The sequence below is a fragment of the Candidatus Hydrogenedentota bacterium genome, assembly GCA_013359265.1.
Taxonomy (GTDB): Bacteria; Hydrogenedentota; Hydrogenedentia; order Hydrogenedentales; family SLHB01; genus JABWCD01.
In genome coordinates this window covers 1-46,430 of record JABWCD010000037.1, presented here as the reverse complement: position 1 = coordinate 46,430, position 46,430 = coordinate 1, and the positions used below count along the sequence as shown (strand labels likewise).

Sequence of the window (46,430 nt, the reverse complement as noted above, 5' to 3'; positions counted from 1 at the left end):
CCCGTCGCAACGCTCCAAGACGCCTTAACGACATACCTCAAAACCGGTCAGCTGCCGCCATTACCCCCAAACGTCGCGGCAAACGGCTAAAGTGTTACGAAGCAAATACTTTTTTGCAGGCGGATATCGACCAAGCTTTCGACTACGCGGCAGACCTCAAATACTTCCACGAAGGAAGTCACCCACTCCCTGTCGTGCCAATCTTGGTTGCCACGCATGCGCGACCCGTACCGAATTCACTTGTTCGTCATAGTCTCGTACCTGGGCTATTTCGCACGATCTGCACGAATGCCGATTCTCTTCGAGGTGTAGTCAGCCACTTGCTTGATTCTATGCAGAGCACAAGTATAGACACGCGCGCTTGGGAGAGTTCGCGGTATTGCCCTACGCCCACCATCGTGGAGGCTGCTCGTGCGCTATATGCAGGACACGGTGTTGCAGAGATTTCGCGCAACGATGCCGGAGCAAAGAACCTGCACGAGACGTCCGAGATGCTCGCGTCTATCATTGACGAGTCGAGAAAAGCGAAGCGAAAGTCCATCAGCTTCGTCACAGGAGTACCGGGCGCAGGCAAGACTCTCGTTGGCCTTAACATCGCCACTCAATTTCACGATTCTGAGAGCGATCGCCATAGTGTGTTTCTTTCCGGAAATGGGCCATTGGTCGCAATACTTCGTGAGGCTCTTGCGCGAGATTCCATTCGGCGAGAGCGACAGCAAGGGAATAGCCTGAAAAAGTCTGATGCCAAGACAAGGGTTAAGGCATTTATACAGAATGTACATCATTTCCGTGACGAGTGTTTGCGAGACGCTTTGCGCCCGCCTGTTGATCACGTCGCCCTCTTTGATGAAGCACAACGCGCATGGACCCTACAACAAACTGCCTCTTTCATGCGCCGCAAGAAGGGGGTGAATGCGTTTCAGATGTCAGAGCCGGAGTTTCTAATTTCATGTATGGATCGGCATCGTGACTGGGCCGTAATTGTGTGCCTTGTGGGCGGTGGACAGGAAATAAATACTGGTGAAGCCGGAATTGCGGAATGGATCGATGTGTTGCGTACTAAGTTTCATGATTGGCGGGTGTACATTTCTCCCGCACTTACAGACAGTGAATATGGGGCAGGAGCCACATTGGCAAAGTTGGCGCAACGGCCGAACGTGACGTATTGCCGTGAACTGCATTTGAATACATCCATGAGGTCTTTTCGAGCTGAAAACGTATCTACATTCATAAAGCACTTACTCGATTGTGATTCAGATAGCGCAAGACTTCTGCTCAAGGAATTCGATACTCGGTATCCCGTTCGGTTAACGCGAGACTTGTCAGCGGCCAAGCAGTGGCTGCGGGATCACGCTGCGGGTAGTGAAAGATATGGGATCATCGTCTCCTCACAAGCAGAGCGATTGAAGCCACTGGCGTTAGATGTCCGCACTCCCGTGGATCCGGTCAAGTGGTTTCTGGACGGGAAGGAGGATGTTCGCTCTTCCTATTTCTTAGAGGACGTGGCCACGGAGTTTCATGTTCAGGGATTGGAGCTCGATTGGGCGTGCGTGTCCTGGGATGGTGACTTTCGATTCAGCAACGGAGAGTGGGAGCACTTCTCTTTCCGTGGCTCGAAATGGCAGCGCATCAATAAGCGCGATAGAAGACAATATCTTAAGAATGCTTATCGGGTGTTGTTAACTCGCGCCCGCCAAGGCATGGTCATCTGCGTGCCTGAAGGTTCAGAAATCGATCACACGAGACGCCCGCAGTATTACGACTCGACTTACGAGTATCTTCTGTCTATTGGTATCCAACAACTGTAGGCTTCACAGTCCGCCTAACAGCAGCGCCCCACACTAACCATTAGGGAGCGGGCCGTTCCGCGCCGCCTTCCGCGTTGCGTTGCAGGTTCCACAGTTTCGCGTATTTGGTGAAGACGGAGAAGGCGGCGAGGCCGCAGAGGACGGCGCCGTGGTAGCCGTCGAGGAAGCCGCGGCGGAGGACGTACATCTTGAAGAAGCGGGCGGCGGGGCGGAAGGTGAGGTCGAGGAGGGTGGCGCGTTTGCCGCGGTCGTAGAGGTCTTGGGCGGACCAGGTGGTGAAGCGTTGGAAGGTGGCGAAGTATTCGTCGAAGTTGCGTTTGTCGTCGTGGTACATGACCTCGTCGATGCGGCCCATGGCGCCGTCGACGTCGATGGTGGCGTGGACGCGTTGGCCGGTGTAGCGTCCTTTTTTGGTGCGGAACAGGCGGACGTTGTAGTCGCGGTCCCAGCCGCAGTGTTGGATGAGTTTGCCGAAGAACCAGGACATGCGTTTGATTTTGTAGCCGTCGGCGCTCGATGGGTCGGCGACGATCTTCTGGACGCGCGCGGTGAGTTCGGGCGAGAGCCATTCGTCGGCATCGAGGACGAGTGTCCATTCGGTCTCGATCTGAGGGATGGCCCAGTTGCACTGGTCGGCCTTGTTTACGTATTCGTGCACGACGACGTGGTTCGAGAACTGGCGCGCCACGGAGTCGGAGCCGTCCGTCGTCTTTGGGTCCACGACGCAGAAGATGTCGTCCGCCCACTTCACGCTTTCAAGGCAGCGCACGAGGCGGTCGCCGGCGTTGGGAATGAGGATGAGGATGGTGATGCGGCTCATGGTTGGGGAAGTTTACAGGAGGCGGGAGGAAGAATTCAGGAGCCAGGAGCCAGGAGTCAGGAGCCAGAAGTCAGGAGCCAGGAGTCAGGAGCCAGAAGTCAGGAGCCAGAAGGAAGAGGGAAGAAGGAAGAAGGAAGAAGGAAAAGAAGGCGCGCCTGCTTTCTGCTTGCCCGGCGCATAGCACCGGGGTTGTCACGGTACTCGATCCAGGTTGGCAGGGAGTCTTTACATGTTTGCGTCGAACTGACTGCGCTTCCGTATCGGTGTTGGAGTACTGTAATTCGTAGTCTCTGAATTGCCCAAGATATCTGCATTCCCGCAAGTCATCATGCAGGGGGAATTCACGTAGAGTCCCGGCGATGCTCCTTCGTCGCATGGCCCGGGACAGTCCCGATGGCGGGGCGAAGTTCGAGTAGGTCGATTACGAATACGATCCTCCTTCGCCCGATCGGCTTCGGAGGACACCTCACGAAGCACGAAAGGATGGTTGCGCGGGGCGTGGTTGGTGGATACACTCGTGAGAATTTGTGCCGCGCCGCGGGCATTGTGCGGCGCGGCGAGTGTCACATCAGGGGAGATCATGGCCGCGGGCACCGCTCAACCGTCCCGTCTTGCGTCGCTCGACCAGTTTCGCGGCTATACGGTGGCCGGGATGTTTCTGGTCAACTTTCTGGGCGGGTACGACGCGATCAGGCAGCATGCGGCGTTGCTCTGCCATCACAACACGTATTGCAGCTATGCAGACACGATCATGCCGCAATTCTTCTTTGCGGTGGGCGTGTCGTTCCGGCTGACGTTTTTGCGCCGTGTGGAAAAGGACGGGTACGGCGCGGCGATACGGCACGCGATTAAGCGCAATCTCGGATTGATTCTTCTCGGGATAGCGTTCTACGGCATCGCGGACGACGGGATGAGTTGGAATGCGATTGTCACCGCCGGGGTATGGGGGTATATCACGCAGCATTTGAAGTGGTCCGTGATTCAGACCCTAATCCATATCGCGTTTGCGTCGCTTTGGGTGTTGCCGGTGATCGGGGCGAAACCCTCCGTGCGCGTGGTGTATCTCGCGGCGTCGGGCCTGGGGCACCTGCTGCTTTCGCAAGTCTGGTACTACAACTGGAACGAACACGCCGACGGAACGATCGACGGGGGGCCGCTGGGGTTCCTGACGTGGACCGTGCCGCTGCTCGCCGGGTCGCTCGCGCACGACACGCTGCATGCGCGCGGTTCGCGTGGGGCGATGCGGCCGTTCACGGTGTGGGCCATTGTCCTCATGGTGGCGGGGTATGGGTTGTCGTGCATGAACGCCGTGCACAATGCGATGCTCGGCAACGTCTCCGGTGGGTGGCGCGCGTGGCTGGTCGAGCCGCCGTTCGTGGCGCCGGCGTTGCCGACGGACTTGTGGACGATGAACCAGCACGCGGGGTCGCTTTCGTACATGGTGTTCAGCGCGGGCTTCTCGCTGATCGTGTTGGTGTTCTTTATCTGGTTAAGCGATTTGAAGAACGTTCAGGTGGGTATGTTTCGCACATTCGGCGTCAACGCGTTGGCGGGATACATCATTCACGGCATGACGAGCGCCACGATCAGGCCGCTGGTGCCGGATGACGCGCCGCTGTACATGGCGGTGTTGAACTTTTTACTCTTCTACTGGGTGACGTGGCTGTTCCTGCGGCATCTTGAAAAGCACAAGCTGTTTTTGCGGTTGTAACGGAGTGGTTCGATGAAGTACGTAAATCTGTTCGCGGTAATCGTCGCGGTCGTGTTGTCGGCAGTTGGCTGTGGACCGGGCGGCGAATCGGCACCCGGCGCGGCACCCGCGCCGCCGGCAACGACCGAGCCCGCGCAGGAGCCTCAAACGAGTCCGCCGTCCGAGGAGCCCGCGACGGGGAACCAGGTCACCATCTACCGCGACACGTGGGGCGTGCCGCACATCTACGCGGCCACGGACGCGGCCGCCGCGTACGGTCTCGGTTACGCGCAGGCGGAGGATCGGCTTGCCGATATCTACGCGAACGCGCGCATTGCTACGGGCCGCGCGGCCGAAGCGTTCGGCGCGGGCGAGGTGCGTACGGATTTCGCGATGCAGCTCGTGCGCAACGAAGAGGTGGCGCGGAAGAGCTACGAAGAGGCGCCGGATTATTTGCGCGAACTCGCGGACAGTTTCGCCGCCGGAGTGGACGCGTATGTGGCGCAACACCCGGAGAAAAAGCCGGAATGGGCGCTCGAGTTCGAGCCGGCGCACTGCTCCGCGATCGGCCGCGCGATGATTCTGCGGTGGCCGCTGGGAGGGGTGTTCGACGATCTGAGCAAGAAGGAAAAGCGCGAGCCGGTGGGCCGGTCGAACGAGTGGGCCGTATCGCCCAAACGGACGGCGACGGGCGGCGCAATTCTGCTGACCGATCCGCACGTGGGCTGGGAAGGGATGCAGGTGTTTTACGAGGCGCGCGTACACGGCGACAAACTGCACATGAACGGGTTTTTCCTTGTGGGGTCTCCGCTGCTGGGATTCGGCCACTCGAACCACGTGGGTTGGGCGCCGACTACGGGCGGGCCGGACACGTCGGACGTGTTCGAGGTGAAGATCGACATGTCGAACCTGATGAAACCGAAGTACGAACTCGACGGCCAGTGGCATGAGTTCAAAGCCGGGCAGATGAAGGTGAACGTCAAGGGAGGCGAACCGAAAACGCAGCCCCGGTTCGAGACCGAATTCGGTCCGGTTTTTGACGTCGATCTGGAAAACAAGATCGCGTACGTCGGCGCGTCGCCGTACTTCGAGGATGCGGGGTTGTTCGAGCAGACGTACCGTATGCTGCTGGCGAAGAACACGGACGAGTTCTACGAGGCGCTTGGAATGCTCGGGTTGATGGAACAGAACATCATGTTCGCGGATACGTCCGGCAACATTCGGTACGTGCGCAACGGGCGCACGCCGGTGCGCAAGCCGGGATTTGATTGGAACGCGCCGGTGCCCGCCAGCGCGGAATCGTTGTGGAAGGACATCCATCCGATCGCGGACCTGGTTCAGATTGATAACCCCGAGCAGGGCTACATGCAGAACTGCAATATCAGCCCGATCAACATGATGAAGAATTCGCCCCTGACACAGGACAAATATCCCGCGTATATCTACAACGTGACGTGGGACTTCAACAATCCGCGCAGCAAGCGGATTATCAATTTGCTCGATGCGGACGATTCGGTCACGAAGGAAGAGGCCCTCGCGTATGCGACCGATGTCTACGACATTCTCGCGAAGCCGTGGCAGGAGGCGCTGGCCGGGGCGGTCGAGTCGGTCGGGGCGGAGCGCATGAAGGACGAGACGTTTGCCAAGGTCGTGAAGAACATCCAGGAATGGAACGGCGAGTTCCTGCCGGAGAGCGTCGCGACGCCGGTGTACAAGGTGTGGCGGATGAAGTGCAACGACGGCGTGAACCTGAAGGCGATCGTCGAGCGGCAAACGCTGACGCCCGAGGAGAAGTCGGCGCTGCTCGACAAGCTCGCGGAAGCGATTGACGAGATGACAAAGACGTACGGTTCGGCCGAGACGCCGTGGGGCGAAATCTATCGCGTGGGACGCGGCGGCGTGTATTTCCCCGCGCCCGGCGCGGACTTCGGCGGGTCGACGGACGGAATCAACATGTCCGAGACGTTGTTCGATGTGCGGAGCAGCGTGGACAAGGAGAACCCCGGGAAGTACGTCGCCGACGACGGGTCGCAAACCACGATGCTGATGTTTTTCAGCGCGGACGGCGTGGAGTCGTACACGCTATGCCCGTGGGGCCAAAGCGGCGATCCGGCGTCGAAGCACTATATGGACCAGGGCGAACAGCTCTATGGCAAGCGCATCATGAAACCGACGTGGTGGAAGAAGGAAGATTTGCTCGCCGACCCGCAAAACGTCGAATCGGAACTGACCCTGGAACTTCCGTGACAGCCGCCGTGGATTCGCTCGATATACTCGCACAGGTCATCCGCGACCATTACGATTTGGGCCGCGTCGATAAACCGACGGTCATGCCCGCGGCGCACCAGCGGCGGCACCGGAAACTCATCGTCAATACGGCGATTGGGCAGTTCCTGTGCAAGACGTACAAGCGCGATCCGTTCGTGCTGGACGCGCTGCGGTTTCAGCACCGGTTGAGCGATCACCTCGCGACGAGCGGGATTCCAGTCGCCAAGATTCAGCGGACCAGCAAGGGCACGCGCATCGTCGAGATGAACACGTGGGCGCTCGAGCTGCAGGAATTCGTCGAAGGCGAACCGATGCTCGTGTCGAAGGAAACGCTGGCGATTTCGGCGGAGACGCTGGGGAAGTTTCACCAGGTGTGCCGCGACTTTCCGCGGCCCGAGCGCGACACCACGATGTGGCGGTTCAGCGAGGTGCCGCGCCAGGCGTTCGCGACGTTGTACGGTTTGGCGAAGCAAGAGGGCAACGTCGACGCCGTCAACCAGCACTGCAATCGGATCGCGCTGTTCTTGCGCGATGCGGGCGAGGCCCTGAGCCTGGACAATCGCGGGCGCTTCGAGACGGGGCTCATCCACGGCGATTGGCATAGCGGCAATCTGATTTTCAAAGGCCATCGATTGAGCGCGGTGGTCGATCTCGAGTTTGCCGGCGACGGGTGCTATCTCGAAGACCTGAGCTACGCCATTTCGAATCTGTGCGTGCGCACGACCATGCGGCCGGAACGTCTCGCGAAGCGCGTCGACGAATTGCTCGATCATTATCAGCGGTATCGGACGCTTTCGTATTACGAGGAGGCGGCGCTGTACTACGCCGTTGGCGTCAAGCACATCGCGACGGTCTCCTTCCAGATTCAGCAGCAAGGCTCCGTCGTGGCCGGCCATTCGGCGGCCGAATGGATGGAGCGGCTCGCCACCCAGGTGGGCTGGCTCGCCGAACGCGCGCAGAAGGTGCGATTCGGGAAGTAGCGGCGCACCGGAGCGACGGCGGCTCGCGCGGACCACACGGATCGCGTGTGGACGATGTGGGGTGCGGCGGCAACGACGCCGCTTTGGCTGTTCGTGAAATCGAGCGCGTTCCCAAATCGAAATTTGTGAACGAGGCCAAACTTCACACAGATCGCCGATGACTCCAGCGGCTGAATTTTCAGGAGGGGTTTCATCTCTCGCGCCCGGCGCCAGTCTTCCCACAGTTCCTCGCTATGCTGCGCTGCCCATTCGACGACAAGCCCCGCAGCACGAGGTGGCAGTGAACCGGCAAAAATCGACAAGGTTTCAATTGCTATCGAAGCCGTGTGTCCGCCGTACTCCGCGTGAAAATGGGGCGGATTGTCGTCATCGTAGTACATCTTCACGACGATACCGAAGAAGCGGCTGATCTCAGGCACCCGCGTGGTCGTGATCCAGCAATGGGAACACCTCTGCTGGCTGCTTCCCGGTGACCTTCAAATACAGTGAGTCGGGGCACAGGTCAACGTCTTTGCCCCAGACCAACTCGCCTGAAGTCCCAATACCAACTTGCTCGAAATTCTCCCGGTCCCGCCAAGCGGAAAAGACACCCTTACCGGCGAGGTCCGCCAAGTCCACAACCCCGCGCGTGCCATCGTCAAACGTCAGATCTATCCTGTACCCGTCAAGCACTTCGACTTTCGAGACTCTTGGCATCGCCGGCCTCCTTGCGACGCGAAGCTAACGCGCGGCACCACGCCAAATGCAAAACCAACAGTATAACTCTGCAACATGCGTGGGCATTGATCAAGTCAAAATGCCTGCGCACGGCTGTCCGCACCCGGTTTCTATACCGGGTGGAACTCAAAGCAATGGAATCCTGCCGAGAATACGCCCGCTGTGGAACGCGGGACCGCTACGGGCACACAGGGAGTTCTTGCGCTATCGCGCTGCTATCCCTGTGCGCCATTCGCCCAGTCCACGGATTGCCCCAAACGGTAAAACCGTAAGGCAATCAATCTGCTACTACCGGCCAGGCGGACTGGTCTGACATTACGAGGATTGAATGCGGCAGCCCGGCACGAGTAAACCTTTGAGCGCGTGGCGGGAGGATTTTTCACGCGAACACCCTGTATAGACCGGAAACTATGGAACTTGATGTGGCGCAACGAATACCACACGTCGTTGCTGTTCGCGTGAAAAATCCGCGATAGGATGCCTTCGTGAGCAAGCACGGGCAGACTCCGGACAAGGTCAAGGCTGCCGCGAAATTGAAATGCATTCGCTGTCGGGGAGAAATGAAGTTGGGCGCAACACCCTTCCATATCGACCGCAGGGCCTGTCACATCACGCTGGATGCCGTCCCCGCCCGGGTGTGTGAACAATGCGGCGAAGCCTACTTCGAAGAAAAGGAAGTGGACGCCATCCAGGAACTTGTCAAGACCGTCGAAGAAAAGGCCGGCGCTCTGGCCGCCGCCCCGTGAGTCGTCTACCCTCGACCCTCGTACCCGACTGAATGGAACGCCTCGCACTCCGAGTCGGCTGACTCGCCGAAAAGCCCCGCCGAAGTGATGTAACTGTTCCATTTTCGCGAGGCATGGCTCTTGCCGAGTTGGCGTGTTTTCGTGCGCTGAATTCAGATCGCTCGGCAATCGGCTCGGCAGGAGCCTCGCCCCGCCCAAGCTGATCGGTATCTTGTCTCCATGCGCAACGTGCGGCCTTGACAAGAACCCACCCTTGTGCTATATTTGCATTATGACGCAAGTATGCAATATTGGAATGACGAGTTGCTGCGGACTGTCGGAAGTGCTTAACCCATTGCTGTTTAAGGCGCTTTGCGAGCCGATGCGGGTGGGGTTGTTGGCGCGGTTGACGCAGATGCCGCAACCGGCGACGGTGTCGCAGATTGCCGCGTGCTGCCCCATCGATCTGTCGGTGGTGTCGCGGCACCTGGCGGTTCTGCGGGACTGCGGGATATTGAAAGCAGAGAAGCGGGGGAAGGAAGTTTTCTATTCGGTGCGGTACAACGAACTGGCGGCGACGCTGCGCGCGATGGCGGAGGCCATCGAGCAATGCTGCCCACAGGAGGATTCCCATGAGCGATGCTGCAACGCTTGATACGCAGGACAAGGTGCGCGCGGAAGTATCGAAATCGTACGCGCGGGCAATCGAGAAGACGAAAGCGAGCGAGGGCTGCTGCGGCCAGACGGCGTGCTGCGGTTCGTCAAGCGCGGCGACCACGAATGTCGAGGCGATAGGCTATCGCATTGACGAGGTCGCGGAATTGCCCACGGACGCCGTGGTGAGTTCGTTCGGGTGCGGGAACCCGCTGGCATTCAGCGGGGTGAAAGAGGGCGACACGGTGCTCGACCTGGGCTCTGGCGCGGGCCTCGATCTGTTGATCGCGCGGAAGAAGGTCGGCGAGACGGGGCGCGTGATCGGCGTGGACATGACGGACGCGATGATCGAGCGGGCGCGGGGCAACATCGCCAAACTGGGTTACACAAACGTCGAGGTGCGCAAGGGGATTATCGAAAAGATGCCGGTGGAATCGGGCACGGTGGATTGGGTGATCTCGAACTGCGTAATCAACCTGTCGCCGGACAAACCGCGCGTGTTCGCGGAGATCGCTCGCGTGTTGAAGCCGGGCGGGCAGATGAGCGTATCGGACATCGTCGCGAACGATCTGCCGTGGTGGGCGCGCAAGAGCATGTCGTTGTATGCGTCGTGCATCGGCGGCGCAATCAGCGAGGAGGCGTACATCGCGGGATTGCGGCAAGCGGGCCTCACGAACGTTGAGGTGAAGGAGCGGCTGGTCTACGACCGCGATCAAATCGATATGTTTATCGCGGACATGCTGCCCAAATTCCTGGGCCCGACGGCGTGCGTACTGCAGGGACTCGTGCAACCGATCCTGTCGCGCATTGGCGCGCGTATCGCCGGGAACATATGGAGCGCGAAGTTCGCTGCGGCCAAGCCCGCGTAACTTCGGCGTTTCGGCGAATGTTGCAGCGGGACCTGTGCGGCGCGGCGGGAGAGGAATCCCGTCGCCACGGCGACGTGAATTACGGCGCCACCGCGAACGATGCTAGAAACCGGCCTGCCGGCTTACGTCGCCGCTTGTAATTTCCGATAGCTTGTTCGGGTCCCAGATTGTCGCGCCGATGTAACGTTCGGGACCGGTTTCCTCGTCGCTGATGTAGTAGGTCGTCACGAGTTTGCCGTCGGGGCGCACGACGCTGCGCACGTAGCCGATATCGCGGTCCGTGCCGTCTTCGCGCAAGACGATTTGCGGGCCCCAAGTCTTTCCATTGTCGCTGCTCAACCGCGCGCGGATGCTGTAGGGATACGCGCGGAATCCGTACGTGAGGCATAGGCGCCCGTCCGATAGCTTGTTCAGCATCGGCGGATTGCCCTCGCCCAGGTATTCGACGGGGTCCTTCTCCTGCGTCCACGTCCTGCCGTTGTCCGCACTGCGCCACTGCGTCATCCAGCGGAACGTGCCGTTGCGCCGGCGCAGCGTTGTCAGTAATTCGTTATCCGAAATGCGCAGCGTTGACGGCATGATCGCAAACCCGTCCGGTTCCGGCCCGATGTCCCCTACTTTTTCCCATGTCACGCCGCCGTCCGTCGTGCGCGCGCAGATGACGCGGCCTTCGCGTTTGTTCTCCTTTGAAACGGTCAGGAAGATGTGCGCGTCGCGCTTGCCGTTCACGATATAGTCCGTGCGCGCGGCGGTGCCGGGCGCTCCGAAGTTTGGCAGCTTGTACGGCCCGCTCCATGTCTTGCCGCGATCGTAGGAGTACTCGAACCGCGAGTTGCCCGAGTTGATGCTTTCCATTCGCAGCGTCATCGCGAAATCGGGATGCGTGAAGTCGATCGGGTCCTTCAATTCCATCAGCGCCGGAATTTTCAGACCCGGCGTTTCCGTGCCGTGCAAGGCGTTGCCGCGCGGGATGAGAAACCCCTTCTCGGCGGGGTGCTCATGCGTCCACGTCACGCCGCCATCGACGCTGCGCGCGAGCCAATGTTCCTCGGGCTTCTCGCGATCGATATGGTGCCGCGTCGCGCCGAGGTCTTTGTAGTACCCGCGCCCGTACCCGACGAGAATCTCGTCGCCCCAAATCCACATCCCGTGGTTCGCCGGCCACCCGCCAAACCGCCCCTTCTCGTAATACACCTTCACGTGCTGCGCGTCATCCGCGCGCAACATCGGCTCGCCGGGGAGTTCGGCAAAAAACGTCATTGCGACAACTATCGAGATCATAGCGTCCAATCCTTTTCAAGTTTTTCCACAGGGTGGACCGTCATTCTGTAAACTTCCGATTGGCGAGTCAACGGCGTAAATCGACCGCGTCACGGCAGTCTCGAATTGGCAATGTAGCAGACGCGCTCCAGTGCACCACAAAGACTAACTCGCCCATTGCGTCGCTTGGGTTTGAACGGATTGAATTCGACGGCTATAACACGCGGCGGCGCTTACCGCGTCGCGAGGAGCCACCCAATGTCAAAGCCACCCAGTTGGCGCGCGTCCACGGTGCTCGTGGTGGCGCTGAGCCTGTCGATCGGCTGGAGCGTGCGCGGGAATTTCGGGCACGAATACGGGGCGATGCTGATGGGCGTGATGGCGGCGCTGGCCGAAAGCACTTTGTCCTGGTTACTGCGTTGAGTCCGCCCTCCCAAAGGTAAATGCCATCAACAATGCGCAATGGGTTCAAGTTACAGGTTTACTTCGCGGCATCACAGGCACCTCACGTATGGTGGCAAGCGGTCCTCATCGCCATACCGGTTGACTTTGCGGGCTTTGCAAGCTCGCACAAGACAACGTCGTTCCTGCACAGAATTCGAACGGGGAGACCGCATTCCAGTATGTTTGAGTCCGCACTCACAATGTATGGCGTCGCATTACGCATCGTGCGAGGTAAATGACGTTACCCATGGAACTATGGTCGCGGATATTCGGCGCTCGTCCCAAGACGGGGAAATCTGCTGCCGACGATGCGGATTCCCTCTATGCCGAATTTTCCCGCGGCTTTTGTCACAGACCCGACGTGAACTTCGTCTCCGCCATGCAAGCTGAAAGTCAATTTGCGCTGCTGTCGTGGCTGCATCCGTCCACGCCCTGCGCTCTCTCGAAAGCCTTCGTGAAACTTGGAGTCGACGTTACGCGCGGCGGGCTCAACATCTGGGAACAGCCCTATATCGAGATGATGCATGTCGGCGGTTGGGACAATGGAGGACTCCCGCCGCAGTCAAGCCTCGACGCCCTGGCGACCCTCGCACACGTGTTGGGGATACGAATTAAGTTGTTCTACCGTCCCGCGCCGGAAGCGGAGGTCATGGTCATGGAGTGGGACCCGATTGCACCAACAGATTGATCGCTCGCCCAGTTGGCGTGCGTCCACGCTGATTGCCGTCGCGCTGAGCCTGTCGATCGGCTGGGGCGTGCGCGGCAACTTCGGGCACGAATACGGCGCGATGCTGCCGGGCGTAATGGCGGCGATGGCGGCGTGCATCTTGTCCGGGCGCGAGGACTGGCTCGCGCGCGCGCCCTACTTTGCGTTCTTCGGCGCGCTCGGTTGGGCGTTCGGCGGATCGATGTCGTACATGAAGGTCGTCAGCTACACGGAGAGCGGACACTGGCCTTCGCAGATGTACGGGTTCTTCGGCCTGTTCGCGGGCGGGTTCCTGTGGGCGGCGATGGGCGGCGCGGGCACGTCGTACGCGGCCGTCGAGGACCGCGATCGCATTACGCAACTGTTCAAACCGTTGTGCTGGGTGCTTGCGGCGTGGGCGCTGTTCATCTACTTCGGTTGGGTCGCGATCATGGGTTCGTTCGGGCTCGAGGTCCAGGAACTCGTCGAGCGCGGCATCGAACGCGAGTTGCGCCAGAACGATCCCTTCTACTGGCTCGACACGGATTGGGTTCAGGCCTTCGTCGCGCTCGTGGCGCTTTGCGCGTTCGATCTGTGGGACCGGCGCTTCGCGAAGGCGTGGCTGCTCGCGACGCTCGCGGGTGCGGGGGCAATAGCCGGGTGGTTAGTGCAACTCGCATTGGCAAAAACCGCAATTCTCGCGATGGTCCTTCCGAGCATCGTTCGTTTCCAGGGCGACCTGTCGATCACGAACCCGGAAACCAACCAGCCCTTCGATCCCGCGAACATGGTCACCAACTGGCCCACGGTGTTCGGAGAGGGCGCATACGCGGGCGTGGTCATCGGCCTGCTCATCGGCGCGGGCATCTACTTCGCGAAGTCCGGCCAATGGCGATCCGGTGCGTCGCTGCTCGTGCACATGGCCGTTGGCTGGCTCGTCGTGTTCCTCGTGTTTCCCGTACTGCTCGGCGTCCGTATGACGCCGCCGCGCAACGACAACTGGGCCGGCGTCGCCGGCGTGTGGCTCGGCATGGCAGTGTACATGTACCGCAATGGCCGCACGCCCGTCATCGTCGGCTCGCTCGTCACCGGCATCATTGGCGGGTTCGGCATCGCATTCACGCAACTCATCAAACTCATGCTCATGGCGCCGGGCAATGCGAACCGCCTATCCGATTTGCCGCCGGAGGCCGCCGCGCCAATCGTCAAATCGTGGGAACACTGGCAACAGGCCAACTGGCACAGCATTGCCATCGAACAGGGCGCGGGCATTATTTACGGGATCGGCGTCGCCGTCGCCGTCGCCATGCTCGCGACGCGCGTCGCGCCGGTGCAAAACGAACCGCGCACGCGCCGGTGGACGGAAGTCTTCTCCGTCGCGTTTGTGCTGTGCGGCATCACGTACCTCAGCATGATCAAGCTCGTCGCCGAATACACGAAGGAGCGCGCCGGCGGATTCGTCGAAGTGCCGATGCGGATGAAGGCGCCGCTGTTCGAGGGCCTCGAATTCTCCAGCCGGACCTGGTTCAATTTCTTCTTCGCGCTCTACGCGCTCTGCGTGATCGCGCTGCTTGTCGTTCACCTGCGGCGGCGCATCCCGCTCGTACCCGAAAGCTGGCTCGGCAAAGCCCAACTGCTCTATATCGTCTTCGTGTGGATCGTCGTGGCCTTCAACCAGACCAAGGCGCAGGCCGCATTCCACGAACAACGCCTCGGCACCGAAGGGGTCATCTTCCTCAACGCCGTCATCGTTACATTCCTCATCGCTGTCCTTCCACGCACAAAACTTACCGGGTGGGGCGAGGCTCCGTCCGAGCCGCGCGGGTGGGACGATTCGCCCCAGCAAACGTCCGAGCCGCACGCTACCCAAACCTTCCCACGCCTCCTCCGCCGCACACTCCTCGCCGGCCTTGCCACGGCCACAGTCTGCACCTTTGGTTTCGCCGGCGTCACCCGCGCGGTCTACGGCGACAAGTCCCTCCATGCCGGCCACAAAGGATTTCGCTTCGGCCCGCAAACCGAATGGCGCCTCTACCCCGTCCTTCGCGACAAGGACCATAGGTAGCGAAGTAGTCAGGAAGCGAGGAAGTTAGGGAGCAAGACGAGGTCTTCTCGTTTTGACTACCTGCAATGGTGTCGCACCTCCTCACGGTCAGATTCCACACTGACGGATAAACGAAAGTGGCATTTTTGGCGAATAATCCGCGAATGCTCATTGCGCGCAGCGTGTTGACGGCGGCTCGACTCCTTCGCTACGGTAGTGGCGGTGCATCCGTGATCGAACCGAATGAAAGGGCTGAATATGCGTACGCTTCGGCTTTTGGCCTGTTTCGCGCTCATAACCACCAGTGCGCTCTCCCAGGAAGACCGGACCCAGATTACGACCGGGTCCCAACGCGACGTCGACCCCATGATCTCGCCGGACGGCAACTCGCTTGCGTTCGCGAGCAATCGCACCGGGCACTTCAACATCTTCGTGTTCAGTTACAAAACCGCCGGCACCCTGCAGCTTACCCAGAGCGATAAGGACGACCGGTACCCAAATTGGTCGGCGGACGGCAAGAAGGTCGTCTTCGGATCGGACCGGACGGGTAAGAGCGATATCTATGAAACCAGCCACGACGGGTCGTCGGGTTTCCTGCAACTCACCGACTCGCCGTTGCTCGAGGAGTACCCCAGCTACCCGAGCGACCGCCGCGGGCTGCTCTACGCGCGCGCCGCCACGAAAAGCGTCATTAATCGCAAGATGCAGGTGGTGCTCTCGGATTCCCTCCCGGCGTCGACGAACGCGGTGGTCCTTGCCGAAGGCGACCAGCCCCGGTTTTCGCCGAACGGTTCGCGCATTGCCTTCGTGTCGCACCGGACGAAAAACGACGACATCTGGACGATGACGAGGGAAGGCTCTTCGCAGACCCAGCTCACAACGGACGACAAGGACGACACCGATCCGTTCTACTCCCCTGACGGCCGGCGCATCGTGTTCGCGTCCAAACGCACCGGGAACTACGACATTTGGGTGATGGACTCCGACGGCGGCAACCAGCGGCAGCTCACCTTTGATAGCGCCGACGAGACCCAACCGTGCTGGAGTATCGGGGGCTACATCTACTACACCCACAAGGTGAGTGAAACCGTATCCAACATCTATCGTATTAAGGCGCCGAGATAGCCGGGACGGGGTTCGGCGGCTGACGGATTCGGGCATCGGTTCTAACCCCAGATATAGTACTGCCTTTCGCTTGACACGCTAGACGTAGATACATACACTACGCTGGGAACGGGGTGACCTCTCCCCAGTCTTTGGAGCAATCGACAACGACAGGAGACCGCTGCCCAGTGTCTTTCTACACGCGCAGGATTTCCTGCGGGGGCCTTCTTGTAGCGCTCGCCCTCGCATCGGGGTGTTCCACCACCCAAAACAAAGTCCACCAATTCAGCCCGGTGCCGACCGCGAAGGTTGGCTCCCAGGAACTCGGCCCCGCCACCGCGAAAAACGCATCCGACCTGTTGCGCGCGGCAAACGAGGAATGGGCCAAGGGCAACGAGGCCCAGCGCCTCGGGGACCAAAAAGCCGCTTTGCTCCATTACAGCCGCATGTTGCAGTACATGAGCGACGCGGACCTGAATCCGGCGGTATTCAGCGGGCTTCGGGACGAGTTCGAGCGCATTCTCAGTTCGAACCCTGAATCGGCCGACCTGTTTGAGCGCGATCACCCGGAGTTCAACAAGGAACTCGCCAACCGCACCGGGCGCGGCGAGCTTTTCATCGGCAACGTCATTGCGCAACAGCGCGTCATTGCGGAGATCGAGGACATCAAACGCCGGTACCCGAAAAACTTCCAGGCCGGCCTTGATCGCAGTTGGCAATACCGGCCCTTTATCGAACAGCAATTGGCGGCCGCCGGGCTTCCGAAAGATCTGGTCTGGCTTGCGATGGTCGAGAGTCTGTTTCAGCCCACGGTCGTTTCGCGCGTGGGCGCGACGGGCATGTGGCAGTTCATGCCGAGCACGGGCCGCCGGTACGGCCTGCGGATAGACCAGTACGTCGACGAGCGTAGGGATTGGGAGAAGGCCACGCGCGCCGCGGTCGCCTATCTGGGCGACTTGTACGACTTTCACAACGGCGCGTGGCCGCTCGCGGTCGCGTCGTACAACATGGGCGAAGGCGGCATCTCGCGCATGGTCGCCATGAACGGCGGCGAACGCGATATCTGGCGTCTCATGGAAACGCCGCCGGCGTCTGATCACATGCCTGAGGAGACCAAGAAGTTCTTCCCCAAGCTGGTCGCCTACACGGTGGTTGCGTCCAGCCCTGCGATGTATGGGTTCAAGAGCAATCCCGTGCAGCGTGAAGCCACGACGCGCGTCACCGTGAATGGCTCGTACAGCCTCGCCTCGCTCGAGCGCGCGGCCGGACTGCACGCGGGCACACTGAAGCAATTGAACCCCGCTCTCGTCCGTGGCGTCACGCCGCCGGGCGAGTACACGATCGTCGTTCCGGCCGTGCACAACGAAACGGTCACCGTGGCCCTCGCGACGCTTGTGAAACAACCCAAACAGAGCGTAGCTGCCGTCGAGGGCCGCACGTTCCATGTCGTGAAGAAGGGCGAGACAATCGCGCAGATTGCCCGGAAATACGGCGTCGAGCAGAAGGACATCGTGGCGGCGAACAAGATTCGCATTGCGAGCCGCATTCCCGCGGGCAAGAAACTGTTGATTCCCACCGACGGCCACTCGGACGACGCTGCCGATTCCGCTCCGCCGCCGGCCGCTCCGGACGCGGCGCCCGCGCCGAAGCCCGACGAGCCCGCGCCGAAGCAGGCGCCGCCGCGGACGTATCGCGTGAAGAAGGGCGACACGCTCTACAAGATCGCGATGGACAACGGCGTTTCGCTCGATGCGCTGCAAGCGGCAAACAAACTCGACAAGCACGCGCGCATCCACGTGAATCAGGAACTGTCGATTCCGGGGACCGGCGCCGCCACCACCGAAAGCGAACCGCCGGCGCCGCGTACGGAGCCGGCCACGCACGTGGTCGCCAAGGGCGAGACGCTGGGGGTCATCGCGCGGAAGTACGACGTTCGTGTCAGCGATATCAAGGACTCCAATAATCTCACGTCGTCGACGATACAGATCGGTGACAAATTGATCATAGCGCGCGCCAGCTCGGGCGCGGCGCCGGTCCCGGAAAAGTCCGCGACGGGAACGACGATGGCCGATCCGCCATCGGAGGAACCCAAGCCCGCGGCGAAGACAGTCGAGCTCGATGGCGTTTACACCGTCGTTTCGGGTGACACGCTCTCCGGAATTGCCGCGAAGCACAAGATGAAACTGAGCGAACTTCGCAACGCAAACGGACTCGAGGCCGACGCGCCCATCAAGGTCGGCCAAAAGCTCAAAGTCCGCGGCAGCACAGCGGCGCCGGATACGAAAACCGAGGTCGCGGTTGCGCAACCAACGCCAAAGGCTGACACGGAAAAGGCGGTTGGCGTCAAGATGCACACGGTCGAGAAAGGCCAGACGCTTTCGTCGATTGCGGGGCGCTACGGCGTGAAGGTGTCCGAACTCGTGGCGTGGAACGACCTCGGCGACAAGGCCCTCATCCATATTGGCCAGAAGCTGATCGTGTCAACGCCGAAGGTCCCCGCGAAGCAGGCATCCGGTCCGCCACCGGCCGCATCGAAACCCGAAGGCAACAAGACGATCCATAAAGTCACCGAGGGGCAAAGCCCGGCCTCGATCGCCAGGCGTTACGGCGTCAAGGTCAGCGACGTGTTCGCGTGGAACGCGTGGGAGAAGGACCACATCCTGCACATCGGGGACGAGGTCGTCATCTATACCAAGTAGCGGTCCTAAACCAATCGGGCGCGCCGAATTGACGGGGGTTGTTCGCGTGCCTATGCTCATGGGGGCGCCGCGCCGGCGGTGCAGGGGAGTCCCAATATGGCCGACTGGATTCTGGGCGTAGGACACCAAAAAAGCATCCGCGACATCGTCGATATTGCCGAGAGAGAAGTTGTCGAAAAGGAAGGTCAGCCGCGCAAGATAACGTTGCGGTCGAACGCCGTCGAGATTGTCGCCGACCGGACCGAATACACCGGTCCCTGGAAGCATTTTGTGCTCCGCGCGCACGCCAAAGGCCATGCGCTTGAGTGCATGGAAAAGATCGCCAAGGACTTCTCGCCGGACTGCGAACTCGTGGTGGACGACGGGTGGCACCTCCTCCGCTTTCCCGGACAACACGCGACGAACCCGAAACGCGGCTACGAAGCCCTCGATACGTACTCCGGCATGTTGCAGTTCCCGGAGGTGTGGCACATTCGCGGCGAGAACTACCGCGTCGACCATATCAGCTCGGAACTGCTGTTCAAGGCGCTCGTCGAGTACAAGGCGAGCGACGTACACCTGAGCCCCGGCGAGCAGGCCATGTTTCGCGTGGACGGCGAAATCGCGCCGTCGGAAATCTTCGGCGTATTGTCCGCGCCGCAGATTCTCGCGCTCATCCACGAGATCGCGGCGGAGAAGGACTGGAAGGAATTCCAGGAGACGAAGCAGGCCAGCTTCAACTTTCACCAGGCGGGCCTTGGCTATTCGCGCGTGTCGTGTTTCGTCACGTCGGGCGCGCCGCACCTCACCTTCCGCTATCTGCCGGAAAAAATCCCGTCGTTCGAGGAACTGCACGTGCCCGTCGAGTTGATGACGCAGCTTGCCGAACTGCACCACGGCCTCGTACTGCTCGTCGGCATGACCGGCTCCGGCAAATCGACCACCGTGGCGGCGCTTGTCGATTACATCAATGCGCACCACACGTCGCACATTCTGACGATCGAAAACCCGGTCGAATACGTCCACCACAACAAGATGGCGCTCATTTCCCAGCGCGGCCTCGGCATCGACGTCGCGACATTCGGCCTTGCGGTCACAGGCGCGCTGCGCCACGATCCGGATGTCATCGTCATCGGCGAAATGCGCGACCCCGACACCATCCGGTCCGCGATCAACGCAGCCGCCACCGGCCACCTCGTGATCAGCACGCTTCACTCGAACACCGCGTACGAGGTCGTGAACCGCATCGTCAGCTTCTTCGATCCCGTCGAACGCGACCTGGTGAAGCTGCAAATCCGCGACTGCCTGCGCTGCGTCATCTGCCAGCGGCTCGTGCCCAAGATCGGGGGCGGGCGCCTGCCCACCATCGAAGTCCTGTTTAACGACATCAAAGCCATCAACGACTCGATCCTCGAAGGGGACAGCGACGGCGTTCGCATCGGCATGCAGCAGACCACGTCCCGTTCGTGGATATTCGAGCGCTACCTTCACGCCATGCACAAGGACGGAAAAATCACGCTCGAAAATGCGCAGAAATTCTGCACCGACCAAAGCATCTTCGACCAAATGATGATGGGGACCTACAGCATCCCGCGCCTCGACTCGATCAAGCACATGGGCGCGCAGAAGTAGTCCCGCTTCCGGTCCTCCAAATACGCCTACTACTTAGCCCACGGCGTTGCACTGCGGGCCGCGGAATGCTCGACCACCAACCACTCGGTGCGGCGTAGCCACCACCAGATTACGGCGGGATTCGGGTACCGGGTTCCGGAGGGAACGGGAGTCGGGTCTATCGGGTCTGCCGGGTCTGTCGGGTCTGTTGGGTCTATCGGGTGCCTGGTTTCGCACGGTTTTCTCGGCGCGGCGGTTCGAGATACGGGCACGGATTCACGCGATCGAATTTGAGTCGTGCAAGTCGCGCGGACAGTTCGGACGGCATGGCGGCATTTTGCAGCTCGACGAAATCCTGCAACGCCTTAACGACCGTCCAAGAAAGAAACACAACTACCGAACTCCCCGAGAAGTCTTCAGGGAAGCATGCCGTGCACTTGATAGTTGAATCCGCATGCGAAACGACCTCTATTTGATTGACATAATTAACTAACAAATGCAAAAACTGTGAAAAAATCAAAGCATCGAACGGGACGTGCAAAGATCACAGAGTCGGCGGCAGTGGCAAAAGGTGGTGGGGCAGGAACTGTTGTTGGGCACCGACTTGATACGGTGAACGGGCGAAACACGGTTGCAACAGATATATGGGCGGTAAGCCAGTGCGCTACTTGTCGAAGGCCAAGAAGGGCCGGCAGGGGGCTTGCGGATGCGATATTGATATGATATCATTCTGATAACGTGGGTTGACGCGAAGGCGCGTATGGACTCGCAGGAGGGTTGTGTCATGACTCAGGAACGGTTGCGTACCGTGCAGAGCGGTTGGGGCATGCTGCCCCTCGCATTGTTGATTTGGATAGTGGTCATTCCGGCGGCGTTCGTTGGGGGGATCATGGCGGGGTCCGCGCCGCTGGTGGTGATCGCGGTGCTGCTGTTCGCTGCGAACCTCGTCGTGTCGCTCGGGTTCTTCGCGCTCCAGCCGAACGAGGCCCGGGTGTTGGTGCTATTTGGCGAATACCGCGGAACGGTCCGCGCGGAAGGGTTTCATTGGACTAACCCCTTCAGCGTGAAGCGCGGCGGCGTCACGACCGTGCCCAGCGAGAAGCACTCCGGCCAGGCGCAGGTAGTCTCGAAGCCGAACCGTTATGTCGTTTCGCTGCGCGCGCGGAACTTCGAGACGCAACGGCTCAAGGTGAACGATCAGCGCGGCAACCCCATCGAAATCGCGGCGGTCATCGTATGGCGCGTGCGCGACACCGCGCAGGCGATCTTCGACGTGGACGACTACGAGAACTACGTGAAGGTGCAGAGCGAGACGGGGCTGCGGCACCTTGCGAACTGCTATCCCTACGATCATTCGGGCGACAGCCCCGCCGAGGAGACGACGTTGCGCGACAGCAAGGACGTCGTGAGCGCGGCGCTGCAGCGCGAGCTTCAGGAGCGGTTGAACAAGGCCGGCGTGGAGGTCGACGAAGCGCGCCTCACGCACCTCGCGTACGCGCCGGAAATCGCGAATGCGATGCTCCGCCGGCAACAGGCCGAGGCGATCATCGCCGCACGCCAGAAGATCGTGCACGGCGCGGTCAGCATGGTGCAGATGGCCCTCACCGAACTCGACCAGCAAAACATCGTCCAGCTCGACGAAGAACGCAAGGCGGCCATGGTCGGAAATCTTCTCGTCGTCCTCTGCGCGGAACACGACGTCGAACCCATCGTCAACGCCGGGACGTTGTATCACTGACGGCATTGGTGCGTTTGGGACAACAAGTAGATTCGGATACCAGGGAAGTCATGGCGAACGTCAATCCACATCCCCCTAAATCCCCCTTCAAAGGGGGACTTAAGAAGAGGCCCATGGCCCCCTTCAAAGGGGGAGCTAAGGAGAGGCCGATGGCCCCCTTCAAAGGGGGACTGAATTCAGTGCCAACGACGTCCAACTGCAATTCTGTAAGTCCCCCTTTGAAGGGGGATTCAGGGGGATGTAGTCGCGTATTGAGACTGCACTAACGGACTCCAGACCGATGGCGGCGAAAAAAGAATTTCTGTTGCGCATCGATCCGGCCCTGTGGAACGAACTCCAAGCCTGGGCCGCCGACGAACTGCGCAGCGTCAACGGACAGATCGAGTACATCCTCCGCAATGCCATCGCGCGCCGGCGCGGCGGTAAAGACACCGTCGGCGACAGTGCGCAGGAGCCGTCGGCCAGTCCGGAGAATTCCAGATAGACGAGCGTTGACCTTTACCAAGAATCAAAGTAGAGCTTTTCAAGGCTGCGTTGCCACGCAGAGCTTGGTAACGAGAACGAAGGTCGTGTCTGGAATGCGAGTGCTGGGTAACGAGAACGAAGGTCGTGTCTGGAATGCGAGAGCTTGGCAACGAGAACCAAGGTCGTGGCTGGAATGCGCCTATCCATGACCAATTATTCATTCGTCCGATACTTCCTTCAGCTTACCTCTTTGCTTTAGTTCGTTTCTTTCACTTTCGGACAGCGGAATTGCCGCGCTATCGTAAATAAATCGCTCGGGTAAGGGTTCGGCGCCGTTGGCGTCGGAGTTGGAAGTCGGTTCGGGTGGGGTTTCACCGGGCTACGCCCGCGGCCTTGTTGATGGCCGCAGCAATTTCGTCCAAAGAAATGTCGCCGGTAATTATTCCGGATGTGCTGATGCCGTCATTGATGATTGGCGCGCTGAGGACGACGCCCTTGTAGACGATGGCCATTTTCCTGCCTTTGGCGCCGCTGGTGCGTTCGTAGAGTTTTTCCCCGGCCTCCGGTTTGATGCCGAAGGCAATGCAAGGCTCGCCTGTCTGATCGTCGACACGCACTGCGGCGTCGGTCATGTCAGCTTCCGTCAGCCAGATGTCGTCCGCCAGCGCCATTGTCGCATCAGGATCGTTCTTCGTCGGCGCGGGGGTGCGCGGTTTGCCTTCCGCGTCCGCGCCTTCGAGGACGAGGCGGAACTGGAGGAGCGGCGCGGTGGTATTTGTTTCAGCGCCGGGTACTGCTTCGGGTAAGGCTGATTCAGCGGGTGAAGGCGTAGCTGGAGCGTCGGACGCTTGCGCCTCGGATGGTTGTTCCTGTAGTTCGGTCAGCGCGCGCTCGGAATCGATGCGAGTTTCCGGAATTCCCCGAAGTTTATCCAGAAACTCCTTTGCACGTGGATCTTTATTCTCGGCCAGGGTGAGGGCTGCGCGTAACTGCAACTTTGCCATGTATATTTTGTCGTCGCGCAGTAGTCCGTACAACATGTCCAATGCGGCGGGTGAATGGATTTTGCACAGTGCAAGAACGATTCGTGCCCAAGCGGTGTTTTCGCCGATAGCAGATTGTTGGGCCGACTTGACGTATACGCCTCGTAGAGCGTCAAAAGCGTCAGGCGTACCTATTTGGACAATTGACGTGGCGGCTGCAGTTTGGACGCTGCCTTCGTCAAACTGTAATGCATCCGAGAGTGGGCCAATCGCAGCGGGATCGTTGATTTCGCCCAAGGCCTCGGCAACGGCCAAGCGCACTTCCCTTTGGGGATCGGTGCGAAGCGCAGCTACGAGCGCATCACTCGCTTGTGCGCCGCCGATCTTACCGAGCGCTCGTGCCGCTTCCTCACGTGCGGGTGTCTCCGTCGCCTGATTTTTCAGCGTTTCCTCCAACACCGGCACGGCAGCGGGGTCTTTCAGGTCGCCCAGACTATTGACCGCGCTGATTTGCGTGTGTGGATCGATCCCTTTTTCCAATACGCTGACCAGAATAGGGACGGCGCGCGGGTCGCCGATTTCGCCGAGTGCGCCGGCCGCGGCCACGCGCACCTCGTAGCTCGAACTTTGCAGCGAACTGACGAGCACGTTGTAGGCGCGTTTTTCCTTCAGCTTTCCAAGCGCCCTTATGGCACTTGTTTGGCTCCCAGCCTGAATATTGGCGGCAATGCGGATCAACGGCTCGACCGCGCGCGGATCACCGATGTTGCCCAGCGCCTCGCAAATGCTTATGACCGTGTCGGAGCCTACGGTGTCGAGCAGAGTCACAAGTGGTTCGACGACGTCTAAGCCGCCAATCTGCGACAGTGCAGACGCGATGAAATTTAGACTGGCGGGCGATTCCGCCACGTCGGTAAACGGCAACGTCCTGTCAAGGTTCATGGCCGCTACCAGTGCAGGTATTGCTTTAGGTCCTATCGCCTCCCATCCCGAATTGCGGCCTACTGCAATGCGGAGCGCAATCTTTTCCTCGTCGTTGGACGGCTGCCACTTGCGTTTTTCAGAGGCACGGAGCAGTGGGCGTCCGCATATTCTCCGGATGAACATATTCTGGTCACGCATGCCCGCAATCAGCGCGGTTGTTCTCGATACGGTCGCGTCGGAGTTGTCAGGGAGCGAATCGAGTCCGATTGCCAGCCCCGCGGCGGCCCATGCCCGCACGTCTTTTTGCGCATCGCGCATGGCGTTGACCTGTGCTTGAACAACCTCCGTTCGGTTTAACAGCGCCGACATTTCCGCGGTGATTCTTCCAATTGGGTTGTTGCGGAACTGGGGTATGGCCAAGACCTTTGTCAGACCTGCGCGAACTCGCCAGTTGTCGTCGGCCATGGCGCGGGCAATGAGTTGCTGAAACGAATTGGTCTCGAGTGCTACGAATGCCTGCATCAAATCCGCGTTTGAATAGTCCGAAGTCATCACTTCCCATGGAAGTTGGTGGTCCGGAAGTCCGCGTTTTCCAGAGTCGACCAAGGGAATCTTGCCGAGCACGCCGATAATGACGTCTATCACTTCGGGATGCTTTAAGAAGACAAGGGCTTTAATGGCACCTCGCTGAACGCCCCAGTCTTCATCCGCGGCGGCGAGCTGCAAGATCGGCATGACTTGCTCCGGATCGAAGTGGGCCAGCGCTTTCGCCGCAACGTCGGCGGTTTCGCGATCTTCTTTTAACGCGGCGACGAGGTGTTTGATCGATTTGGGTTCTTTGAGATTTCCTAGCACTTCGGCGGCTGCAGATCGGACGCGTTTGTCTTCGTCTTTAAGCAACGGGACGATGAGTTGCCAAGCGCTTGGGGCTTTGGTTTCCGCGAGTTGCTGAATCGCGAGTTTGCGCAGCCACCAGTCCTTGTCCTGCAATTGACGCGCAAGTTCGGCTTGCTCGGGAGACAAGCTCAGCGGAATTCCGAGAAAAGACGTTGCTGGTGGCGGTTCGTCCGCGCGCTGCTCGCCGGATGCGACTTCTTCGTTGACCGACAGATTTTCATTATTCTTAGAATCGACAGGATTTGCCTCCGGTTGGTGTGCCTTGTAGTCTGGGGCATTGTCATGGGAAGCAATGTCAGGACTCGCGCTCGCTGGTGTGTCCTGCTTTCGATCTACTTCCGTATATGGGCTGATAACGAACTGTACAGGGTCGACGATTTCGGAGGTAGCATTTTTCATGGCGTCCGGATAATACTTCTTGAGTAGACCGAACGTATCTTTGTCCAGTTTGATGAGTTGGGCACTGACATCTCCAATCGCTATCCAGGGCTTGAGTCGAAGTGTGAAGACTATAACTCCACCATCTCGCGTATCTCGTGATACGCGAACGTCGCGGACACCTTCAATCTTTTCAGCTCGCCCTCTCACGTCTTGGACTAGCCGCGATCCATAAAGGTCTTCACCTTCAAATAGTAGTGGAGGCGTCTCTACGCCACCGCTGCGAGAGGCAGATTGATCACGACCACCTGCCTGATTGTCGAACGTATTTGAAATTTCGTTTAGTTCCCAAGGATTCATTTCGACAACTTCGGCGGGTCTTCCCTCCGCATTGATCACACGCGCTTTGATCGTGCCAATCGCTCCCTCCGCGCTATGCTTCTCTTCCTGACCGGTAGCCACTGGCGTGATCACTGGTATTTCTTGAGTCTCTTTTGGTTTAGGTGCGCTCTCAGGGATGGTAGTCTCATCCTTGGCGGCAAATAGTTGCGCACCGCCGATAAGCAGACTGGTCGAAAGTAGTCCCAGTAGCCAGCCCATGTGCCGCAGCCGCACCGCGGGCGCCGGTTCGCCGAGGATGCGCGCGATGCGGTGACGGAGGTGGGAGGCTTTGCCGGTGGCGCTGAGGGTGGGGACGGCGTTGCGTGTCGCGAGGCCTCGCGCGAGGGTTGCGGCGGCGAGGAGGGATTCGGCGTAGTGGTGCGCGTCGCCGCCGAGGCGGACGACGAGGTCGTCGCAGCAGTGTTCGCGTTCGATGCGGATTTGGCGCGAGAGCAGCCAGACAACGGGGTGGTAAAACAGAAGCGCTTCGATGACGCGTTGGACGAGGTTCACGATATGGTCGTAGCGTCGGATGTGGGCGAGTTCGTGTAGCACGAGGTACTCGACCTGTTCGGGAGTCATGCCGGTGGCGGCGGAGAGCGGCAGGAGAACCATGGGGCGCAGGACGCCGACGACGGTGGGCACGGCGACGCGCGCGCAGTAGGCGATGGCGGGCGCGAATTGAAGGCCCATGGCGCGGGCGTGGCGCGCGACGGCGCTGAGGATAGCGCCGTCGGCGACGGGTTCGGACCTGCGGCGGAGCCAACTGCCTCCGGCAACGCCGAAGGCGAGGCGCAGGAGCAGTGCGCACGCGATGAGGGCATAGAGCAGTACGCAAGTGCGGGCGGCGTGTTCGCGCGTGAATGAGAATGTGGACTGTGATTGTTCCGGCGTAATGGCGACTGCGATGGGTCGATTTTTTTCGTTGGCGGCGTTTGGGGCGGTGTACGAAGTGTCGGCTCGGACGGAGCCTCGCCCCACCCTATCCGGCCCCTCGCCCGTTTGCTCCACGCTGTTTTGATCCAAACCGGCTCGGACAGAGCCTCGCCCCACCCTGTACGGTCCTTCAGGTTCCAGCAAGGAAACGGTTCGTGGGGTGTTCACGAGGTACGCGGCGATTGGCGATGAGGCCACGAGAAGTAGGCCCAGCAGGAGTGTTGCGTATCGGGCATGCGTCCGTTTGCGACCGAGCAGTACGAAGATGAGAAACACCGCGGCACCAATGGACGCGCCGATCCAAAGCGAGTGCACGAACGCCATGGCTAAACGCATCCAGATCGTGGGCGCGGCGGTGACGTCGATCGCGGTGATTGCGATTTCGTTCATGACTTTTTCTCCCCCTTGCGGCGCACGAGCTTTTGCACTTCTTTCAACTCGGCGTCGTTGAGTTCGCCCTGGTCGAGCAGATGCACCACCGCTGCACTAACGGAGCCGTCGAACAGGCGGTTGACGGTGTCGCGCAGCATGCGGCGGGTGGTGGATTCGCGCGAGACTTTTGGTTCGTAGACGTAGCCGGTCCCGGATTTGATGCGTTTTAGATACCCCTTTCCGACCATGATGTTCATGATCGTCATGACGGAGGTGTAGGCAAGGTCGCGTCCGCCGGAGAGGGCTTCCCGCACGCGGCGCACGGGTACACGGGGTTCGCGCCAGAGGATCTTGAGGATCTCGAGTTCGAGTTCGGTGGGATGCTTTGAAGCGGGGCGGGTCATGGGGATGGGCCTCCGGGGGTGCTACTAATTTATTAGTAGTATGCGCCATTGCCGTGGTTCTGTCAAGGGGGTGAGTAGGGATCAGGGTATAGGGTCCAGGGTTCAGCAGAAAGAGGAATAGGGTCTTGGGCTATGAGACAGCCGGACCCTAAGGTTCGGGGATTCAGCCCGATGGTTACCGTTTGTTTGGTTTAGGGTCGAGTACGGCAGTGAAGCGGTGCAGCATCTTTCCGATTTCTTGGGCGAGTTTCCAGATTGGCGCGGCCTCAGTTCTCGTGATGTACTTTAAGCGCGTCGCCAGAATCAGGTGGGTTTCGGTTTCGGCGAGTGAACCCATAGCGATGAACAGGAACTGATTGTATTCGCCACGGTTTCGTCGGGCATAGCCTTCCGCGATGTTGGCGGGTATAGATGCAGCCGAGCGTCGTAATTGGCTCGTACGCGCAAATCGCTCGTCCGCAGGAAAGCGTTTTGTGCACTCGTATATCGCAACTGCCAAGTCCATAGATTTCTGTCACACGACCAAGTCTCGGTATGTCTGCAGATGCTTTGGATCGCTTTGACGAGTCACGCCACGTTCCTCCCAAATAGAGCAATTCTAGTTTGAGCACACCGTCTGTTTCGTGCTTCTGCTCATGATTCGTCATCGTACTCGCACTCGATACTCGAAAAGATCGAGTACGATGACGAGCGGGAGCACGAGCACGCGGTGCAGTCGACCGTGAAACGCTCTAGCTCCCACTCCCAACGTTGTGTTACGTGATTCTGCCGAACCCTGAACCCTATACCCTGAACCCTCAGGCCGTTGCGTCTACCACCTGGAAATCTTCCGCGGAGCAGAAGTCTTTCAATTTCCCGGCGAGTTTGCCGATTTCTGATTGCGCTTCGAGGACGAGTTTTTCGCCGGCGCCGAGGCCGACGTACGTAGCGGCGACGCCGCCGTAGCCGCCGGCAGCGGCATCGAGGATGGTTGGGAAGTAGATGTGGAAGTCGTTGGAGTAGCCGACCAGGAGGGAGCGGGGGTGCGTCGTGGCGGTTGCATCGGATTTGCCGCCCGCGGCACGGAGCTTCGGCCACAGCGGCGCGTATTGCTTAAGGTCTACTTGATGGCGAGTGAAGAGTTCGCCGGGTACGAACGCGAACGCGAATTCGCCGTTTAGCAGAAGGACGGACAAGGGTACGGCTAGATCGGGCTTGAGGTCTTTGAGGTACCGGTCGAAGATGCCGCCGTAGACGCCGCGGAATACTTCGACCTGCTTTGGATCGGTGAAATCCCAGCGCGTGCCGACTTCGATCATCTTCTCCGCGTACGCGAGCGACGGCGCGGCGGGTTCGGACGTCTCGATATTGGGCAGGGCGGCGAGAACGGCGTCGGCGCATTCCTTGCCGACGGAGCGCATGGACTCGACACCGCCTTGATCGCGCGGGGTCTTGTCGAGATAGGGATTGATGTCGCCGCACCCGCCTTGCAGGAACAAACATTCCGCGCCGCTTGTCGCTTTCACGATGCGGCACATCTCGCCGACCCAGTCCGCGGTGTATTCGCGGTTGTCGCCGCCGAGCACGACGGGGTGACACGCGAAATGCACGAGCGCCGCGTATGGCTTTCCTTCCAACGTTTCGAGCCTGATGATGGTTGCTTCGCGGTCCACGGGCGCGGTGGGACGTTTCTTGTCGTTGCGCCAGAGCATCTCGCACTTGCCGTCGGGCGTGATGAGGCGGCGGTTGTGGGAGACGTCGAATATCGTGGAGGCGACGCCGAGCTTGACGGGGGTCAGATTCTTCGCGGCCTCATCGATACTGTCCGCGAGCTTGCCCGCGATGTCGCGCACGTGCGGGTCGTCGTCCATTTCCATGACGGGTCCGCCGTGCGTGTGCGATGCGGTGAAGATAGCGTGCGTAATGCCGGCGCTTCTGACCTGTTGGCGAATCTCGTCGAGCACCGGTTGGCGCGGCACGCGACCGAGGTCCATCGTCACGATGGCGATTGCCGTATCGGCGACTTTCAGCACCAGCGCGCGGGCATGCAAGGGATCGAGCGTCCCGGTCGATGGGCCTTTTCGGTCGCTGTATCCCCACATGGTGACGCCGGGCGGCGGGGTGATGTCGCGTACGGCGACTCCTGCGAGCAAAGCATTGTGGTCCAATTCCGCTCCTCCCGATTGAGTTGTCAGCGCGGCCAGCGCGGATGTTGCGATGAATTCTCTGCGTGTTACCGGTAGCATTCCACTCTCCCTATTGAACCTGGATTGCCGATGACTTCACAACGTAAAACGCACAAGCATATCAACCAAATATGTTCCCCAATCGCGTGGGCTTGTTTGTGTTGTCGATGCACTGTTGCATCAAAACACGTTTCGCTGCGCGCGAGGGGGCCTTCAGCGCCTTCTCGATGAGCGCGACGTGGCCCGCCAAGTCCCGAAGCGGCCTTTCCATTCGGAAGAACCCGATGTCACGGATGCCGAAGAGTTCATTCGTCTCCTCGCCCAATGCGCGGGCCTCGTCGCGAAGGGCATCCAACTCGGCGTTCGTTGCAGGTTCGCGCAAGACGGTGAGCGCAGTTTCCAGAGAATCGTTCAGCTTGCCCGATTTCAAGCCATCTTCTAGCGACGCGCGAACGCGCGCTTCCTGGTCGAGTTGACGCCGCAATCGCAACTGCAGATGTTTATCGAGTGCGGCGTGCTGCATGTGCATGCGCCAACGGTGGTCGACGCGCATCAGGTCCGGCGGAATTCTTGGTCCCGCTTCCTTGACCAATGCGTAATATGTGTCGATATGGCCGTTTTGCGCGACGGGCGTTTCCAATGTGTACTCCATTTGGAGGAGGGCTTCGGCCATCAGAGGCGCGGCGTCTTGGCCAAAGTGATATGAGCAGTAGTCGTCGAGTACTTCATCGAGGGACTGGTTGGGATTCCACAATAAGCGATTCCAGATGTATTGATGGAACTCGTCGTGGTACCCCTCGGAATAGACGATGTCGCCTTCGGAAAACGGCATGATGGCTTTGAAGATGCGGTACATCGCCGCGGGACGGGCGTGGAAGGTCCTGCGGCCGTACGCGCGCACGACGTGCGGATCGGGATTTGCGACGGCGTACTGCGCGCTGATCCAATGCGTGATGTCCGAGTAATGCACGATGCGCTGGTCCGCGGGCAGTTCACGCAGCGTTTCGGAGAGATACCGGTTCACGGGCCCATCGCCGGGATATTCGAACAAGTCGTCGCGGAGATGGTCGCGGAAATAGTTTGACATGGCGTTGCTGCCCGGGCCGTAGCAGAGTCCGTAGAGCCAGGAGCGCGGCCCGGCGTTGAGGTAGTCGAAGATGTAGCGATCGCCGGCGTTGTCGATTCCCTGGTTTGCGATTAGCACGATGCTGTCCGGATGGGTCTTGTGCCAGAGGGCCGCAAGTTCCTCGCTGAGGTGCACAAACGTCTTTCCCCATGGTGTGCAGCGGGCGTCGGTGCAGCCGCCCGGATCGCCTGCGTAGAAACGCATGACGTCGTGGTCCGCGCGTTTGGCAAAATCCGTTGTCCACTGTTCGATCAGGGCCTGGTGCGCTTCCGGCACGTTGGGGCACACCCAGTTTTTCCCCTCCCACGCTTCGCGTCCGCCCGCCTTCCATTCGTTTGGGAACTCGCGATTGAGTTGATTTGGCCGGGCGCCGGTGGTGCTCATGAGTCCCAGCGATTTCACGAAGTCGTAGACGGCGCCGCCTTCATCGCCGGTGTAGAAGCAATTCGCGCCCGCGAACGCGTAATCGAGAATGACGTCGAACAGTTCGTCCTGCGTCCAGCCGCGCGCACCGGTCGCGCGCATCATCGTCCCGCCCTGATTGGCGGACGAGCCGCGAAAGCGATAGGCTGGCGCGCTGCGGATATCTACGTCGCCAATTTCTGCACCATCCGGGACGTTACGAATTCTGCGGAGGACTTCACCCGCGGCGTATAGAACGCCCCTCGAATCCGCGCCAACGGCGAGCAGGCCGGGTCCGCCTTCGAACGTCACGGATTTCACCGCATAGCTCTCCGGTGCGCGGCGTGTTTTGCCCGGCAATTGCACCGCGTGCGCGAGGCACGCCTTGTCCGTCAATGCGCTTTTGCCTGCTTCGCCGAGAAGAATCCAATAGCCGGACTCTCCGTTGAAGTTCGGGGCCACGTTGACGGTGACCGCGCTGCGAGATTCGATGCGCTTTTTTAGAAACGGTGCGATGCGGCTTGCGGCAGCGTCCGCTGCAACGACGGTAATTTGCGCCGCGCGTTGAACATCCGCGCTACAGGCAAGAGTTAGCGCGAATTGGACAATGCCCGTCAGGGCAAGAGCCCGCAGTGACATCGAGCGTTTCATCTGATGCTCCAATCCATTGGGCGCGGGTATTCGCGCGCCGCCGTTCGAGGATACGCCGCTTCAGCGTGCAGCGCGAATGTCGAACGCGCTCAGGGTATCGCCGTGGCGGATGTAGAGTCGCTCGCCGGAGATGACCGGGTGCGCCCAGTGTTGGCCATCGCCCGCGGCAATTTTGAAGCTGCTGACAAGTTGGTACGACTCGGGATTCGCGCGCACCAACCCGAGCGTGCCCTTCTCGCCGTAGCAGTAGAGGTTTCCATCGGCGTAAACGATCGACCCCATTCCCACGCCGGAAGTGCGATACATCGTGTTGCCGTCGCTCGCGCGCAGGCACGCCCAGCGGTGCGAACTGCTCGCCCCGTAGACGTAGCCGTCGATAAAGACGAGGCCACCGTGGTTCGTGTTGAGCGTGGCGTCTTCCCATATCAATTCGACGTTTCGGCCGTCCGTTGACAATGCGTACATGCGCCCACCTTTTCCGTGGCCGCTTGTCGCGTAGAGCAATCCGTCGACATATACCGGGGTAACGGAATGATTCTGCAGCGTTTCGTTTTCGTCGAAAGGTTGCCGCCAAACTACTTTGCCGTTGGATGCTTCGATTCCGACGATACTTTGCACCGGCATCGTCACGATGAGGCGCAGATCGCCGCGTTGAATCAGGATGGGAGAACAATACGCCGCCTGCTCGCTCAATCCCGTCGAGGTCCAGATGGTCTCGCCGGTAAGTTTGTCGAGCGCGGCGACGGACGCGTCTTTTCCGCCAGGCGTACAGATGACATTGCTGCCGTCGATTAATAACGACTCGGCAAACCCGCACATGGGCGGTTCGCCGCCAAAGCGCTTCGCGATATCGACCTCCCACAATTTGTCTCCCGACGTGGCGTCCACGCACAGAAGTAGTCCGTGCCCGCTGAGGACGTAAACGCGGCCGTCGTTTACGGTCGGGCAACAGCGCGTGCCGGGCTGTTGTCCCGCCCATTCCGCGCCATAGTCAATTTGCCAATTGCGGGAGCCGTCGAGTTTGAGTGAGGTCAGGAGTCCGCGGTGGGTTCCGGGCGCTTTGCCAGTCGTGTATATGGCGCCGTTCGCAACGGCAACGGACGAAAACCCTTCGCCAATACCATCAATGGTCCATAGCAGCGGCGGACCTTCCGTGGGCCATTGGGCGAGCAGACCGGATTCAGTGTATTTGCCGTCGCGATTGTGCCCGCGCCATTGGGGGGAGTCGTCGGCCATCGCTGCGGGAAAGCATGCAAGAAGCGACAACACGATACCAGCACGGAAGCGAACGTATCTATAGCAAACGTTTGGATTCATATCAGACCGAGTTGCTGAAGCAGATCCTCGGGTGTAATTGGAGCAATCGGGCTGGCGCCGAAGTCGGCAGTGTTGCGCGTGACAATGAGTTCGCAGTTTGCGGCCTCAGCCATCGCCGCGACTATTGCGTCTTCGAAGTCCTTGATAGGCAATTTACGCGCGCGGGAAAACGTTTCAGCCGTTGCCGGTGCGACTTCAAATCTCTCAAGTACCCAGTCGATTGTCTCAATTGCTTTGACGGGACCACATTCTTTTCGCAAGATGTAGTACGCCGTCGTGACGCCGTGGGCGGGGACATATCCGTGATGCGAGCCATCGATGGCGAGACGCAGCGCGACGCCCGAATCATACGCGAATTCGCCACGGCCCTGAAAAACATCGAGCAAGATGTTCGTGTCGAACATCAAGTTCATTTGAGATGCTTAGCTTTGATGGCGTCGAGACGCTCCGCATCCAAATCCTCAACATCGCGAAGAATACCGAATACCTTTCGAATCTCCGGATGGAGCCCTTCCGGTGCCGTTTCGTTAACGACCTCGATGCGCACACGCGCGCCTTCCGGAAGGTCTACCCGGTCGTCGACGACAATCGCCCCGTTTTCAATATGTCCGCGCACTGTCATGTCCCACCTCCGTGCCAGCCGCATTATACACCGACCATGCGCACCGGCTTGAGTCTCGGCTAGCCCAGTTTCGTGCGGCCTTGCAGCGCGTGGGTTAGGGTGAGACCGTCGGCGAGTTCGAGGCCGCCGCCCATGGGAACGCCGTGCGCGATGCGCGTGACGGAGACGCCGAGCGCGGAGAGTCGTTTCGAGAGATAGAGCGCGGTTGCTTCACCTTCGGACGTGGCGTTGGTGGCGACGATGACTTCGTGCACACCGCCCGCTTCGATACGGCGGACGAGCCTTTCAACGGTCAATTCGCCGGGACCGATGCCCTCGAGCGGGTTGAGTGCGCCGTTCAACACGTGATAGAGGCCGTGGTAGGCGCCGCCGTTTTCGATCGCCATCATTCCGGATGGGCGCTCGACGACACAGATCGTAGCGCGATCGCGCGAGGGGTTCGCGCACACGGCGCAGGGATTGGTTTCCGTAAGCGTACAGCACTCGGAGCAGGTCGTGATGCGCTCGCGCGCGTCGCGTACGGCGTCGCTCAAGATTCGCGCGTCCTCGATGGGCGCGCTCAAAATGTGCAGTGCGTAACGCTCCGCGGTGCGTTTGCCCACGCCCGGCAGGCGCCGGAACGCTTCGACAAGACGCTCGACCGACGGCGACTCGAACAGCACGGCCTAGCCCCGAACGCCGTCCGCGAGCAACCGCCCGCGAATGTCGTCCCACTCCTGCATCTTCGCGTGGCGCGTAAGCACGTCGACGCGGTCGAGCATGATGGTGCCGTTCAAGTGATCGAACTCGTGCTGAATGATGCGCGCGAGAAAACCGGTAGCGACGAAGTCCACCGGCGCGCCGGTTTCATCCAGCGCGCGCACGCGCAGACTGGTCGCGCGGGGCACTTGCACGTATATCTCCGGCAGGCTGAGGCATCCCTCCTGGCCGTCTTCCTGTCCTTCCAGGTCCGAAAGTTCGGGATTGATGAGGCACATTTTCGCGCCTTCGGGTTCGTGCAACACGAAGATGCGCTTCGCGACGCTGACTTGCGGCCCGGCCAGTCCGACGCCCTCGTATTCGTACATTGTTTCGAACATGTCTTCGGCCAGTTGCCGAATCTTCGGGCCGACATGATCGATCGGCGCCGCGACTTTCGTCAGCGGGTCATCGGGATACAAGACTACGTTCAGAACGCTCATTCCATCCTCTCAACTACAGATGCGCATTTCCTGCCGCCATTCGTAATCGCGATCGATCACAGCAATGGCTTCCCTTCGAAGTCCGCGGGAACCGATGCGCCGAGGTACTGCAGGGCGGTCACGCCGAGATCGATGATTCGTGGAGTCTCGGTGTTGGTCTTCTTGTTCGAGAAGAAGATGCCCGGCGTGTTCGCGACATCGGAACTGCCGTGTTCGCCGCTCCACTTGTCGTCATTAACCTCGAACAACGGCTCGGGCGCGGACCCGCTCACTGTGGATTTGCTCGACTGATAGCCGTCTGCGTAACCCAACTGCAGGTCCGGCGCGTCCGCTTTGGATTTGCCGGTGAACACGTCGCTCGTGTAGATGTTGTCGAATACTTTCGCGCCGGTTTCCGGATCGGTCACCGCGAGCAGTTTATCGCGAATCTCGGAGGCCAGCGTCTGCGCGTCCGCGGGGTCGACGATACCTTTTCCTTCGCGGCCTTTTAGATTCAGGAAGATGCTTCCCAATCCGACGCTGTAGACCTTCGAGGCGGTCCAGTCAAATCCTTGCAGGAAGCCCTGCTCTTTTGTTGTGAACGCCGTTGCTGCGTCGGTTTGGCCCTTGACCGTCAAATATCCGTTTCGGACGAGCCACGTATTCACGTTAAATCCGGTACGGAAGCTCTTGAATCCATGATCGGAGAGAATCATCAACAAATCGTCCGGTCCCAGTTTCGCCGCGACCTTGCCAACGATTTCATCCATCTTCTTGTACGTGTCTTCTATGGCGCGTCCGTACTTTTTCGCGCCGGACTCGGTGTAAAGCGGGTGCTTCGGATCGCGGAACCGCCAGAACATGTGTGACACGCGGTCGGGACCCGTCCACGCGGCGATGAGCATGTCCTTGCCACGGTCGAGTTCATCCAGCGTAAGCCGTTCGTGGAACGCCATCGTCTGCGCCACGTCGGCGAGGAATGCGTCGTCCGTCAATGCGTCCTGCCGGAGCGCGTGCGTGTCGTAGGACCATCCGATCGTCTTGTAGAGGCCGTACCGATCTTGGAGTTCGCCGGAATACGACTCCGGCGTCGAGAACCGCACGTACGGCGCCTTCGGATGGTTCTGAAGGCACGCCATATACACGTTGACGTGTTCGCCTGCGTCAATGACGTAGAACCGGCTGATTGCCTTTACGGTAAATTGGGGCGACAACTCGAACGTCCATTCGATCCATTTCGACCACTCGTCCTTCTTTACGGTGAGCTCGTCCATGGGCGTTTTGACGGTCACCGCGTTTGCCGCGCGGTCCACGGTGAATTGAATGTCCGCGTGAACGAATCCCTTCGGCGAATCGTACTTTTCGCGCACGTCGCGCGCGCCGGGCACCGTCGCTTTTGCGATATCGCCTTCAAACGTCAAGGGAATCAGGAAACCGCCCGAGACGGATTCCTGTTTCGTGTAGGTATCGGAGAACGAAAAGAAGGAATTGTCCGTGCCGCGGATGTCCTGTACGCCGAGACCGCAGAGCATGTGACCCTGTGTGAGGTCGTCGGCGGGAAACGCGAACGGCACCATGAGCGACGTACACGTCAGCCCCTGCGCGTCGGCGACTTTCCAGAATGAATCTCCCTTGCGGTTGCCGTTGAATCTCGCGGGCTGAAGGAGTGCGCCGTCCGCGCTCAACTTGGCGTGATCGAGGCGGCCAAACCCGGGTTTCGGCAAGGGCACGGCGGGATCGCGCTGCACGAAATCGTAGATGCCGTGCGCGCCGGTGTTCTTGCAGGTGAGGAACGACGACCACGCACTTGGCGATTGCGGCGGAATCGCCGAAGTTAGTCTCTGGTATGAACCTTCGTCACGGAGCTTGGCGAGGTTAGGCAATTCGTTCGCGGCAAACATCGCGTCCACAATCGTTGGCTCGACACCGTCAAACCCTAGAATTACCACGCGGCCCTTTTTAGGCCCCGCAGGCGACGCAGGTTCCGCCGCGGGCGCCGGCGTGGACTCCGCCTTCGGAGCGACGGCCGGCGCGGTGGTTTGCGGTTCGGCCGAAGGCTCGGGTGCAGCCGGCGCCGGCGTGGGTCCGCTCCCGCATCCTGGGGCTACAATCAGCGCGAGCGCAGACACCAAAACGGCCAGGGCCGCGCCCGCCAAAAAACGTCGACTGCTTTTCGATGACATCGTATGGATTCACCTCGAATTAACGGGACCTCGCAGCACCAAAACGCCAAGTATACCAATGAAAAGCGGCGGTTGCACGCGCGCGCGCCGCGCGTTAGAATTGCCCGGCATGTGTGGGCGTGAGGGCGCCCATCGCTATTCAAGTAACCATACAAGGGGACAGAGCCGTGAAGACGAAAATCCTGGTGCAGGCAGCAGTCGTTCTGTGTTGTGTTGGCATGGCCGCCGGGTGCGCGACGGCCGGCGGCGGTTCGGCGGCGGCGAAAGGTGTCGACGACCAAACCGCGATTACCAAGACGCTTGGCGAGTGGGGCAGCGCGTTGGCGGCGAAGAACGTCGATTCGATACTCGCGTTTTATTCGGATTCGTTCCGCGACGAAGAGGGCCGCGACAAATCGACGCTGAAACAATTTCTTCAGGATGTGATCGCGAACGGCTACCTGGACGGCGCGAAGGTCGATGTTGCGACGGCGCAAATCTCGATAAACGGCAGCGAAGCCGTGGTCGCGCCGGTTGCGCTCTCCGGCGACATGGGCGGCATCTCGCTTTCCATTTCGATGAAGAAAGAAGGCGGCGCCTGGAAGATCACGAGCAGCGGCCAGGCATAACGGAATACGCGTGCATTCTCGCGCCCTTGGCCCGTCCGAGGGCGCGTTTCCTTTGGGGCAGTCACGTTTAACCGGGCGCGAGGGCGTATCGCAATGGCCCGTCCGCGCGGGCGATTCAATTGAAGGAGTACTCGATTCATGCGCCTCCAAGACAAAGTGGCAATCATCACCGGCGCGGGCCTCGGCATGGGCCGCGAAGCATCCGTCCTGTTCGGCAAGGAAGGCGCATCGGTCTGCGTGTTCGATATGAACGCTGACGCGGGCAAGGAGACGGTCAAATTGGTCGAACAAGCGGGCGGCAAGGCAGTGTTCGCGCAAGGCGACGTGAGCAAGGAGGCGGACGTCAAGCGCGCGATCGAGGAGACCGTACGTGCATTTGGCAAACTCAATGTTCTGTACGCGAACGCGGGCGTGTTGTGGAAGGACCGCGACAAATCGGTAATCGAGACGACGGAGGAAAACTGGGACGTCGTGCAGGCGATTAACCTCAAGGGCGCGTTCTTCCTCACCAAGCACGGCATCCCCGCATTACGCAACGCGGGCGGCGGATCGATCATTCTTGTAGGCTCAATCTCGGCGCTGGCGGGCTTCACGCTCGCGCAGGATTCGTACACCTGCGCGAAGGGCGCGCTTATCTCGCTCACGAAGTCGCTCGCGATTCAGTTTGCGCCCGAACAAATCCGATGCAACATCATTCATCCCGGATTTATCGATACGCCGTTGCAGGCGCCGTATCTGAACGATCAGAAACGCGTCGCGATTGCGAATGAAATTCCGATGCGGCGGATTGGGACCGCGCGGGACATCGCGAACGCGGCGCTCTTCCTTGCGTCCGACGAGTCGAGCTGGATGACCGGCGCGGAAATGGTGGTCGACGGCGGGTTCATGGCGATGTAGCGTCGCGCGAGTTCATCGCGCAAGCCACGGCCATTTTACGCATACGAGGGCGCGTTAATCCGTGACCTTGCTTCCGCGTACTTGGGTGTATACTGCCGATGATCGGGGTAGGAGGCAGGGCATGCACTCACTCGTTGGCCTTCGCCACACATGGGAATCGCTGCGCTTGTTTGTGCAGGGGGACTTGACGACGCGTTGGGTCGCGACTCCGGCTGCGCAAGACCTCGTCATCAATCTGGACTCGGCAAGCCTGAACGACGTCCGCCTTTTCGATCCCATCGACCGGCTCTCGTGGCTTGGCCCATGCGACAAGTGCGACCGCACTGTTTATCACCTGCCGGGATCGTGGAAGTACTTGGTGTTTTTTCAGGCGCGACGTGAACTTCAATACTTCGCACGTGGAATCTCCATCGGCGTGCGCGCACGTAATCTCGTCGAACGGTTGTGGCTGCACATTGCAGAGGGTGACGGCTTTTCTCCATTTCGCGGCAAGATCGTTCGCGACGGGAAAGAGATTTCGATTGCGCCGAGTATGCGAAACGCGGACATCCGCGCGATCCTGGGAACGCCCGACCGAATCGACGATCAGGGCGATCCGTGCCCCGTGTGGCCCGGTTACGAGTACTATTTCGACGATGCGACCGTTTCGATCCACTTTTCGGACGAGGGCACGGTGTCGCAAATCGGAATCAGCGAGGACTGCCGCTACAACCCGACGCAGGGTTGGATCCGCGACGAGTCAATCGAACTGGTAGCAGACTTGGACAAAGGTTCGCTCTGCGGCGTGGGCATCGGCGATGCGTTCAACGATTTTCAGTTCTTGGGGCGCGCCAGTGAATATATGAAAATGTCGGTGTCGTCGTGCGATCGATTCGGCGAGTCGTGCGATGACGAATCGGAAGTTGACACGTACAAGTACGCGAGTCTGGGCGTACAGATCGATGCAGAGAAAGGTCGTGTAAGTTCTATTCAAATCCAATTGCGGGAATCATCGCGGCGCACCGGCCGTGCTTTTCCTGGCACAGTCGTGCTAGATGGACAGCGTCACAAGGTGGATGCGTTCCTAACATCCGATCAGATTAGCCAAATATTCGGTCCTCCTGAAGCGACAAATGCGGGAGAGCCCGGCGCACGGCACTCTGTTTTTCAGCATCATGTGTATAAAGGCAGGATGTTCTCCGTTTGGCTGGATTCGAAAGGTAATGCGGAGACGCTGAACTGGTGCGAAGCGGGCCCTACTCCGGAAAACCCAACCAAATTATGGGAGAACGCCGACAAGCCTCCCCTGACTGCGAATTGGGACGACATGACCCTGTGCGGTGTTCGGCTTGGCGAACCGCTCGAGCGGATACGATTTCTCGGTCCAGCAAACCATGCCATGCCCCCAGCAGAAAAGGCTGGCGACGGCGACCCTCGCTACGTGGAGAATCGACGTGGTGCGCGCGTCTTGTATTTCGGTTCGCACAGCATACACTGCACAATCGATTCCGATGAGAGACTGGTACTTTTTGGGTTTCAAGTCACGGCAGGCGACGACGATTGGACGAAGCCGTGGGAAGGCGTTATGTATCGAGGGAACGGTGCGTCCCTTTCGCTGGAAGGTCACACCGAGGAACAAATCGTAAACATCCTGGGTAACCCTGATCGCGTCGTACTCCATCACTCAAAGAACGGAAAGGTCAATGCAAAGTGGCTCATATACGAGGGTGAAGCTGCCGACAGGAGCGTATTGCTGCTGAGTCCCGGCATTGCCCATCGAGTGGAGTTCCGGGCGAAGACCAAGGGGGAATGAACAGACTGCGCATGGGAATTCGTCGGGATGAGTCCGGCATGTCGGACGCGTAAACCGTTGAGTTTTTTTAGCCTGAACTGGCGTCGGGCAATCCGTCATCCGGTCTGTACCCAGCGCACGAATTGACTGGCAAACGCGGATACTTCGCAAATGCCTTGTCCTCATCGTGCTTCCCGCAGCGCCAGTACGCGTCGCCGCCGCGCGGGTGCGGGACGATGCGGCCGTGAACGCACGTGGCGCACAGGCCGACGTTCGAATCTTGGATTTTGAATTCAGGGTTTTGGGTTGGTTCCACGCTGTCGAAACTCCGACCCTGCGCACATGGCTTGTGTCCACCCTACGTGCTAAGATGAACAAACTCAAGCGATTTCTATCTATGGTGCATAACGATGACGAATCGAATCTGCTGTGCCGTACTCATTATGACGGGAGTCTTGTACGCCGAACCGGCGAGGACCGTCGCCGATCGCGCGTTCGAGATGTTGCGGAAGGACCCGCCGGTCTCCCCGGATGTGTTCGACTTCGCCGTCGTCGCGGACACGCGATCGCTCAAAGTTGACCAGCAGTCCGAGACGTTCAAGCAGCTCATTCATGATTTCAACGCGCTGAAGCCGGCGTTCATCGTCGACGTCGGCGACATTATCCTCGGCGGGTCGGCCGATCTCGTTCCCGCACAGTGGGACGAGTTTGATCGCGTTACGGCAGATTTGCAGGTTCCGCTCTTTCCCGCGACGGGCAATCACGACGTTTTCGACGAGGCTACCGAGAAGGTTTGGACGGAGCGCGTCGGCCCGCTGACTTATGCGTTCACGTACGGTAATTCGCGTTTCGTCATTCTCAATGCGGAAGAGAACAACGTCGTCGATCGCATTTCCGAATCGCAATTGGCGTGGCTGAAGGACGAGCTCGAATCGCATTCCGCGCAGCATGTTTTCGTTTTCATTCATCAACCGTATTTTGCGCGCGACTGGGACCGGCAGTGGGCCATGGTGCACGACGTACTCGTGAAACACCCCGTACGCATGGTCTTTGGCGGCGACAACCATATCTATCGCTACGTAGGCGATCGCGACGGTATCCACTACGTAATTAGCGCGGGCGGCGGCGCAGAGGTGCGGGTACCCGAAGACGAAGGCGGTTTTCACCACTTCGTGCTGGTACGCGTGCGCGGCGACCGGTTCGACTGGTCGGTCGTGAAGCCGGGTTCGATTCTGCCGAAGGACGTCGTCACGCAGGCGCGCATCGACGAAATCAAGTTCGCGCGCAATGAATGGATAAGAACGGAAATGGTCGAAGTGCCTGTCGGCGAGCCGTTCGACCGTTCCGTCTCCGTCGCCGTGCAAGCCCCCGGCGATGGAGAGATCGCGTGGACCGTCCCGGCGGGTTGGCACGTGCAGCCCGCGAGCATGAAGTATGCAATTGCGGCGCCGGCGTCGGGCATAACATCGAGCCCGCTCGCGACGTTCGAGTTCGACATCAAGGCCGATGACGCCGCTGCCGTGAAGTATCCCGTGCCCGAGTTCACCACAACGTACAGCAACGCAAAACACGGCGCGGCGATTGAGGTTAAAGGGCGTTTGAATCTCGTGCCGTCGTACACCGTGCGCCGCGCGCCGGGTCCGATTGCCGTAGACGGCGACCTCGCGGAGTGGTCGAACGTCGCATCTATCCCGCTGCCGTATGGATGGGCGTTCGACGTAAACGATACGGCCGACCACCAGACGTCGATTCAGTTGGCATATGACGCCGAAAACCTGTATCTCGCGGCAGTGGTCAAAGACGACGAGTTTCATCAACCCTACGCCGGCGACATCGTATGGTCCGCGGACAACCTGCAACTATTCTTCCGCATGGAAGACCGCGCAAACGCGCCACGCGTCTACAAACATTATTGGGAGTGGGGCTTGACGCTCACGAATGCGGGTCCGGAAGTGTTCATGTATCACGGCGTGAACCGCGAGAGTATTGTCGTTAACGCGGCCGTCAAACTGGCGGTGAAGCGCGCGGGCGAACTCACGCACTACGAAGCAGCATTCCCGAAGTCCGAGGTCGCGCCGCTCGAGTTGTCGCCAGGCGCGACGTTTCTGTTTTCGATTGCGTCCAACGACTTGGATCCGTCGCATGCCGATCGTACGCGACACTGGTCCGAACTGACGCCCGGCGTCGGCGATGCCGTGCCCGGAGCGCCGTTGGCGAAGGTGACGTTGGCCGAATGATCGTTACGGGTCCTATTGCTTGCGTCAATTGAAGTACCGCCATGAACTCGACATTGAAGAACTCGCTCCCCCTTCTGATCGCGGCCGTCGCCGCGATCGGTATTGGCATTGGCATCTATCTGGCCGCGACCCATAAACCACAACCTGTAGCGGCACCGGCCGCCAGGGAAATCGCACCGCCCGAAGCGCCGGCGCAGGAAACCACGGCGGCCCCCGCCGAGACCGATTCGCCCCTCGTTCGCGTGTTTGGAATCGTGACCGATTCCGCGACCGGCGCGACAATTGATAACGCACAGATTCGCGTGCGGCGAGAACGCCGCGACCGAGATCAGGAGGTGCGCGAACCGGCCGAATCGACGACGGACGCGAACGGCACGTACGAAGTGCGCATCGAACCGGACACCTTCGATTCGATTGTCTGCTTCGCGCCCGGCTATACGCGGCAACGCAATGCGCTTAGCATCGGCAGTCGCGGCGAAGTCCGGATGGACTTTCAACTCGTGCTTGGCGGCACCGTAACGGGCCGCGTGACAGACAAGAGCACCGGCGAAGCGGTCGAGGGGATCGGCATCGAACTCGTAGGCGCGCAGGAGAACGTTCTCGAGCGCATGCGCGGGCGGCAGTTCGATCCGGGGCGCGGCGCGCGCACCCAGGCGGACGGCACATACGCGCTGGACGGCGTGCCGGCGGGATCGTATCGCGCGATGCTGAGTATGCGCGGCACCGGCTATCTCTACAAGCCGGAGGACGCCGTTGCCATCGACATTGAAGCGGGCAAGACATACGAGAATGTGAACTTCATGGTCGAGCGCGGCGCAGAGATCACCGGACGCGTACGCAACGCGCAGACCGGCCAGCCCGTCGCGGATGCAACGGTCATGGCAATGCCCACGCAAATGATCCGGCGCACGATGCAGCGCATGAGCACGGGCGCGGTCGGCAACATCGGGCCCACCGAGACGCGCACGGACGAGCAGGGCGAGTTTGTACTGCGCGGCCTGGACTTCGACTCGGAGTATCACGCGGTTGCGCGCGCGGGCGGACTCGCGATGGGCGCGAGCGAACTTGTCACACTCGACCGAATGAAGGCCGCGCCGCGTGTCGAGATTTCGTTGACGCGCGGGAGCACAGTAAGCGGAACGGCGCGCTACGTCGACGGATCGCCGGCATCGGGGTCGTCACTGCTACTGTTTCCCGAAAGCGGCGAAAACTGGGATTTCTTCACGGGACCGCGCGGCACGCGCACAAACGACGACGGTAGCTTTGCGCTCGAAAACGTGAGCGCGGGTTCGTATTGGCTGCGGCCCGAGGGCGAGTTCAGCGGCGGCTTCATTGGCCGCGCCTCAAACTCGCAGAATAAATCGGCGAAGGTCGAAGCGGACGGCGTCACCGACGTTTCGGGCGTGGAAATAATCATCGCAAAAGAGACGCCCAAGAACGCCGACGATCCGGTACAGGGTTCGATCAAGGGCGTCGTGCTCGACGAGAACGGCGCGCCTACAGCAGACGCCCGCGTTGAAGCGCGGCAAGTGGGCAACACGGGCCGCAGCTATGGCGCGACAACGGAAGCGGACGGGACTTTTGAGTTGAAGGAACTGCGTGGGCCGGTGTTCGATCTTTCGGTAAGCGCGGACGAGGGAATCGCGAAGCAAGCCGCGGTGCCCGTTGGCGCGGACGTGACCTTGCGCCTTACGCCGCCGGCGTCTCTCAGCGGGTTCGTCGTGGACGGTGCGGGCGAACCCGTTCCCGGCTGCTCCGTGCGGCTCACCAATCTCGACGAATCGGGTAAGGTCTCCTCGTTCATCTCCGTGATGCAGGGCATACTTGGTGCGCAGCCCGGTGGCGAAAGCACGGATGCAAACGGGCAGTTCGAGTTTACGAAGCTCGCGCCGGGTTCGTACGTCGTGAAGGCGTCGAGCGCGTCGCGCGGGACGGCGGAGACAACGCCGCTCGCAGTAGCCGCGGGCGAGGACGTGACGGGCGTGCAGCTCGTGCTGAGTCCGGGCGTGACGATCAGTGGGACGGTGTTTGGGCCAAACGGCGAACTCGTGCGCGGCGCGACGGTTCAGCTTGGCCCCGTCTCGCAAGACACCGCGGCGAACCTCGTTTCCGCTTTTGTGCCCACCGGCGTGTTGAAGACTGCCGGCACAACGACAACCAACGAATCCGGCGAGTTCACACTGAATCAAGTTGCGCCCGGCACGTATCGGTTGGTCGCGTCGCACACCGAGTATGCGAAAAGCATCGACCCGAACTTTACGGTATCGGCGGGACGCGACATCACGGCGCACCGGATCGTTTTGGGCAAGGGAGGCGAAGCGCGCGGCACTTTTACGATTGACGGCAGGCCGCAGCCCGGTGCGATGATCGTGATGCTGGGCGAGTCCGGCGTCGAGATCGTGCAGACCGACAGCCAGGGCCGGTTCGACGTAAAGGGGCTTACTTCGGGCACGCACATGATCGCCGCGTTCGATCCGTCTCGGATCGCGTCGGGCGGCGCGGGAATTCAGTTCAGCCCGCAGGTCGTGGATATTAACGACGGCGAGGCCGCGGACATCTCGCTCGGCGGTTCGGGCGGCGTGAAAGTCACCGGCACCTTGTCCGGCGGCGACCTTGGCACGCTTACGCTCGTTGCGTTGCGCAGACCCGACGGCACGTCGCTGTCCAATCTCGATCTGACCGATTTTTCAAATCTGCTCGAATCGTTGCGTTCGCTTGGCAGCCAAACTGTCGCGGGGCAGGACGGCGCGTTCTCCATGGAAAACGTCCCGCCGGGCAACTACACGCTCGAGGTCTACACCATGGACTTCGACGAGTCCAACCCCGATATCAACGCGCTGCTGAACCTTCCGCGCACGCCCGCCTACAGCCATCCCATCGAGATTGGCCCGAATCAACAGCCGCTCGAAATCGATTTGTCGGCGCTGTAGCAGAACGTGTGTTACATTTCTGGCCGTGAACGGGACAAGGGTGGGGCGAGGCTCCGTCCGAGCCACCTTCGTCATGGAGATTCACCGCAATGTCGAGCGACACTGACCATCCCGAGCGAGGTAATCCCGCCGACGGCAACTACTTCCTTGACCGCGGGTACATAATTCTTGCGACCGTCTGCACACGTCAACGCAAGCCATGGTTGGCCAATTCTCGCGTTCACGCGTTACTGCGCGAGGCGTGGCAAGAGGCGAACGCATGGCTTGTCGGCCGTTACGTTATATTGCCCGACCATCTTCACTTTTTTGCGTCCCCGGGCGATGGCGTGACCGATATCGATCCGTGGATAAAGTATTGGAAGTCCAGATTTTCGATGAAGTATCTCGACGTAAGATGCAAGTGGCAATCGCGATCATGGAATTCTAGCCCAACTTCCGCAGTTTGGAAAGCGATCATGATGATTTTTTAGGCATGAAGGGTTTGGGAGCGTTGTAAGTTCAGTGGTGTGAGTGCCTGGTTTCTCCT

The 46,430-nt window shown here is 60.1% G+C and carries 36 protein-coding genes; 20 read left to right on the top strand and 16 right to left on the bottom strand.

All coding sequences use genetic code 11. The features are described from left to right. Window positions 1-1,808, top strand: a 1,808-nt coding sequence (locus tag HUU46_23980) for a DUF2075 domain-containing protein (protein ID NUM56699.1), incomplete at its 5' end; no start/stop codon positions are given. Between the two features lie 40 nt (window positions 1,809-1,848). On the opposite strand, the gene HUU46_23975 is transcribed toward HUU46_23980, so the two are convergent. Beyond that, on the bottom strand, window positions 1,849-2,628 hold the full coding sequence (locus tag HUU46_23975) for a glycosyltransferase family 2 protein (GenBank protein NUM56698.1): 780 nt from the start codon (window positions 2,626-2,628) through the stop codon (window positions 1,849-1,851). Window positions 2,629-3,145: 517 nt separating this feature from the next. Between HUU46_23975 and HUU46_23970 the strand changes: the two genes are divergently transcribed. From HUU46_23970 to HUU46_23960, 3 genes are read left to right on the top strand one after another with little or no spacing between them, the layout of a single operon-like run. Next, on the top strand, window positions 3,146-4,339 hold the full coding sequence (locus tag HUU46_23970; protein ID NUM56697.1) for a DUF1624 domain-containing protein: 1,194 nt from the start codon (window positions 3,146-3,148) through the stop codon (window positions 4,337-4,339). Between the two features lie 12 nt (window positions 4,340-4,351). Continuing rightward, the gene (locus HUU46_23965; protein NUM56696.1) at window positions 4,352-6,565 is read left to right on the top strand and encodes a penicillin acylase family protein; all 2,214 of its coding nucleotides are present in this window, start codon (window positions 4,352-4,354) and stop codon (window positions 6,563-6,565) included. Next, window positions 6,562-7,566, top strand: a complete 1,005-nt coding sequence (locus tag HUU46_23960; protein NUM56695.1) for a phosphotransferase — start codon at window positions 6,562-6,564, stop codon at window positions 7,564-7,566. The genes HUU46_23965 and HUU46_23960 overlap by 4 nt, the downstream gene beginning before the upstream one ends. Here the strand turns inward: HUU46_23960 and HUU46_23955 are convergent. Then, window positions 7,452-7,985 (bottom strand): DUF4160 domain-containing protein, encoded by a 534-nt coding sequence (locus tag HUU46_23955; GenBank protein NUM56694.1) that lies wholly within the window; start codon window positions 7,983-7,985, stop codon window positions 7,452-7,454. The genes HUU46_23960 and HUU46_23955 overlap by 115 nt on opposite strands. Further along, window positions 7,978-8,262: a DUF2442 domain-containing protein gene (locus tag HUU46_23950; GenBank protein NUM56693.1), complete on the bottom strand. Its 285-nt coding sequence runs from the start codon at window positions 8,260-8,262 to the stop codon at window positions 7,978-7,980. Before HUU46_23950 ends, HUU46_23955 begins: the two co-directional genes overlap by 8 nt. A gap of 554 nt (window positions 8,263-8,816) precedes the next feature. Between HUU46_23950 and HUU46_23945 the strand changes: the two genes are divergently transcribed. From HUU46_23945 to arsM, 3 genes are all read left to right on the top strand, one after another. Then, a complete protein-coding gene (locus HUU46_23945) occupies window positions 8,817-9,029 on the top strand; it encodes a YgiT-type zinc finger protein (GenBank protein NUM56692.1) in 213 nt (70 codons plus the stop codon). A gap of 322 nt (window positions 9,030-9,351) precedes the next feature. Beyond that, window positions 9,352-9,663: a winged helix-turn-helix transcriptional regulator gene (locus tag HUU46_23940; protein ID NUM56691.1), complete on the top strand. Its 312-nt coding sequence runs from the start codon at window positions 9,352-9,354 to the stop codon at window positions 9,661-9,663. Continuing rightward, window positions 9,641-10,531, top strand: coding sequence for an arsenite methyltransferase (gene arsM / locus HUU46_23935; GenBank protein NUM56690.1), 891 nt, complete (start codon window positions 9,641-9,643; stop codon window positions 10,529-10,531). The genes HUU46_23940 and arsM overlap by 23 nt, the downstream gene beginning before the upstream one ends. Window positions 10,532-10,633: 102 nt before the next feature. On the opposite strand, the gene HUU46_23930 is transcribed toward arsM, so the two are convergent. Next, window positions 10,634-11,812: an exo-alpha-sialidase gene (locus tag HUU46_23930; protein ID NUM56689.1), complete on the bottom strand. Its 1,179-nt coding sequence runs from the start codon at window positions 11,810-11,812 to the stop codon at window positions 10,634-10,636. A 237-nt stretch (window positions 11,813-12,049) separates the two neighbouring features. On the opposite strand from HUU46_23930, the gene HUU46_23925 reads away from it, so the two are divergent. From HUU46_23925 to HUU46_23890, 8 genes are all read left to right on the top strand, one after another. Beyond that, the gene (locus HUU46_23925; GenBank protein NUM56688.1) at window positions 12,050-12,214 is read left to right on the top strand and encodes a hypothetical protein; all 165 of its coding nucleotides are present in this window, start codon (window positions 12,050-12,052) and stop codon (window positions 12,212-12,214) included. Window positions 12,215-12,689: 475 nt separating this feature from the next. After that, window positions 12,690-12,923, top strand: a complete 234-nt coding sequence (locus tag HUU46_23920) for a hypothetical protein (protein NUM56687.1) — start codon at window positions 12,690-12,692, stop codon at window positions 12,921-12,923. Further along, complete coding sequence (locus HUU46_23915; GenBank protein ID NUM56686.1) at window positions 12,907-14,985, top strand: hypothetical protein; 2,079 nt, start codon at window positions 12,907-12,909, stop codon at window positions 14,983-14,985. The genes HUU46_23920 and HUU46_23915 overlap by 17 nt, the downstream gene beginning before the upstream one ends. Before the next feature lie 237 nt (window positions 14,986-15,222). Further along, window positions 15,223-16,089, top strand: a complete 867-nt coding sequence (locus HUU46_23910; protein ID NUM56685.1) for a PD40 domain-containing protein — start codon at window positions 15,223-15,225, stop codon at window positions 16,087-16,089. A gap of 167 nt (window positions 16,090-16,256) precedes the next feature. Beyond that, on the top strand, window positions 16,257-18,767 hold the full coding sequence (locus HUU46_23905) for a LysM peptidoglycan-binding domain-containing protein (GenBank protein NUM56684.1): 2,511 nt from the start codon (window positions 16,257-16,259) through the stop codon (window positions 18,765-18,767). A 96-nt stretch (window positions 18,768-18,863) separates the two neighbouring features. Beyond that, window positions 18,864-20,378, top strand: coding sequence for a PilT/PilU family type 4a pilus ATPase (locus HUU46_23900; GenBank protein NUM56683.1), 1,515 nt, complete (start codon window positions 18,864-18,866; stop codon window positions 20,376-20,378). Between the two features lie 763 nt (window positions 20,379-21,141). Further along, window positions 21,142-22,095: an SPFH domain-containing protein gene (locus HUU46_23895; GenBank protein ID NUM56682.1), complete on the top strand. Its 954-nt coding sequence runs from the start codon at window positions 21,142-21,144 to the stop codon at window positions 22,093-22,095. Window positions 22,096-22,375: 280 nt separating this feature from the next. After that, entirely contained in the window at window positions 22,376-22,579 is a 204-nt protein-coding gene (locus tag HUU46_23890) for an Arc family DNA binding domain-containing protein (protein NUM56681.1), read from the top strand. 352 nt (window positions 22,580-22,931) lie between these two features. On the opposite strand, the gene HUU46_23885 is transcribed toward HUU46_23890, so the two are convergent. The 11 genes from HUU46_23885 to HUU46_23835 all read right to left on the bottom strand — a co-directional run bounded on the left by HUU46_23885 (window position 22,932) and on the right by HUU46_23835 (window position 37,461). After that, a complete protein-coding gene (locus HUU46_23885) occupies window positions 22,932-27,449 on the bottom strand; it encodes a HEAT repeat domain-containing protein (protein NUM56680.1) in 4,518 nt (1,505 codons plus the stop codon). Then, window positions 27,446-27,835, bottom strand: coding sequence for a BlaI/MecI/CopY family transcriptional regulator (locus HUU46_23880; protein ID NUM56679.1), 390 nt, complete (start codon window positions 27,833-27,835; stop codon window positions 27,446-27,448). Before HUU46_23880 ends, HUU46_23885 begins: the two co-directional genes overlap by 4 nt. A gap of 175 nt (window positions 27,836-28,010) precedes the next feature. Continuing rightward, on the bottom strand, window positions 28,011-28,340 hold the full coding sequence (locus HUU46_23875; protein ID NUM56678.1) for a four helix bundle protein: 330 nt from the start codon (window positions 28,338-28,340) through the stop codon (window positions 28,011-28,013). 292 nt (window positions 28,341-28,632) lie between these two features. Continuing rightward, window positions 28,633-30,060 carry a neutral/alkaline non-lysosomal ceramidase N-terminal domain-containing protein gene (locus HUU46_23870; protein NUM56677.1) on the bottom strand — a complete coding sequence of 476 codons (1,428 nt, stop codon included), beginning with the start codon at window positions 30,058-30,060 and terminating at the stop codon, window positions 28,633-28,635. A 61-nt stretch (window positions 30,061-30,121) separates the two neighbouring features. Next, window positions 30,122-32,179, bottom strand: a complete 2,058-nt coding sequence (locus HUU46_23865) for a hypothetical protein (protein ID NUM56676.1) — start codon at window positions 32,177-32,179, stop codon at window positions 30,122-30,124. A 60-nt stretch (window positions 32,180-32,239) separates the two neighbouring features. Further along, entirely contained in the window at window positions 32,240-33,448 is a 1,209-nt protein-coding gene (locus HUU46_23860) for a PQQ-like beta-propeller repeat protein (protein NUM56675.1), read from the bottom strand. 44 nt (window positions 33,449-33,492) lie between these two features. Beyond that, complete coding sequence (locus HUU46_23855; protein ID NUM56674.1) at window positions 33,493-33,909, bottom strand: PIN domain-containing protein; 417 nt, start codon at window positions 33,907-33,909, stop codon at window positions 33,493-33,495. Beyond that, window positions 33,906-34,118 carry a DUF104 domain-containing protein gene (locus HUU46_23850; GenBank protein NUM56673.1) on the bottom strand — a complete coding sequence of 71 codons (213 nt, stop codon included), beginning with the start codon at window positions 34,116-34,118 and terminating at the stop codon, window positions 33,906-33,908. Before HUU46_23850 ends, HUU46_23855 begins: the two co-directional genes overlap by 4 nt. A gap of 59 nt (window positions 34,119-34,177) precedes the next feature. After that, window positions 34,178-34,777, bottom strand: coding sequence for a recombination protein RecR (gene recR, locus HUU46_23845; GenBank protein NUM56672.1), 600 nt, complete (start codon window positions 34,775-34,777; stop codon window positions 34,178-34,180). A 6-nt stretch (window positions 34,778-34,783) separates the two neighbouring features. After that, complete coding sequence (gene def / locus HUU46_23840) at window positions 34,784-35,299, bottom strand: peptide deformylase (GenBank protein NUM56671.1); 516 nt, start codon at window positions 35,297-35,299, stop codon at window positions 34,784-34,786. Between the two features lie 56 nt (window positions 35,300-35,355). Next, entirely contained in the window at window positions 35,356-37,461 is a 2,106-nt protein-coding gene (locus HUU46_23835; GenBank protein NUM56670.1) for an alkaline phosphatase family protein, read from the bottom strand. A 167-nt stretch (window positions 37,462-37,628) separates the two neighbouring features. Here HUU46_23835 and HUU46_23830 point away from each other — a divergent pair, with 167 nt between their 5' ends. The 3 genes from HUU46_23830 (at window position 37,629) to HUU46_23820 (ending at window position 40,758) form a co-directional block, all read left to right on the top strand. Further along, window positions 37,629-38,069, top strand: coding sequence for a hypothetical protein (locus HUU46_23830; GenBank protein ID NUM56669.1), 441 nt, complete (start codon window positions 37,629-37,631; stop codon window positions 38,067-38,069). Between the two features lie 138 nt (window positions 38,070-38,207). After that, window positions 38,208-38,966 (top strand): glucose 1-dehydrogenase, encoded by a 759-nt coding sequence (locus HUU46_23825; GenBank protein ID NUM56668.1) that lies wholly within the window; start codon window positions 38,208-38,210, stop codon window positions 38,964-38,966. Window positions 38,967-39,087: 121 nt separating this feature from the next. Then, window positions 39,088-40,758 (top strand): hypothetical protein, encoded by a 1,671-nt coding sequence (locus HUU46_23820; GenBank protein ID NUM56667.1) that lies wholly within the window; start codon window positions 39,088-39,090, stop codon window positions 40,756-40,758. 67 nt (window positions 40,759-40,825) lie between these two features. On the opposite strand, the gene HUU46_23815 is transcribed toward HUU46_23820, so the two are convergent. Beyond that, the gene (locus HUU46_23815; protein NUM56666.1) at window positions 40,826-41,053 is read right to left on the bottom strand and encodes a hypothetical protein; all 228 of its coding nucleotides are present in this window, start codon (window positions 41,051-41,053) and stop codon (window positions 40,826-40,828) included. 94 nt (window positions 41,054-41,147) lie between these two features. Here HUU46_23815 and HUU46_23810 point away from each other — a divergent pair, with 94 nt between their 5' ends. Both HUU46_23810 and HUU46_23805 read left to right on the top strand, forming a co-directional pair. Continuing rightward, window positions 41,148-42,974 (top strand): metallophosphoesterase, encoded by a 1,827-nt coding sequence (locus HUU46_23810; protein ID NUM56665.1) that lies wholly within the window; start codon window positions 41,148-41,150, stop codon window positions 42,972-42,974. A 41-nt stretch (window positions 42,975-43,015) separates the two neighbouring features. Beyond that, a complete protein-coding gene (locus HUU46_23805; protein ID NUM56664.1) occupies window positions 43,016-45,904 on the top strand; it encodes a carboxypeptidase regulatory-like domain-containing protein in 2,889 nt (962 codons plus the stop codon). Window positions 45,905-46,430 lie beyond the last annotated feature (526 nt).

Coding starts and splice junctions, on each gene's coding strand:
- HUU46_23975 (NUM56698.1), bottom strand. CDS start 2,628: ATGAGCCGCATCACCATCCTCATCCTCATTCCCAACGCCGGCGACCGC.
- HUU46_23965 (NUM56696.1), top strand. CDS start 4,352: ATGAAGTACGTAAATCTGTTCGCGGTAATCGTCGCGGTCGTGTTGTCG.
- HUU46_23950 (NUM56693.1), bottom strand. CDS start 8,262: ATGCCAAGAGTCTCGAAAGTCGAAGTGCTTGACGGGTACAGGATAGAT.
- arsM (NUM56690.1), top strand. CDS start 9,641: ATGAGCGATGCTGCAACGCTTGATACGCAGGACAAGGTGCGCGCGGAA.
- HUU46_23930 (NUM56689.1), bottom strand. CDS start 11,812: ATGATCTCGATAGTTGTCGCAATGACGTTTTTTGCCGAACTCCCCGGC.
- HUU46_23925 (NUM56688.1), top strand. CDS start 12,050: ATGTCAAAGCCACCCAGTTGGCGCGCGTCCACGGTGCTCGTGGTGGCG.
- HUU46_23910 (NUM56685.1), top strand. CDS start 15,223: ATGCGTACGCTTCGGCTTTTGGCCTGTTTCGCGCTCATAACCACCAGT.
- HUU46_23900 (NUM56683.1), top strand. CDS start 18,864: ATGGCCGACTGGATTCTGGGCGTAGGACACCAAAAAAGCATCCGCGAC.
- HUU46_23895 (NUM56682.1), top strand. CDS start 21,142: ATGACTCAGGAACGGTTGCGTACCGTGCAGAGCGGTTGGGGCATGCTG.
- HUU46_23890 (NUM56681.1), top strand. CDS start 22,376: ATGGCGGCGAAAAAAGAATTTCTGTTGCGCATCGATCCGGCCCTGTGG.
- HUU46_23885 (NUM56680.1), bottom strand. CDS start 27,449: ATGAACGAAATCGCAATCACCGCGATCGACGTCACCGCCGCGCCCACG.
- HUU46_23880 (NUM56679.1), bottom strand. CDS start 27,835: ATGACCCGCCCCGCTTCAAAGCATCCCACCGAACTCGAACTCGAGATC.
- HUU46_23875 (NUM56678.1), bottom strand. CDS start 28,340: ATGGACTTGGCAGTTGCGATATACGAGTGCACAAAACGCTTTCCTGCG.
- HUU46_23870 (NUM56677.1), bottom strand. CDS start 30,060: ATGCTACCGGTAACACGCAGAGAATTCATCGCAACATCCGCGCTGGCC.
- HUU46_23865 (NUM56676.1), bottom strand. CDS start 32,179: ATGAAACGCTCGATGTCACTGCGGGCTCTTGCCCTGACGGGCATTGTC.
- HUU46_23855 (NUM56674.1), bottom strand. CDS start 33,909: ATGAACTTGATGTTCGACACGAACATCTTGCTCGATGTTTTTCAGGGC.
- HUU46_23850 (NUM56673.1), bottom strand. CDS start 34,118: ATGACAGTGCGCGGACATATTGAAAACGGGGCGATTGTCGTCGACGAC.
- def (NUM56671.1), bottom strand. CDS start 35,299: ATGAGCGTTCTGAACGTAGTCTTGTATCCCGATGACCCGCTGACGAAA.
- HUU46_23835 (NUM56670.1), bottom strand. CDS start 37,461: ATGTCATCGAAAAGCAGTCGACGTTTTTTGGCGGGCGCGGCCCTGGCC.
- HUU46_23825 (NUM56668.1), top strand. CDS start 38,208: ATGCGCCTCCAAGACAAAGTGGCAATCATCACCGGCGCGGGCCTCGGC.
- HUU46_23820 (NUM56667.1), top strand. CDS start 39,088: ATGCACTCACTCGTTGGCCTTCGCCACACATGGGAATCGCTGCGCTTG.
- HUU46_23810 (NUM56665.1), top strand. CDS start 41,148: ATGACGAATCGAATCTGCTGTGCCGTACTCATTATGACGGGAGTCTTG.
- HUU46_23805 (NUM56664.1), top strand. CDS start 43,016: ATGAACTCGACATTGAAGAACTCGCTCCCCCTTCTGATCGCGGCCGTC.